This is a genomic window from Lactobacillus laiwuensis (assembly GCF_019972835.1).
Lineage (GTDB): Bacteria > Bacillota > Bacilli > Lactobacillales > Lactobacillaceae > Lactobacillus > Lactobacillus laiwuensis.
On sequence record NZ_BPPB01000006.1, the window covers coordinates 115226 to 172896 of the forward strand.

Sequence of the window (57671 nt, forward strand, 5' to 3'; positions counted from 1 at the left end):
GCATATTCAATTTTATTTTGGTATATTAGTTTTGTGATTTTAAAGAAAGCGTAAAAGTTATGAAAGTAAGAAAAGCAATTATTCCTGCTGCTGGTCTTGGTACTAGGTTTATGCCGGTAACTAAGGCAATGCCCAAGGAAATGTTGCCGATTGTCGACAAACCAACTATTCAATTTATTGTTGAAGAAGCCAAAAAATCTGGTATTGAAGACATTTTGATTATCACTGGTAAAAATAAGCGCTCGATTGAAGATCATTTTGACTCCAATCCTGAACTTGAACAAAATCTGCAGGAAAAAGGTAAGACTGTTCTGCTAAAAATGTCGCAGGAAATTACTCACCTGGGAATTAATATTTATTATACTCGTCAGCCCTATCCAGCCGGTTTAGGGGATGCGATTGCCCGTGGACGTAGTTTTATTGGGGATGAACCATTTGTTGTTATGCTTGGCGACGACTTGATGATGGACAAAGTACCGTTAACCAAGCAATTGATTGACCGCTATAACGAAACGAATTCTTCAACAATTGCCGTTATGCCAGTGCCACATAAAGAAGTTTATAAATATGGCATAATTGAACCAGACAGTGAAATTGCGCCTGGCTTAATAAACGTTAAATCTTTTGTTGAAAAACCAGAGGTCGACAAGGCTCCGAGTGATTATGCCATTATTGGTCGGTATCTTTTAACTCCTGAAATTTTTCCAATTTTGGCTGAGCAAAAACCAGATAAAGGTGGAGAAATTCAATTAACTGATGCGATTGATACCATGAATAAAACGCAACGCGTTCTAGCGCATGTCTTTAAGGGGACTCGTCACGATGTCGGCAATAAAGAAAGTTACTTGGAAACTTCAATTGAATATGGCTTAAAACATCCGGAAACTAAGGATGCATTGCGTAAGTACATCATTGATTTAGGAAAAAAGCTAGAAAAACAAAATTAACAATTAACAAATAAATAAATTTTGCAATTAAAGAAACCAGGATTTAATGGTTTCTTTTTTTATGTAAAATTTTTCTTAATGTCGAACTAATTATTGTCTTCGAGTAGAAAACTTTTGTATTATGCGACTTGAAACTTTTAGCTAGGGGATAGGTTAAATGAAAGATATATACATTGTTGCAGCTAAAAGAACTCCTTTTGGCCGCTATCATGGGTTATGGGCTGAAAAAAGCGCGATAGATTTAGGAGAATTAGCATTAAGAGAAACGTTAAAAAGCATTAATTTGGGCGCTGAAAAATTGGATGCCTTATTCATGGGTAATGTTTTGGGTGCGGGTTTAGGACAAAATATGGCACGGCAAATTGCTCTGAATACGGGTATGAGTCCCAAAAGCAGCAGCGTGACCATTAATGAAGTCTGTGGTTCAAGTTTAAAAGCTCTTAGACTGGCCCAAGGGCAGATGGAACTGGGCGACTTTGGCTTGGTAGCTGTTGGCGGCGCAGAAAGTATGTCAAATGCTGTTTATTTGACAGAAGAGCAGAAAAAACCACAATTTCAGAGTGAAATGCTGCAAAATGGCCTCATTGACGCTTTTTCTCATGCGCATATGGGATTAACGGCTGAGAATGTGGCAGAAAAATATAGCGTTACGCGTACTGAAATGGATGAATATAGCGTAAATTCACATCAAAAAGCAGTTGAAATAGTTCAGCAAAATTTTTTCAAAGACGAAATAATTGGTGTAAAAGTTAACGACAAAATGATCCAGCAGGACGAAACCCTTCGGGCAGACACTAATATGGCAGCACTGAGCAAGTTAAAACCTGTTTTTAAGAAAGATGGTTTAGTTACAGCTGGCAATTCTTCGCCCTTAAGTGATGGTGCCAGTATGATTATTTTGGCAAGCGCAGAAAAAGTAAAGGAACTCAAACTGCAACCTCTGGCGCGGTTGGGATCGTTTGCTGAATCTGGTACTGATCCGGCATACATGGGTGTAGCGCCATATTTTGCAGTAGAAAAATTATTACAAAAAACAAACAATACCATTAATGATTATGATGCAATCGAAGTTAATGAAGCTTTCGCTGCACCTAGCGTTGTCTTAGCTCGAAAACTCCGAATTCCACCCGCTAAACTAAACATTTTTGGTGGAGCCATTGCACTAGGTCATCCTCTTGCTGCTACCGGAACTCGTTTAGTAGGAACAGCCGTCAATATTATGAATCATATCAATGGCCACAAGGCTTTGGTAACTCTTTGTATTGGTGGTGGACAAGCAATTGCATGTGAAATAGAGAAATTGTAAATGAAATTCTATAAATTATCTCCTGAAAAAAGGCGAGATTTCTTGCAAAAACAGGGGATCAAACTGGATCAAATTGATTCCCAGGTTTTGCATAACTTGGATTTATTAAGTGAAAATGTAATAGGTCAGTTGCGGTTACCTGTCGGTTTAGTACAAGACTTATTAGTCAATGGTCAAAATTACCAAGTACCAATGGTGACTGAAGAAGCTTCGGTAGTTGCCGCAGCTAATAATGGCGCTGGTATTGTTGCAAAAGCTGGAGGCTTTACCGCAAGCAGTCAACGAGATGGTATTTGGGGTCAGATTGTCATGCAGGTGGCTGAAAATTTTGAAGTTTCTCATTTGCATAATATGTTGCCTGTTCTGATTAAAAAAACAAATTCCCATTTTGCTAGTCTTGTAAGCCATGGCGGTGGAGTCCGTAAAATAGAACTTAAACAAATAAATGATTTACTTTATGTGAAAGTATTAGTTGATCCGGCCGAGGCGATGGGCGCTAACAAAGTAAATTCTATTTTAGAATTTATGACTGATGAGTTAGAGAATTTTTCTGGCATTAAACAAAAATTATTTGCCATTTTGTCAAATTATCCCAGCCAAGTCACAACGGTCAGAGCAGCTGTTCCCATTGATTTAATTGGTGGAATAGAAACTGCCAGGAAAATTGTTTTATTAAGTCGAATTGGTCAAGATGATCCAATGAGAGCCGTTACCAATAACAAAGGGATTATGAACGGAGTTGATGCTGTTTTACTGGCAACGGGAAATGATACTCGCGCAGTGGAGGCAGCTTGCGGTGTTTTTGCAAGTAAAACAGGCACCTACACCAGTCTAAGTGAATGGCGGCTTGAAAATGAAAAGCTTGTTGGCAAGCTTAGCATTCCCTTGCCAATTGGAACTGTTGGTGGCTCAATCAATTCCAGAAAAGATGTTAGGCAAAACTACCGTATTTTAGGCGAAAAAATTACTGCAGAACAATTAGCTAATATTATTGCTGCCATTGGTTTAGCTAATAATTTAGCAGCACTACTGGCAATTTCTACCAAGGGAATACAGGCAGGACACATGAAACTACAGGCCAGAAATATTGTGACAAGTTTAGATGCTACTGCTGCTGAGAAAAAAGTAGTATTCCAAAAAATCATAAATAACAAAAAATACAGTCAATCTGCAGCCCAGGAATTTTTAAGAGAAATTAGAGAGGAAAATAATGCAAGTCGGAATTGATCAAATTGGTTTTTATACACCAAACAAATATGTCGATATGGTAGATTTGGCGCACGCGCGAAATGAAGATCCTAATAAATTTTTGATTGGTATAGGTCAAAATAAAATGAGCGTAGCTGATCAGACGCAAGATGCAGTTTCAATGGGAATTAATGCAACGCTTAGATATTTAGATCAAATTGCACGCGAAAAAGTTGGTTTATTAATCGTTGGAACAGAAAGTAGTGTTGACCAATCTAAATCGGCCTCGCTTTTCATCAAATCAGCTTTGGCATTACCGGCAAATGTCAGAACATTTGAAGTAAAAGAAGCATGCTTTGGCATGACTGCAGGCATCATGATTGCTCGGGATTATGTCCGCCTTCATCCCCACCATAGCGCAATTGTAATTGGCTCTGATATTGCTCGCTATGGCGTTAATACTGGAGGTGAGGTAACACAAGGGGCTGGCAGTATTAGCATGTTAATTAAGTCTGATCCCCAAATTTTGACTATCAATAAGGGACACAGCTCGTACAGCGAGGATATTAACGACTTTTGGCGCCCTAATGATTCAGCAGTCGCCGTAGTTGATGGTAAATATTCTAAAAACGTGTATTTAGACTTTTTTAAACAAACATTTACGGCTTATCGAAAACAAACCGGACTCAAAACTAGCGATTTCACAGCATTACTTTATCATTTGCCTTTTGTAAAAATGGGATTTAAGGCAAATGAGTGGGCTATTACCGCTCAAGATGAAAAGACTAAAAAACATTTGACAGAGAATTTTACTGCTGCTGCTCGTTATGGCAAGGAAGTCGGTAATATTTACACTGCTTCTTTATATTTAAGCCTTTTGAGTTTACTGGAAAATGCTAAATTGCCAGCAAATGCAAAAATCGGTTTATTTTCTTATGGTTCGGGGGCAATGGGTGAGTTCTATTCAGGACAAATTATTGAGGGTTATGAAAAGAATCTACATGCAAATGCAGATCAAACAATGATTAATCGCCGTCAAAAATTAACTATTCCTGAATATGAACAAATTTTTAATCAGTCTTTAGAATCTCCACAAGATGATATAGAGCTTCAAAGTGACGAACAAACCGGCAACTGGTATTTTGCTGGAACCAAAAACCGCATTCGGCAATATTTGCAAAAATAGTTAGAAAAAGCTGCCCAACGGCAGCTTTTTTAGGTTAGCCTAACTCCATTTTGATCAGGCAAAATTTGAATACCATAAACAGCAATTCTCTTTTTTTGGTTATAAATAAATATTGGAATACTGCGACCATGGATATTTTTAACCAAATTAACCAGTTTGCCTTTTGTTAGTGGCTTTTTTCCGGGAAAAAGGAGGCATTCATTGCTTGAAATTTTCACTTTTGCCAAAGGAATATTTTTTTGGCCAATAGATAAATACAAGCTAGTTTGGTTGCTTAAATCATTGGTTAATTGTAATAAATCTGTTAATCTCATTTTTATTATTCCTATACAAATTTAACATGTTATACTATAAGATATTATTTTAGTGAGGGTGGCAAAACTAATTGAAAAAATTAAAACATAAAAAGCTGTGGCTTTCATCAATTATTATTATTTTACTAGTATGCTTATTGTTTACTGGAGCCGGTTACTATTTCTTTAGGGTGGCATGTGTTCCCGGTAAAAAAAGTTTTTTAGGTTCTTCGAGTAATGTGATCAAGAAATCAGATCCTCTTTATCGTGAAAAAATTTGGTTTAAAAAGACTGCTAAACAGAAGTGGTATATTGAATCTGCTGACGAAAAGTTTAAATTGGATGCTAATTTTATTCCCTATAAAAGTTCTAATAAAACAGCTATTATTTTACCTGGATATATGGATACCAAAGAAGATATGGGAGAATATGACGCCTTGTTTCATCAGTTAGGCTATAATACTTTAACCCCAGATCCCAGAGCTCAGGGAAAGAGCGAAGGAAAATATATTGGTTATGGTTGGCCGGAAAAAGATGATGTTAAGAAATGGGTTACATATTTATTGCAAAAATATGGCCAGAACCAACAAGTAGTGATTTACGGCTTAAGTATGGGTGCGGCAACAGCCATGATGACTAGCGGACTTAAACTGCCTCATCAAGTTAAGGCGTTTGTAGAAGATTGTGGCTATAGCAACGTCAAGGATGAAATCGAGCACGAAGCAGGAGTTTTGTACAATATGCCTGCTTTTCCACGTTTTCCCTTAGTTGAAATACTAAGTGGCATTAATAAGCTAAAAGTTGGCTATTTCATGGGTAATGCCTCTAGTGTTAAACAGTTACATAAAAATCATAGACCAATGCTGTTTATTCATGGCAGCCGTGATAATTTTGTGCCTACTAGAATGGTCTATCCTAATTATAAGGCTACTAGAGGTCCAAAGGAAATATGGGTGGCTCCTGGAGCCAAACATGCCAAGTCATTTTCAAAGCATCCAAAAGAATATAAAAGGCGGGTTGCAGCATTTTTAGCCAAATATGTAAAATAAGCCATGCATTTTGTTTGCTAGCGCTTACATTAATTTGCTATTATAAAAGTGTGGGTAAGGTTAACAAGATTTCTATCTCCATAATATGTTTGTTATCTACTTTTGAAATAACAATTTTATCGCGAAGTCTTTATAGTTTTATATATTTGTATATGATGATTTTATCTCAAAAGAAAATATTCTCAATTGACACCCGATCCACAAAAATAGTTGTCGCTAATTGCGACAACTATTTTGCTTTTTATTTATCTTAAAGTTAGTTTAACGACACATTCACACCTTGGAGTCTGTGGCAACATGTCGACGTTTTCAATCAGTCTGACATTGTATGCTTCACTCAAAAGGACTAAATCTTGAGCGAGGGTAGATGGGTTACAGGAAATGTAAACAAAGGTTTTGGGTTTTACCCTCAAAAGGGTTTTGATCAAGCTTTTGGCCAGACCAGTTCGTGGTGGGTCTACAATCAGCGCATCAATTGGAATTCCATTTTGAGCTAGTTCAGGTAAAACTTTTTCTACACTTCCCTGAATATAATTAGCATTTTTAATATGATTGAGTTCAACGTTATGATTGGCGTCAGCAATTGCTTCAGGAATAGTTTCAATACCAATAACTTGTTTGACTTGATCTGCTGCTAAAATTCCCAGCGTTCCCACTCCACTGTAGGCATCAATCAGGGTTTCATCTGCTTTTAAATCCAAAAATTTTAGTGCCCGTGAATAAAGGGTAATAGTTTGCACTGGATTTAACTGGAAGAATGCTCGCGGTGAAAGTGCAAACTTTTTACCTAAAATTTCATCAGTGATTTGGTTTTTACCTGTTAATTTAGTGGTTTTATTGCCCCAGACTTGGGGGTTGCGCCAATCAGTTTCATTTTGAAAAACACTGACTACATTAGGAAGCCTCATAATCTCTTTTGCAAGTTGCCCCAGATTTTTAAGACTGTGGCCCACTGTAATTAAGGTTACTTGAATTTCGTGAGTGGCATAAGCCTGACGAACTACTATAGTTTTGAGCCCGTCAAAATGACGGTAAGGATCCGCAATTCTAATGTGCAATTTTTCCACTAAACTTTTAATTTTACGTTCGGTGTCTTGGGTTGCCTCACTTTGAGTTGGCATTTCAGGCAAATCAAACAGTTCGTGTGAGTTAGGTGCAAAAAGTCCTAAGTTAATTTGGCCATGAGACAGTTCAATTTGATATTGAGCCTTATTACGATAATGCCATTCTTCTGGAGCCGGAATTGTCTTTTTGACTTTATACTTGCTGTAACCACGGGGATGATATTTTTTAAGGGCCTCAAGAACATTGTCCCGTTTGAATTCAAGTTGTTTAGGATAATCTAAATGAGCAAGTTCGAGTCCACCAATTTCTGGATTGACATTAGTGGGGAAAGATACTCTGTCAGGACTTTTTTCCTTAATGCGGACAAGCTCAGCTTCAATATAACGAGGGTATTCTGTAATAATTTTGGCAACAACTACTTCATTGGGCAGGGCGCCAGGAATAAAAATTATTTTTTTGCGGTAATAGCCGATGCCTTCACCATTAATACCCAGTCTTTTAATGGTAATAATAATATCTTTTTCTTTTGGTTGATTTTGATTAAATTTCTTGTACATAATTTTCTTTCTACAATAAAATATTAAATGTTAATAATTAATTGTACTCCCAGTAAAAAGTATTTAGCAAGAAAGAGCAAAATTTGCTAGCATGGAATTAAGCGATAGAAAGGTGATCTTTAATGCCAATTATTACTAAAGTTAGTAGTCAAAAAAGACCTGGCCGTTTTAATATCTTTTTAGACGGTAAATATTCTTTTTCGGCTGCTGAACAAACTGTAGCTGAATTCGTGCTCTTAAAAGGGCAGGAACTGTCTGAAGAACAAATTGTGGCCATTAAGCAATTTGATGCTGACGCCAAGGCAACAAATATTGCGGCTAATTATTTGAGTTACGAGCCTCGGACTGTTTTTGAAGTTTTGCAATATCTTAATAAACATGGTATTGATAATGAATCTGCCCAGGCTGCGGTTAGTCAGATGACAGAAATGGGCTTTTTAGACGATGCCAAGTACGCCCAACTATTGGTCAGGCAAAATTTACGCATGGGTACCGATGGCCCACTTAGTATCAGCAATAAACTAAAGCAAAAGGGGATTGATCCTGAAATAATTGACAATACTTTAGCCGAAATAGCTGACGATAAGTGGCTCGATGCTGGCAAAAGAGTGCTCAAATCAATGAAAAGCAAGGTAGGTAAGTTGTCGCAGCGAGAATTGGAACGCAAAATGACAACTAAGTTGTTAAACCACGGCTTTTCCGGCACTCTTGCCAGTGCAATAATTGGGCAAATGGATTTTGCTCAAAATGAGGAAGATCAAATCGCAGCGTTAAAAAAGCAAGGAATCAAAGCTTATAAACGTTTTCGCCGCTTACCTGAAAGCCAAAGACAGAATAAAATACGCAATTACCTGTTTACACATGGTTTTGCCAGCAATGAAATTGATGCCTTTCTGGCCGGTGAAATTATTCCTTTAGATGAACTAGCTGAATATTAGGAGATTTTATGAAAAAACTACAAGAAAAAGTAACATTTATTGGTCGCCCTTTTCCTGACCAATTGATGGACGAACAGAAAACTTTTAATGAAGCAAACATGGAAATGGAGCAAAATCAAGTTTTCCAAAATTTTATTACCAAGAACAATTTGAAAAATACTCGCAGCAGTCTAGTAGTTTTTGGACCTGAAAATTTTATGTATTGGTATGGTGTTATTGCACCAAACAATATTAAAGTTCCTCAAGGTTTAATGAAATTTGTTTTGCCTAAAACTCAAGTAGCTGTTGAAGAAAAAGACAATCAAAATATTTCCTTTTTTAGTCAACCTTTAAATATGATAATTTCACAGTTTTTAGCAGCTGTTGCGGATGAAGGCATTAAAATTTACCAAAATCCTGGAGACAGCTTAACTCCCTATGTTTTACAAAACTTGAATTTAGACACAAAAAAACTGACCCAAGAATTATATCTTGAAGACAGTCTTAAGAATTAGTGTTGTTTGGGATCAATTGACAGGTTGTCATACTCCACATATGCACCAAGACAGGTTGACAAGAGCATGATCAGCATCACAATGCCGACAGATTTACCCACAATCTGATCTAGTGTTAAAAATTCTCTAACCACAAAAGTGGCAGCAAAGCAGAGAATGAAATCCAAAATTACGTTAGCAATTTGCAAAAGGTAACGTCTTCTGATACTGAAAAAACGTAACAATTGCTTTAAAAAGCCATCGTTTATTTCGACTGCCAGCAAATCGACCGGTCTTTGAATCGTTGCCTTAATGGCAAACATAATTAAGGCACCGACAGTTGCACCAATAGCAGTGCGAAAAAGATCAGCGGAATGTAAAACCAGAGCGTCATAACCAATACCAATAATGGTAAGACTGCATAGATAGGGAATTAACAGTAAGAATGTGAAAACAAGTATGACATGACTTTTTTTCATAGTTTGACCTCATTTCTTACGTGCTATTCTAACATATTGTGTGCGTACATGATATAATGTTGGTATTTAATACGTTATTTTAAGAAAGAGAGCAATAAAATGGCTAGCGACCCCGACAAGGGGAATTTATTTGAGCGTTTCAAAAATAAATTTTCCCCTACAAACGATGAAGAAACAAGAGAGCACTTAATTACAGAAATTGAAGATTTACACAAAGATAAGAAGATTAGTGACAATGAATTTTCAATGTTAAATGCAGTTTTGGATTTTCAGGGACGAATGGTACGTGAAGTGATGGTACCCAGAATTGATGCTTTCATGGTTGATTGCCAGGAAAGTTTGCAGGATCATCTCAAAGAAATACTGCGTGAACCATATTCCAGAATACCGGTTTATCAACATGATAAGGATAAAATAGTTGGTATTATTCATATTCGCACCGTTTTGCGTAAAGCTTGGGAGAAGGGTTTTGATAAAATTACCTACGATGATGTCATGAATCCGCCACTTTTTGCACCAGAAACAACTGAACTTAGAGAGTTACTCGTTGAGATGCAGCAAACACAGCAGCAATTAGCTATTTTAACCGATGAATATGGTGGAGTAGTCGGAATAGCAACCATTGAGGATATTATCGAAGAGATAGTTGGTAATATTGATGATGAAGTAGATCAAACTGAGGTTTTAGTGCACCAGCTTGCCCCTAATAAGTATGTCATTTATGGTAAAATGCCTCTTGATGATTTTAACGAGCAATTCGGTACGGATTTGGAAATGGAAGACGTTGATACCATTGCCGGCTACATGATCACTAAATTAGGCATAATTCCTGCCAAAGGCGAAAAATTGTCGGTTAAATTAGATAACGGCATGGTTTTAACTACCAGAAGAATGATGCGTTCAAGATTGATGACTGTTTTATTAACTATACCTGAAGCAAAACCTAAGAAGAAAGAAGAACAAAATACTTAATGAGTAATGAACTGTTAGATAAGGTAAATAAAAGAAGAACATTTGCTATCATATCGCACCCAGATGCAGGGAAGACTACTATCACGGAGCAAATGCTTCTTTTTGGTGGTGTGATTCGCAGTGCCGGGACGGTCAAGGCGCGTAAAAGCGACCATTATGCTACCAGTGACTGGATGGAAATTGAAAAGCAACGTGGTATCTCAGTTACCAGCTCCGTCATGCAATTTGAGTATCAGGGAAAGAGAATCAATATTCTTGATACTCCAGGGCACGAAGACTTTTCCGAAGATACTTATCGCACTTTAATGGCAGTTGACTCAGCAGTCATGGTGATTGATTCAGCTAAAGGTATTGAACCGCAAACCAAAAAATTATTTAAGGTCGTGAAACAAAGGGGAATTCCGATTTTTACTTTCATGAACAAGTTGGATCGTGACGGCAGACCTCCTTTGGATTTGATTGCTGAACTTGAAGACTTGCTGGGCATTGAAGGAGTGGCTATGAATTGGCCAATTGGGTCGGGTCAAACCTTACAAGGACTATATGATATCGCTAATAACAAAATTGAAATGTATCATAAAGATGGATCTGACCGCTTTTTATCACTAGATAAAGATGGTAAATTGCCCGACAGTGAACCTTTTAGTCAAAATCCACAATTTCAAGATACCCTAGGAGAAATTGAATTAATTAAAGAGGCCGGCAATCAGTTTGATTTGCAAAAGATTGCTAAGGGTGATCAGACTCCAGTCTTCTTTGGTTCTGCCTTGACAAACTTTGGTGTTGAAACTTTCCTGCAAAGCTTTGTCAAAATGGCTCCTGCACCTGCAAGTCATATAGTTAATGAAACTGAAGACCTGGCTCCTGATAATCAAGAATTTACTGGCTTTGTATTTAAAATTCAGGCTAATATGAATCCTCATCACCGTGATCGCATTGCTTTTGTCCGGATTGGCAGTGGCGAATTTAAAAAAGGCTTGGATGTAACTTTGGCTCGGACTGGTAAAGCGATTAGACTTAATAATGCTACCGAGTTTATGTCGAGTGAAAGGATGCAGGTTTCAGATGCAGTTGCCGGGGATATAGTTGGTTTATATGATACCGGTAATTTTCAAATTGGCGACAGTATTTATGCTGGCAAAAACAAAGTGGTTTATCCACCGCTGCCAGAATTTACTCCAGAATTATTTGTAAGAGTCACTGCAAAAAATGTGATGAAGCAGAAATCATTTCATAAGGGAATGGTCCAACTGGTTCAAGAAGGTGCAATTCAGTTGTACCAAAATTATCAAACTGATGAATATATCTTGGGTGCTGTTGGTCAATTGCAATTTGAAGTCTTTAAATTCAGAATGAAAAATGAGTATAATTCAGACGTTGAGATGACTAATATTGGTCATCGCGTAGCGCGTTGGATTGATCCTGAACAACTTGATCCAGCTATGGCAAATAGCCGAAATCTGCTGGTTAAAGATCGTTATGGTCAACCACTATTTTTGTTTGAAAATCAATTTGCGGAGCGCTTTTTTAAAGATAAATATCCTGATGTTAAATTAACTGAAAAGTTGTAATAAAAAAACTGGCTTTTAAGCCAGCTTTTTTATTTATCAATATGGATTTCAATGACATGTTGACTTTTATCAAAGGTCAATATATATGAAGGGTCTTTTTCTTTAATTAAGCGTTCAATCACAAAATCTGTTTCCTCTTTACGCACTCGTCGATTGTGATTTTCCAAAACAATTCCGATCGCCTTATCACTCTCGGTGTAGATAACAGAGGTATTACCCAAAGAGTAAACCTTGACATAATTTACATTGGTCGAATTTAATTGACTGTGAACTAGGTCCCTGTAGCTATTGGTTACATCTATTAAATGCATGGATTTCACCCGTTTCTTCTAGTAGTTCTTTTTATTTTAGTATACAACTTATTAAAACTTTTTTCTTTAGTAAAAAGCATGATTATTATTATCTGTAATAATCATGCTTAATGAAGAGTTACTTTAACTAATTATTTGTAGTTTGATCAACGGACTCAGTAGCACTGTTTTCATTATTATCTTCACTAATGATAATTTGATTATCAGAAACACTGGCAATTAAATTCTTGGCAGTGGAATGATCAAGTTTGTAGTCGGCAACCTTGTCTTCAATTTCCTCCTGAATAGTTCTACGTAATGGTCTTGCACCCATAGCAGGATTGTAGCCTTCATCAACCAATTTCTTCTTAGCATCATCACTAACAGTGATTTGTAAGCCTTGGTTCTTAACCATGTTGTTAACATCGGTGAGCATTAAGTTGACAATTTTCACTAAGTCGTCCTTGGTTAATTCGTTGAATTCGATCACATCGTCTAAACGGTTTAAGAATTCAGGCTTAAAGAACTGACTCATTGAATTTCTGGCAGTATCAGGTTTATCTTTAGCATTTTCAGCAGCGAAACCTACACTGGCATTTTTAATACCCTGACCAGCATTAGAAGTCATGATAATAATTGTATCTTTGAATGATACAGTTCTGCCTTGAGAATCGGTCAAACGACCATCATCTAATATCTGCAGGAAAAGATTCATAACTGCTGGATCAGCTTTTTCAATTTCGTCCAGCAAGATCAAACTATACGGATGACGACGTACACGTTCAGTTAATTGACCAGCTTCTTCATAGCCGACATACCCAGGTGCCGAACCAATCAATTTGGAAACTGAATATGATTCCATATATTCTGACATGTCAAAACGAATTAGAGCATTTTCTGAACCAAACATTTGCTTGGCCAACTGCTTAGCCAGTTCCGTTTTACCGACACCGGTTGGTCCAACAAAGAGGAAGGAGCCAATTGGACGACCTGATTTATTAAAGCCAATCCGATTACGCCGTATTGCTCGTGCCAGCTTATCGACTGCCTTATCTTGCCCAATAACATGTGCTTTCAAATTTGGCGCTAAATTTTGCAACTGGTTTTCTTCTTGCTTTTGCAAGTCCCCAACGGGGATGCCAGTTTTTTCTTCCACGATCTTATTCATAATTTTACTAGTGATCACTGGCGATTTATCTGGATCAACCTTTTGATCTTTCATCTTATTGTATTTCTCAATTTGATCGCGGTAGTAGGCAGCTTTTTCGTAATCTTCGTTCTTTAAGGATTCCTGCTTTAGTTTTTGGGCTGCATCAATTCGCTCTTTCATTTTATCTTTATCAACATATGGAATCGTCAGATTCATGCGTGAACCTGCTTCATCAAGCAAATCGATGGCTTTATCCGGTAAGAAACGATCTTGAATATAACGCTCAGATAGTTCAGCAGCAGCTTTAATGGCATCATCAGTGTAGTGAACGTGATGATAATCTTCATAGCGCTTTTGAATACCCTTTAAAATACGGATAGTTTCTTGAACCGAAGGCTCTTTAACGTCAACGGGCTGGAAACGTCTTGCCAGAGCAGAATCTTTTTCAATTTCACGATATTCCTTTAAGGTTGTCGCACCAACTAGTTGTAAATCACCGCGCGCAAGAGCAGGTTTAATAATATTGCCTGCATCCATTCCGCCTTCAGCATTGCCTGCGCCAACTATTTCGTGAATCTCATCAATAAAGAGAATGATATCATCGTGATTTTCTACTTCTTTGAGCAGTTGTTGCATACGCTGTTCAAATTGACCGCGAATGCCTGTACCTTGTACTAAAGAAACTACATTTAATGATATTATTCTTTTGTCTTGCAGTTTGGCAGGAACTGAGCCATCGACAATTTGTTGAGCTAGGCCTTCAACTACAGCAGTTTTACCGACACCGGCTTCACCAATTAAAACTGGGTTGTTTTTTGTTCTGCGGTTTAAAATTTCAATCACACGTGCGATTTCTTTATCGCGCCCGATGACTGGGTCAATCTTGCCCTTTCTTGCCAGTGCAGTTAGATCTGTTCCATATTGATCTAAAAGTGAACGACCACCGCCTGCACCATTATTTCCATTGGTATTGCCGGGTCCGCCATTACTCATTCTGGGATCTCCTGGATTTCCAACGTTGCCATTGTAATTAAACAGGTCGCTGAAATCGCCAAAAAAGCCATTATTGTCATTATTCATATTAATATTTCCTTGTTGTTTAAGTTGTTGATAACATTGTCCGCATAAATTAATTTCGCGACTTTGTCCATTAACCTTTGCAAATAAGTGAATGGAAGCTGGTCGTTTTTGACAGTTTTGACAAAGCATTGTATTACCGCCTTTCATATCAGTTTACTAAATTATATAATTAGCACTCGGAATAATCAAGTGCTAAAACTTGGATCTTATTATTTGTAAGTATGCTAAATATGCTAAAATACATGTAAGCAAAATCAAAAATGTTGCTTAAATAATATAAATTAAAAGCGGTGGTAAAGTTGGATTATCAAAAAATTCTTGAGCAGTTGGCAGATGGTGAACTAGATCATTATGAAGTTGATCCTCAAAACGCTTTTGAATTTCAATCTGCATTAAGGTCTTTTGGTAAGAGGCAAAACATAACGGGAAAGGCCTTGCGGGGTGGTAAAATAATTTATTCGCAGTCCAAGACTGGAGTTTAATGATGTAAACTGTTACATTTATGTTGTCTAATTCACAAAAAAATGATAGTCTAAGTAAGCGAATAGGTATTTACTACCGTTTTGATTTTTTGAATTAAAAGGAGATATATATAATGGAAAAACGCGATTTTCATGTTGTTGCAGAAACAGGTATTCATGCTCGTCCAGCTACATTGCTAGTACAAGCAGCTTCTAAGTTTGGTTCAGATATCAACTTGGAATACAATGGTAAATCAGTTAACTTGAAATCAATCATGGGTGTCATGTCACTCGGAGTTGGTAAAAATGCTGATGTCACAATCAGTGCTGATGGTGATGATGAAAAAGACGCAATCAACGCTATTTCTGAAACAATGAAAAAAGAGGGTTTAGCTGAATAATGACCAAGACTTTAAAAGGAATTGCTGCAAGTGATGGTATTGCTGTAGCACCAGCCTATCTCTTGGTTGAACCTGATCTTTCATTTTCAAAAACTACGGTTAGCGATGTTGAAAGTGAGTTAGCACGCTACAAGAAGGCAATTTCAGTAGCAACTGCTGAAGTTGAAAAAATCCGTGATAGCGCAAAAAAGAGTTTAGGTGAAGATGAAGCTCAAGTTTTTGAAGCTCACCTGATGATCTTAAATGATCCTGAATTTACTGGTGCCATCGAAAATGAAATCAAAGAGCAAAAAGTTAATAGTGAAGCTGCACTTGATGAAACTGCTCAAAAGTTCATTACAATTTTTGAAGGCATGACTGATAACGAATACATGCAGCAACGTGCAGCTGATGTACGAGATGTTTCTAAGAGAATTATGGCTCATTTGCTGGGCAAAGAATTGCCTAACCCAGCATCAATTGATCATGAAGTAATTGTGGTAGCTCATGATTTGACACCCAGTGACACTGCTCAATTAAACAAGAAGTTTGTTAAAGGCTTTGTAACTGATATTGGTGGTAGAACTGCGCACTCAGCAATTATGGCACGTTCTTTGGAATTACCTGCGGTTGTCGGTACAGATTCAATTACCAAAGATGTCCAAAATGGTGATACAGTTGCTGTTGATGGTCTGAATGGTGATGTTGTCGTTAAGCCAACTGATAGCGAGATTGAGGAATATAAGCAAAAGAGTGCTGACTTCTTGAAGCAGAAAGCTGAATGGGAAAAATTAAAGAATGAACCATCAGTAACTGCAGATGGTAAGAAATTCACAATTGCAGCAAATATTGGTACACCAAATGATATGCCAGGGGTAAATGACAATGGCGCTGAGGCTGTAGGTCTTTATAGAACTGAATTCTTGTATATGGACTCAAAAGATTTCCCAACAGAGGATGAACAATTTGAGGCTTATAAGGAAGTTATCGAAGGCATGCATGGCAAGCAGGTTATTATCAGAACCATGGACATTGGTGGCGATAAGCATCTTGATTACTGGGACTTACCAGAAGAAATGAACCCATTTTTGGGTGTACGTGCAATTAGACTTTCACTACAAAATGAGAATATTTTCCGTACTCAGCTTCGTGCTTTATTACGTGCGTCTTCTTATGGCAAGTTGGGTATCATGTTCCCAATGATTGGTACCTTAAACGAATTACGCAAGGCTAAAGCGATTTTAGGTGAAGAAAAAGACAAGCTAGAGGCAAAAGGCGTTAAGATCGGTTCAGACCTAGAAGTAGGAATGATGATTGAAGTTCCAGCTGCTGCCGTTTTAGCTGACCAATTAGCAAAAGAAGTTGACTTCTTCTCAATTGGTACTAATGATTTAATCCAATATACAATGGCTGCTGATCGTGGTAATGACAATGTTTCTTACCTGTATCAACCAGCGAACCCATCAGTTTTGCGCTTAATAAAGCATACAATTGATGCAGCTCATGAAAATGGTATTTGGTGCGGCATGTGTGGTGAAGCTGCTGGAGACAGTACCATGTTCCCAATTCTGTTGTCAATGGGCTTAGACGAGTATTCAATGAGTGCTACCTCAATTTTACGAATCAGAAGTTTGATGAAGAAGCTTGACACTAATGACATCAAGGAATTAGCTAATAAAGCTTGTTATGTTTCAGAAACTGCTGAAGAAAACGAAAAATTGGTTAGTGATTTAATGAAAAAAGTAAACAATTAAATATTTTTTAAAAAGGGTACCATTTTTTTAATTTGTGTATCCTTTTTTAATTTCTTTAGTCTTTCTTGGTAAAAAATTCACAGAATATTCATTTTTTGAACTTAACATAACAATGTAGTCAGTTATGAAAAATACTACTTACAAAAAAGAAGTAGTATGTTATAATAATTTAGAAAACAATTTAAAGGAGCGTGAAATATATGGTCAATTTATATATATCTCCGAGCTGTACATCATGTCGCAAAGCCAAGGCTTGGTTAAAGAAACATGACATTCCCTTTAAGGAAAGGAACATTTTTTCAGAGCCCTTAACAAAAGACGAGCTTATGCAAATTTTGCGAATGACTGAAAACGGTACGGAAGAAATTATTTCTACGCGTTCAAGAGCCTTTCAACAACTTAAAGTCAATCTTGATGATCTGTCAATAGACCAACTGCTTGACTTAGTTGAAAAAAATCCTAGTTTATTAAGACGTCCAATTATTATGGATGATCGGCGTTTGCAAGTTGGGTATAATGAAGATGAAATTCGGCGCTTTTTACCAAGAAAAGTGCGTCGTCTTGAGCTTGAAGAAATGCAGAAGATAGCTGATTTATAAAATTCAGGTAAGTTTAAAATAAAAGCGTTAGTTTTTAAACTAACGCTTTTATTTTATGAGCAAAGTACGATACAATAGAACAAAGAATCCGGTGGAGGTGAGAACTCATGCAAGTAGATCATATAAACAATAATACGATTCGTGTGAGAATAGGTAAACAAGAATTAGCCAATCGTGGTCTCAAAGTTTTAGATTTACTAGGTGATAAAAATAAAATCCAACATTTCTTTTATTCGATTTTGGATGAAATTGATACTGATCATTCATTTAGTCAAGATGCACCGGTAACTTTTCAAGTAATGCCTAATAACGGTGGGCTTGATTTATTAATCACTAAAGTGACAGAGAAAGATCGTAATAATCTTGCCCAGTTATTTGATAATGATTTTACTGACAACAATAAAAAGAATAATGATGCTCGTAAATCTTTTCTTGACCTTGAACCTGAGGATGAAGAAACAGATAAGGACGAGTCAAATGAACCAGCAGATTCTTCTCAACCTAAAGTTAAGAAGCAGTTTTGGAAATTGCAGAAAAAGCAGGCATATAGTTTTACTGACCTTGATCAGGTGACTGAATTGGCGGAAAGTCTTAAAGCAAATGATTTGTCTTCCAGTCTTTATTTTGAACGGGGAAAATTTTACTTAGAACTGATTTTTACTAGTCAAGACTATTCGGAAATAAAGCCCGCTGATGCATGGGCAATTGCAAATGAATATGGTATTAAAGTAAAAACAAGTGAAATGGCTCGTGTTCGTACTAATGGTAAATGTTTGTTAACTAATGATGCATTAGATCAACTGCGGCATTATTTTAGCGGTATTAAATAAATTAACAAATATAGCTGAATAAAAAGGGCAGGTTAAATCCTGCCTTTTTGCGTACTTATTTTTAGGTGATAAGTATGTACGCAGCACTGTTAAATAATACTTTGGTTTTAGCTGTTGAGGAAGCTAAATCGACCAAAAGTAACAACAAAGTAAAGAAACATTATTTTTGCCCACATTGTGAACGAGAAATGCAATTAGTATGTAAAGATAAGCAGTCCTATTTTAAACATATACCTTCCAAAGTAAACTTATCTGGGGAAAATAAAGAACATGCACAGAGTAAAAGTATACTGACAAAAGCACTCAGAGAAGTACATTTTAATGCAGAAACAGAAGTTAATCTTGCCAATGGACAACTGCGAGCTGATATATTAGCAGCTTCAAATTTAGCTTTCGAAATTCAGTGCGCTCCTTTAAATAAGTCAGAATTTCGCCACCGCCATTTTTTGTATAAGCAAATAGGCGTTAAAGATATATGGATAGTTGGCCAGAGACATTTTTTAGGACAAAACATAAAAAAATCGCAGCTTATTTTCTTTCGCAGAAACTATTTTTGGCAAGACTATTATTTAGAGATTGATCCGTTTAAAAAAATTATTCGACTAAAATATAACGTTTTGCTTGAGCCATTAACAAATAAGCTTCATTTCCAAGAGGAAAAATTCGATATCAATGCAATAGGCTTAAAACAGTTGTGGCATTTTCACCCTTTATTGCAAAAATATCATGTTAATTCCACACAGCAAAAGCAATATCTGCAAATGCAACTAAAACATATGAGTTTGAAAGGCATGCAAATTGCAAATTTGCTATATAAAAAGCGCCAAACCATAGAAAATTTGCCGCCCTGGGTTTTTACCAATTTTCGAAAAATAAATTCACCAGATAATGTAAGTAAATATTTAAATCAGTCGTAAGTGTCTCACCGGGTAGTAGCCCTTTGGGTCACTTGCGATACAACCATTATCCTTAAGAAGCTTTATTAGTTTGTCATGTGCAAGAATGCCTTCCAGCATTACCCCATTATAATTGCCACTTTCATTAAAAATAACTGTAGTAGGGAAATTACGAACATTGAATTTACGTGCAAGATCCTTGTCTTGTTGGATAGATTCATCAACATAGTGGGCAATTTTGCGATCATTGATCCGATTAAAATCCAAGTCTAAACTTTCTGCAATTTGTTTAGGCAAACTTTCTGTATATTTATTAAAATCGTTGCTAATAACTCGTTGCAAAGCGACTAAATAAGCACGTGCCTTTTTGTTGCCATATTCTATCTTAATAGCATTGTAATGTCGTAAGACCTGAAAAGAGACAATTGTGTATTGTGGTATATCTTTTATTTTCTGTCCATCATTTTTTCTTCTAATAATGTCCTCTTTGATTACTTTTGCATTTATAATTGGAACAAAATGAAATGAAGAGTTGATATTAAGTTCATCAATTGCGTCTTTGATTAAAACTTCCGTATTATAGCAATATATACCAACGGGATTAACAAAAAGAAAAATCTCGAACATGATCAGGCTCCTCCAATACTGATTATCAAGTATAAAATTATTAAATATCTATCCTTTGAAAACTATCCTTCAATTATATTCTAACACGATGTATGTAAGCGCGTGCAATTTTCGCTTGGTTAGTGTTAGCATAATTTTGTGTAAACTGATATTCTTTCTTTAATTTTGCCAGAGTTTCTGCTATCAAGTCTGGGTTGCAATTTTCAATCTCAAGTTCAAAATCTTCGTAGTTGTCTGGATAAGTGTTATCATCAAAAGTTAATTCACAATTTTTTGGTCCATTCGCTAATATGCGATGAGTTTTGCAATAAGTTTGCAAATGAAGGTTTAATTTCTGTGAAAATTTCTGATTCAAATATTTTCCTGCACTATACTTAAAAATTATAGGCGATCCAGCGGCCCCCTGCTTAATAAATGCTTTTGCTTCATTTAATTTTAAGGAATCGTTAATTTCTATTGCTTCATGAAAATCTTTTTGTATGGGATTCTTATTTGGAACCTTGAGAGTTTGCTCTGCGTGGTCAGCAAAAAGTCTAATGCGGCAGCTTATATTAGACTGTTTTAGCAAACCGTCGCTAGTGTCAAAATAATAATTTTCCTGGTTAAAGCTGTGCTTAAGTGGAAAATCATGGCAAAGTTTTAGATATATTGCCTTAGGTAAAATGATTTTAGCTTCAATTTCATTGTTTTGTGACATTTTATAATACTCCATTTAATATTGTGGCTATCAAAGAATTCCCTTTAACATTTTGTGTCAAAGTCTATATTTATTTTAAAATTTAGCTTCTAAAAGTGAAAAGCGACTGCATTTAATTTTTAAAATTCCCTAAATTAGTGAAAAAAGGGCTAAAGCTATGATAGTATAGCCTAATTGAAATTAATAAATTTATAATATTATTAAAAGGTTTAATGTGCAAGAAATAAGACTTTATAATAACCTCCTGGTTTTGTATAGGAAATTGCCATTTTATTAAGGCAAATCATCATATGAAATTGCTATCATATAATTTATGTTAAAATGAATATGCTGTTTGAGAAAGGGTTATTTCTATGAATTATGATTGGGATAATTTTTTATGGCCATATGAAGAGGCCGTGCGAGAATTAAAGGTGAAGTTTCGTTCTTTAAGACAAAGTTTCTTAACCAAAGGAGAACATTCACCAATAGAATTTGTAGTCGGCAGAGTTAAAACTGTTGATTCAATTAAGGAAAAAATGCAAAGGCGTGTTATCAGTCCGGATGTGATTGAGACTGATATGCAAGACATAGCAGGAATTAGGATAGTCTGTCAATTTGTCGATGATATTTACAAGGTGGTAGACTTAATACATGCACGTGATGATATGGAAGTCATTGAAGAACGTGATTATGTTAAAAATGCTAAGCCTTCAGGCTATCGCTCTTATCATATGGTTATTTCTTATACGGTTTACCTGCCAACCGGATCCAAAAAATTATTAGCCGAAATTCAAATTAGGACTCTAGCAATGAATTTTTGGGCTACTGTTGAGCATACTCTTAATTATAAATATCAGGGTTCTTATCCAAAAGATATTTCTGAAAGACTAAAATCTACTGCAGAAACGGCATATAAACTTGATGAAGAAATGTCTTTGATAAAAGATGAAGTACAAGAAGCGCAGAAGGTTTTTACTAAAAACAAGGGTAAGGAAAAATAATGAGAATTACAATTGCCCATAACACCAATCAAGAAACTTTAAGGGTGGTAGCGCACTTGCGAAAATTGTTAGAAACTAAAGAGGGCGTTGTCTTTGATGCCAAATATCCAGATGTAGTTATTACTGTCGGCGGTGATGGAACTTTGATAAATGCCTTTCACCGATATGAAAATCAAATTAGTTCAATTCGCTTTATTGGCATCCACACTGGACATTTGGGCTTTTATACTGATTGGCGTGGTCCTGAAGTCGATAAAATGGTAGATGCATTGTTTTTAAGGGAACCTGAATCTGCCAGCTATCCGCTTTTAGAGGTGGAACTTTTAACTGAAGCTAATGAAAAGAAACATTTTTTAGCTTTAAATGAATCTGCAGTCAAACGGGTATCGCATACATTAGAAGCAAAAGTCTATATTGATGATCAATTATTTGAGAATTTTAGGGGGGACGGCTTATGTGTCTCAACACCAACCGGCTCAACCGGATATAATAAATCGCTTGGTGGTGCAGTAATTCATCCGAGACTCAAGGCCTTGCAGATGGCGGAAATAGCTTCTATTAACAATCGTATTTTTAGATCTTTATCTTCACCAATTGTACTAGCTCCCGAGCAATGGGTTACCATAGTTCCTGAAGCTGATCACTTTGTAATGACTATTGACGGTCGTCGGATTAACGTTCGCAATGCCAAAAAGGTCAATTACCGTATTTCTAGTAAGGAAATCCATTTTGACAGATTTGGCCATACTCATTTTTGGTCAAGAGTTCAAAGTGCATTTATCGGAGATAACAATGACACTATTTAAAGTTACTGTGAATGAAAAAGCCCCCAAAAAATTGGGGATTTTTTTATTAAAGAATGGTTTTTCAAAAAGAGCTGTTAATAATGCTAAAAATGCGGGTGGAATGATTCTTGTTAATCATAAACGGCGCTATACAAACTTCATTTTACATACCGGTGATGAAGTGATTTTCATCCCGGGTCAGGAAAAATGTAACCCATGGCTTGTACCTTCTCAAGAACCTCTTGCGGTTGTTAAAGAAACAGAAAATTACCTGGTTGTTAATAAGCCTGCAGGGATTTTATCGATTCCTTCTCGCTACGATGATAACGCACTCGTTAACCAAATTTTAGGTTATTTTGAGCGCAAAAAAAGTGTGAATATTAAGCCACATATTGTAACGCGACTTGATCGTGACACTTCTGGTTTGGTTTTAGTTGGTAAAAATGCTATTGCCCATGCACGTTTTAGTCAGCTCAAAAAGGATAAGTTTATTAAAAAGTATCATGCAATAGTTCACGGTAATTTTGGTTTAGACGAACTAAAAGGCACCATAGATCAGCCAATTGGCCGAAAGGGAACTTCAATTGTACGTAGTATTGAACCCACCGGCAAGAAAGCAAAAACTGCCTATAAAGTGATCGCACAAAAGCCCAATGTCAGCTTAGTAGAACTGCGTCTTTATACTGGAAGAACCCATCAAATTCGCTTGCACATGCAGTATATCGGTCATCCATTATATGGGGATCCATTATATGGGGAAGATGATAATTTTAACAGGCAAGCACTAAATTGCTTTCACTTGGAATTTCCTGATCCGTTCAGGAAAGAAAAGCAAGTCAGTATTGAGGTGCCTGATCCACCTGATATGCAAAAATTGTGGCAGGGTACTCCTAAATAATTTTTTAAAATAAGTACAATAAAAGAGTTGCCTTTATTCAAGACAACTCCTTTTCGTTATCCAAAAATTATTCACTAAAAAGTACGCGGGTTCCTTCTGGAACAAAAATATTCTTTTGCACAGGCGTCAAACAGCCATTTTCTGCATCCCTGGTATATAAAGTAGCATTATCAGAATTTTGGTTGGTTGCCACCACATATTTTTCGTCCTTATCCCAGTTAAAATCTCGCGGAAATTCGCCAAAGGTTGAGATTCTTTGACGCAACTGTAAAGTGTGATCATCGTTGACTGCAAAAACAGTAATAGTATCATGACCACGATTGGAAGCATAAATAAATTTACCATCTTTACTAATTTTAATAGCAGCCGCTCCATTGTGGTCGGAATAATCATCAGGAATAGTTGAATAAGTGGTAATATTCTTAAATTGCCAATTAACTTCATCAAACTTGACTAAATTAATTTTACTTGAAAGCTCACCAACAACATAAAAATAATTACCATCAGGACTGAAAACAATATGACGTGTGCCAAAACCTGGTTCGTTTTGATATTTAGCTAAATGATGCAGCTTATCATTTTTGAAACTGTAAAAATCAACACAGTCATTGCCTAAGTCGCAACTTACAAGATTGCCTTGCGGTGTTTGATCAAAAAAATGCGGATGGGGACCGTCAGCTTGTTCAGGACAAGGCCCCAGGCTATCTGCAGTGTGAGTCACTGAATCCAAAAAAGTTAACTTGCCATCATCATCAAATGAGAATACAGCTAAAACTGCTGTATGGTAATTGGCAGTATAAAGCAATTTCTTTTTCTGGTTAATGCCAATGTAGGCAGGTGACGAACCGGGAGTTAAGTATGAATCTTTTTCCTGATACTTACCATCAACGAGTTCAAATGAGCTGATGCCACCCTTATCGCCAGCGTTATTAATAGTAAAAATAAGCTTGCCATCTTGAACAAAATAGGTTGGACCTCCAACTTTTATTACTTCTTTAGCTGGTCCCATTTGCATTTCCAGACCGTTTTCAGCAAGTGTGAGTGGTAATTCATAGATTCCCGTTGATTTTTTTTTGGTATATCCTCCAATTAATAATTTCATGCTTGAAAAGCCTCCAATTTCATTTATAATTGTCTCAATAATTAGTATAGCATGACACGCAATTGTAAAAATATTGAGTGACTTTAACATTTCAAAAAGTGTTAAAGTATGGTGTCGGCTTTATTGATTAGTTTAAAATTGAAAGTTTTGAAATAAGAGGTATGTTGGGAATGGAAGAAAATAAAATTCGAGAGCTTTATGCTAAGAATGATATTTCTGAAGTTTATACTAATCTTCACTCATCTTCTGCAGGTTTAACTTCTGCAGAAGCAGCCGCAAGATTGGCTAAATATGGTCGTAATGAAATTAAAAAGTCTGAAGAAGAATCTGAATGGAAGACTTTTTTTAAGAACTTTATTAGTATGATGGCAATCTTGTTGTGGATTTCCGGAGCTGTTGCGATGTTCAGCGGTACCATTGAATTGGGAATTGCCATTTGGCTGGTTAATATTATTAACGGTCTGTTTAGTTTTTGGCAGGAAAGAGCTGCTAAAAGAGCCACAGATGCTTTGAATAATATGTTGCCGACCTACGTTCAGGCAATTCGTGACGGTAAAAAAACGCAGATTGATGCCAAAGAACTGGTTCCTGGAGACGTTTTTATTCTTCAAGCAGGTAATGCTATTCCAGCAGACGCCAGACTAATTACTGCCAGTTCAATGCAAGTTGATCAAAGTGCTCTAAATGGTGAATCTGTACCTGAATCAAAAACTACGGATTACGCACCGGGCGAAGGCAGCTACGCTGAAGCTAACTTGGTTTATTCAGGAACAACCGTTGGCTCAGGCACAGCTCGTGCAATAGCATTTGCCACGGGAATGAATACTGAATTTGGCAAAATAGCGCAGTTAACCCAAAAGCAAAATAAAGTCGATAGTCCACTAACCCAGGAACTAAACCGCCTGACGAAACAATTATCAATTATTGCTGTTTCGATAGGCGTTTTGTTCTTAATTGCAGCAATTTTCTTTGTTAAATATCCGTTTGCAAAAGCATTTATTTTTGCTTTAGGGATGATTGTAGCTTTTATTCCAGAAGGATTATTGCCTACTGTAACCCTTAGCTTAGCCCAAGGTGTTAAACGCATGGCCAAAAAACATGCATTGGTTAAGGAATTAAATTCAGTTGAAACATTAGGAGAAACTACAGTTATTTGTTCAGACAAAACGGGTACTTTAACTCAAAATCAAATGACTATTCATTACATTTGGACTCCTAAAAATGAATATAAAGTTACTGGCAACGGCTACGTCAATAATGGTCAAATTGAGTTAAACAATAAGCAGTTGTGGTATGAAGAAAATCCCGACTTGCATAAGTTGGTTCAAATAGCGTCTTTGGACAACGACACTGCTGTTCAACCCAGCAAGGTTAAAGGGGGTAAGCCTAAAATTTTAGGTACTCCAACTGAAGCTTGTTTAATTATTATGGCTGAAAAAGCAGGGTTTGATCGGCAAAAAGTTTTGGTTAAATATCCCCGATTAAGAGAACTGCCTTTTGACTCTAATCGAAAGCGCATGTCAACCATTCATCGCTGGAATGATCACCAATATATCATTTTTACTAAGGGTTCTTTTAGTGATGTGATCAAACAGTGTGATCAAATTCAGGTCGATGGTAAAGTTCGGGCTCTGACTGATGATGATAAGAAACGCGCCGAAAAACACAACGCTGACTATGCTGCTAAAGGGCTTCGCAGTATGGCTATGGCCTATCGCATTGTGGAAAAAGAAAATACTGACGTTACTAAGTTGACTATCGCAACAGCTGAAGAACATTTAGTATTTGTGGGTTTGACTACAATGAGTGATCCACCTCGGCCAGAAATATATAACGCTGTTAGACGTTGTCATCAGGCAAAAATTAAAATTATTATGGTTACCGGGGATTCCAAGTTGACAGCCAAGTCTGTTGCTGTCCAAATTGGTTTAACCTCAGACAAGGCACGGGTAATTTCTGGTGATGAACTGGAAAAGATGAGTACTGCAGATTTACGCGAAGCTTTAAAAGGAGAGGTAATTTTTGCTCGGGTAGCTCCAGAGCAAAAATATAAAGTTGTCAAGACTTTACAGGAAAATGGTGAAATTGTAGCTTCTACCGGTGACGGAGTTAATGATGCTCCTGCTTTGAAGCAGGCAGATATTGGTATAGCTATGGGCTTGACTGGTACAGATGTAGCTAAAGATGCTGCTAATATTATCTTGACTGATGATAATTTTGCGTCCATTGTGGCCGCAATTGAAGAGGGCCGTGCCGTTTATAGCAATATCCGTAAGTTTTTAACTTATATTTTGACTTCCAATGTGCCAGAAGCCTTTCCATCAATTTTATTCCTGTTTTCTGGAGGCCTGATTCCTTTGCCGATGACGGTAATGCAAATCCTGACAGTCGATTTGGGAACGGATATGTTGCCAGCATTAGGACTTGGCGGAGAAGCTGTTGATCCAGATGTTATGAAACAGGCGCCACGGAAGCGTAATGAGCATTTGCTTAATAGAAGCGTCATCATTAAAGCCTTTTTGTGGTACGGTCTAATTTCCAGTGCCATCTCGATTGGTGCATATTTCTTTGTGAATTTCCAAAATGGCTGGCCTCACGTGCCATTAGCTGCTAACGGTCCTGTTTATATGCGTGCAACTACAATGGTTTTGGGGGCAATTATTTTTACGCAGATTGCAAATGTCTTAAATTGCAGAACAAATAAAGTTTCACTATTTAAGAAAGGCATATTTAGCAACCGGAACATCTGGTATGGCATTATTTTTGAAATACTGCTGTTTTTAGCTTTAACTGTTACTCCTGGCTTGCAGCAGTTATTCAATACTACAAGATTATTGCCAGTTGACTGGTTATTTCTATTTTGTTTGCCAATACCGTTAGTTATTATTGATGAAATTAAAAAATGGCTGCTTTACCATAAAAAATAAAGAAGTAACAAAAAAACCGCCTATATATTAGTTAAGCGGTTTTTGTTATGCTAAAATTAAAGCTTAAGGAGAACAAATTATGAAATGGACAGCAACTATTACAAAAATTGGTAAACAAGCTATTGAACCTAAGGGCAATATGGTAATTTTATTTGGTGAAAATGTCACTCCAGAATTAGTCGATGTTTCGGTTATTCAAAAATTTGATCCCCAAACTCCGCTTACTGGTTTTATTATGAAAAAGGGCGATACAGTTACAATCGATGGCCAGACCTATGTTGCTGACTTTGTTGGCTCCATGGTTGCCAGTGATATGAGAGCTTTAGGTCATGTTACCTTATTTTTTAATCAGAAAAAGTCAAAAAATCCACTGGCTAACGGTGTATATTTCACTTTAGAAGATAAACAGACAATGCCCGAATTTAATATCGGTGATGACATAATATATGAGCATATTTGATTAGGATGATTTGATGGACTACGAGAAGAAACATAAAAAAAGAACCATCTTTCAAAAATGGTTTTTGAATAATCGGTTTAGTATTGCACTACTAAACATTTTGTTGTTCTTCCTTGTGATTTGGTTGTTCAACAAAATATCATTTGTTTTAAATCCCGCTAAGGTCTTTGTAAGTGCGATTCTTCCCCCATTGATGCTGGCTTTGATTCAGTTTTATATTATGAATCCACTGGTAGATATTTTAGAGAGGAAGTTTAAAGTACCAAGGATTGTTACTATTCTTGGGTTATTTGTTTTGGTAGCAGTTTTGCTCGTTTGGATAGTTAATACTTTATTGCCGATTGTTCAAAGTCAAATTAACTCCTTAATTGCGCATTGGCCTCACATCTGGAAGGATGCTACAAATGCCGTACAAAATTGGCTGAGTAATCCCCAACTACACAGTGTAAAGGGCAATATTAATGATGCTATCAATAGGGCGCAAGATATGCTCTTTAAATCAGGGCATGAAGCTATCAATGCTACTTTAAGCAATATTTCTTCAGCAATAAGTGTTGTGACTATCATCGTTATGACTCTGCTTACTGCACCTTTTATTCTTTTCTTTATGTTAAAAGATGCTCATAACTTGCGCCCATATTTAACCCAATTTGCACCGAAACGTTGGCAAAAAAGTTTTGGTGAGCTTCTTTACGATATTAATACTGCACTGGCATCTTATATTAGGGGTCAACTTACTGTTGCCTTTTGGGTCGGAATCATGTTTGCCATTGGTTACAGTATCATTGGCCTTCCGTATGGCATTGCCCTTGCCGTTTTAAGCGGTATTCTTAACCTTATTCCATATTTTGGTACTTTTATTTCCTTTATACCTGTAATCGTGATTGCTATTATGCTTTCTGTGCCAATGGTAATTAAAGTTTTGGTTGTTTTCGCAATCGAACAGACCATTGAATCAAGAGTTATTAGTCCTTTGGTAATGGGAAACAAGATGGAGATGCATCCTGTTACTACTATTTTGTTATTGATAGGCTCAAGTTCTGTTTGGGGACTTTGGGGCGTCATTTTTGGTATTCCAATTTATGCTATTTTAAAAATTATTATTTTGCGTGTTTATAACTATTATCGTAATGTTTCTCAAGTATTCAAAGAAGATGAAGATGAGGAAAACTTACCAGTTGCGGCTGAAAACCCGAATAATTTAAGCAAGGGATCAGTAGAAAAAAAGTCAAAAAAATAATTCTTATTTGTTAAAAAATTCAGTGAAGGAGAAAAAGATTGACAAATCACGTAGTGTTATATGAACCACTGATGCCGGCTAATACTGGTAACATTGCTCGGACTTGTGCTGGAACTAATACAGTTCTTGATTTAATTGAGCCTTTAGGTTTTCAAATTGATAATAAAAAAATGAAACGAGCGGGTTTAGATTATTGGGATAAGGTTGATGTTCACGTCCATGAAGATCTTAATGCATTCCTAGGTGAACTTGGTCCCCAAGACGAAATGTATCTTATTTCTAAATTTTCTTCAAAAAATTATGCGGAAATAGATTATACAGATTCTGCGAAAAATTACTACTTTGTGTTTGGCAAAGAAACTACTGGTTTACCAGAAACATTTATGCGAGAATATTACGAGCGCAATTTGAGAATACCAATGTCGGATAATATTCGTTGTTATAATCTAGCTAATTCAGTGGCAATTGTTTTACTAGAAGCTTTGCGCCAGCAAGGTTTTCCCGATTTAGAAACTAGCCATCATTATGAAAATGATAAATTAAAAGATAACTACAATCGCCCTGAACGGTATGAAAGAAATTTAGGAGGAAATTAAGATGGATTTTGAAAAAGAAACTCCTGTTATAGTCAAAAATTTTCATTATGATATTAATGAAGAGCCGGAAACTAAAGATCAGGTAAATTTTGGCTTGAAAAAGGTTGAAAAACAAAATGATGATGGCACTACTGATGCTGGAACTGACGGCAATTATTTTGATGTAACCGTTGTTTTTGACGTGGCACCTGCGCCAGGAGATTTCTCAGTAAGCGGAATGATTAGTCAGATCGTTAAAATCAAAGATTATTTTGGTGATGGCAGTGACCTGGAAAAAACAGATTATAAGTTGCTTAGTCGGCCATTAGTCGAATATATTGAAACCCTTACTTATGAAGTTACTCAAATTACTTTGGATGAGCCAGTTAATTTGAACTTCCAAGCAAATTTTTAATTGTTGATTAGGTAGTATTATGCCTAAAAAGAAGAGGAGAAAAACCACTAAATCTCATAAGAAAAATCAGAATACTGGAATTACTTGGGCAATTATTGGCCTTGTACAAATTATTATTTCAGTTTTGGCATTTGTTAAATTTGGCATTCTTGGTAAACAAGTTGCGAATATTTTTCGTTTCTTTTTTGGAGATTCATATTTATTAGCTGCTGGAATTTGTATTATTTTTGGCCTGGTTATGCTGATTTACAACAAGCCGATGCACTTTAAATTTAAGCGCAGTTGTGGTCTGTTTTTTGCAATACTCGGATTTTTATTAATTCAGAGCAGCGTTTATTTTGAAAGTGAATTTGTAAATAATGCGTTTATGAATGCATTCTGGCATGAAATATCTGCCGAATTTGGCCGCATGGCTGTTACCAAACATGTTGGTGGAGGAGTCATTGGCGCATTATGTTACCAAATATTTTATCCCTTACTAGGCCATATAGGATTGCGTGTAGTTGCGATTTTATTGATTCCATGTGGCATTTTAATGTTCTTTGATGTAAAGTTTGCCACGATAATCCAAAAATTTCAGCAGGTTAGTCAGCTTTTTATTAATAAAAATAAAGCGGCCGGCACGAAAATAAAAAACAAATACGGTTCCTTCAGAGAGAAAAAGCAGCAGAAAATCTCAGAGAAACAATCTCAGAATTCACAGGAGACGTCGGATTCTAAAAATATGGTTTTTCCTGATGTTGATGATTTTGCCGTAAATGACCAGTCTTCTGAGGGATTTGCAGATAATCAGGATATTGACGATGCAGTTGCAAATGAATCTGAATTTGGTGATATGCCAGAGCATGCTCCAGTTGAGCCACAGATTCAGGTGGCCAGTCAAAATGATAGTCAAAAAGGAAGAAAAGCAACTAGTTCTAGTAGCAATTTACCCAAATCACATTCTTTTGCTGAAGAAGATAGAAAAATTAAGCAAGAATTAGGATCTATAGATCATGGCGAACTTAAGCAAGACCAAAAAGTTAGTCCAGACTATCAAAAGCCACCCATAGCCTTACTTGATAGCATTAAGAACATTGACCAAAGTACTGATAAGGCTCTCATTCGCAAAAATACGCAAATCTTGCAGTCTACTTTTAAAAGTTTTGGGGTCAAAGTTATAATTAAAAAAGCGATTTTAGGACCTACAATTACACGGTATGAAGTTCAGCCGGCTGTTGGGGTTAAAGTTAGCAGAATTGTAAATTTAGCAGATGATTTGGCTCTTGCCCTGGCAGCAAAAGATATCAGAATAGAAGCACCTATTCCAGGTAAGCCATATATTGGTATAGAGGTACCTAACAAAAATACTTCAGTTGTTGCTTTTAAAGATGTAATGCAAAGTCAAGATAATAAGGCGAAGAAGGACCCTATGCAAGTGCCTTTGGGCAAGGATGTTAGTGGACAAACGATTTCAGCTGACTTAACTAAGATGCCCCACCTTCTCATTGCTGGTTCAACAGGTTCTGGGAAGTCTGTTGCAATCAATACCATTTTAACGAGTATATTAATGAAGGCACTGCCGGATCAAGTTAAGTTGATTTTAATCGATCCTAAGATGGTTGAACTTTCTGTTTATAATGGTGTGCCACATTTGTTGATACCAGTAGTTACAGATGCTAAGTTAGCTGCGAATGCTTTAGGCAAAGCTGTTAAAGAAATGGAACGGCGTTATAAACTATTTGCTGCAAGTGGTGTCCGTAATGTGGGTGAGTTTAATGATAAGGTTCAACTTAATAATCAAGATAAATCTAAGCCTGCAATGAAACCATTACCATATATTTTGGTCGTAGTTGATGAGCTTAGTGATCTGATGATGGTTGGTGGGCGCGATGTTGAAGGTGCAATTGTCCGCTTAGGGCAAATGGCTCGTGCTGCAGGAATTCATATGATTCTGGCTACTCAAAGGCCGAGTGTTGATGTTATTACCGGTTTAATTAAGGCAAATGTACCATCGCGCATTTCTTTTGCTGTTTCAAGTGGTATTGACTCGAGAACAATTTTAGACCAAACTGGTGCCGAGAAACTGCTCGGCAGAGGAGACATGCTGTACATGCCGGTCGGAGCCTCTAAGCCTGAACGTATTCAGGGTGCTTATGTTTCTTCTAGTGAAGTTGAGAAAATAATTTCGTGGGTAAAGAAGCAACAAAAGCCTGAATATGACCAAGGTATGATTCCGCAAAAAAGTCAAGAAAATTCTGAGAAACAAGATGACGAACCAGAGGATGAATATTATGATCAGGCTGTTGAACTGGTCAGACAGCAACAAACAGCTAGTGTGTCACTCCTACAAAGAAAGTTCCGCATAGGATATAATCGTGCTGCCCGAATTGTTGACGCGATGGAAGAAAAAGGCATTGTAGGACCGTCTGAAGGTTCAAAACCTCGTCAGGTATTATTACCGCCCAAAAAAGATGAAGGCAAAAGCTAATTTTTAAGAAAGTTTATCGTGTCGCTTTATTAGTTCAAACTTGCCAAAAAATAATGTTAAAATATAATCGAATATGAATGCATAACTGAATTTATTTTTTAAAAATAGTTTAGCTATATGGTCATCTTCATACAATTTAAAAATAAAAGGAATGTTTTAATTGCAGCGAGCGCTTGTATTTGGTGCAACAGGAGGCATTGGTCAAGCTATTTGTGCTGACTTAGCCCAAGCTGGTTGGTCTCTTTATGTTCATTGCAGTCAAAATTGGCAAAAAGCCTATACTATGGCTGAAGGAATGAGTCAGAAATATCCTGGTCAGGACTTTATTCCTATAAAATTGGATTTTTTGGCTAAAAATGATGAGTTAAAAGAATTTGTGAATAATCTTTTGCCAGTAAATGCTGTGGTATTTGCTCAAGGGATTACAGATTATAATTTTGTTAGTAGTCAAAATATGGCAAAAATTGATGATGTTTTGCATATAAATTTGGCTACTCCAATTAAACTAACAGGATTATTAGAGCCTCATTTGATAAAAAATGATTATAGTCGTATCGTTTATTTAGGTTCAGTTTACGGTGGTTCAGGTAGCGCTATGGAAGCTGTCTACAGTTCTTCTAAATCTGGCCTTGAACGTTTCGCACAAGCATATTCCCGTGAAGTCGCTTCAGCTAATCTCACGGTGAATGTTGTAGCACCAGGTGCAGTCAATACAGCAATGAATTCAATATTAGCACCTGAAGCAATGGAAGAAGTTAGAGGCGAAATACCTGTTGGACGTTTAGCAGAAGGCAAAGATATTTCCTATTGGGTTAGGACTCTACTTGATGTGCATTCTGGATATTTAACTGGACAGACCATTTATGTTAGTGGTGGCTGGCTCATTTAAATGTAAAAATAATATGTAGTATATGTTATACTCAAAGAGTAAATTTAGAATTTAAAGAGGTAACTATGGCAGATATCGGAGATAAATTACGCAGTGCCAGAGAGGCTAAGGGACTTTCAATTGAAGATATTGAAAAAGCAACCAAAATTCAAGGCAGATATCTGACGGCAATTGAGCAAAACGATTTTGATAAACTTCCTGGAGATTTTTATGTAAGAGCTTTTATCAGACAGTATGCCCAGATAGTCGGTTTAGATGGTAAAAAGCTGTTAAGTGAATACCATGAGGATATACCTAAGGCCGAGCCTGATGAATTTGTCGAAGATTCGATTGACAACAAAAGTGAAGAAGTCCGTAAAACAACTAGTAGCAAGAAAAAAATATGGCAGGATTACCTGCCGCGAATTATTGTTGGCTTAGGAATAATAGTCGTTGTTTTGGTATGCTATGTTGTTTATGCTCACTTTTCTTCTAGCCGCAATCAAAATAACAATACTGCTGGGGATGTATCTGTTTCTTCAGATAATGGCAAACGGCGTCAAAAGGTAAAAAAACCTAAAAAGAAAAGCGTTAAAATCAAAGAATTAGCGGCAAATCAATTTCAGATTACTGGCCTAAAAACTAATCGCAACTTAGTCGTGCGAGCTGGTGATCAGGCTACTACAGTTTCTATTGCAATGAATGGAGTTAACCAAAGTGGTCAAACGCTGACTGCTGGTCAAAAGCATACACTAAGGATTCCTGAAACTGCTCAAACAGTTGTCGTTACATTCAGTAATGCTATTGGAACTTCAATTACAATCGGTGGTAAGAAAGTTCCTTATAATTCTCAGAATTCGAATCTCACTTTGACTTTCTATATCGGTAAACGTCATAGCAGTCAGAGTAATCAAACTCAAAATGGTCAGAATAATTCTGGAACCACTAATTATAATTCTGAACATAGTAACTCAAATCATCAAAATCAGAGTCATAATCAAACTGGCGGTCATAGCAATAACAATAATACTAATGACAATAATCATTCTAGTTCAACCAATAACCAAGAAGATAATCAAAATAATAACCAGAGTAATCAAAATGGTCAGTCGAGTCATGACGGCAATCAGTCAAATAATAATGATCACAGTAGTGAATCTGGTCATTCTGGGAGTAATTCTTCCAGTGGGAATGAAAATAATGAAAGATAACTATTTTGGGAGGAAAAGTTAAGAATGAATTTACCTAATAAGTTAACGGTTTTTAGAATATTATTAATACCAGTTTTTATGTTAATTGTCATTTTTGGTGGCGATGCCAGCGTTAAAGTAGCAGGAACAACTGTTTATTGGAAATTAGTCATTGCTGCTGTTGTTTTTGCAGTTGCATCTGCAACCGATTGGTTTGATGGGCATATAGCGAGATCACGTAATCTAGTTACCAATTTTGGTAAATTTGCAGACCCGCTCGCAGATAAAATGCTGACTATGACTGCTTTTATAATGTTAATTTCGCTAAATCTAGCTCCAGCATGGGTCATCGCAATTATAGTTTGTCGTGAATTGGCAGTAACAGGTTTGCGGTTAATACTGGCGGAAAATAAAGGCCAGGTTATGGCTGCAGCTATGCCCGGTAAGATTAAAACAACTTGCCAGATGCTATCAATTATTTTCTTGTTAATCGGGGACTTCTATCACATAGGAACAATTTTGTTATACATTGCATTAATCTTTACCATTTACTCAGGTTGGGACTATTTCCACAGCTCATGGGATGTTTTTGAAGGTTCAATGTAAATTTAATGATAGGTTAAATTAGGAAAAAGCACTACTATAAGTGGTGCTTTTTTGTGCATGATTTTAAATATAAAAGTCTGCAAAAAATGCTGATTGTTGATTAAGTTACATTTACTTGTTAGGATTAGATTAAGGGAATATTGGAAAAGGAGGAAATTTTATGGTAGAAAAAGTACCAGCAGTTGAATTTAGGGATGTATCAAAAATATATCCTAAGATGAAAAATGCAGCTGTAAAACATATTAGTTTCAAAATAGAAAAAGGTGATTTTTGCTGCCTGATTGGTACCTCCGGTTCAGGAAAAACCACTTTAATGCGTATGATAAATCGCATGAATAGTGTGACTAAGGGTGAAGTGCTTGTTGATGGCAAGAATGTCAAAAGTTTTAACCCAGTTAATTTACGGCGGCATATAGGTTATGTTATTCAAAATAATGGATTAATGCCTCATATGACCATCAGAGAAAATATTATTCTAGTACCCAAATTACTAAAGTGGCCTAAGGACAAGCTGGCTGGTGAGGCGCAAAAGCTCATAAAAATGGCTGAATTACCTGAGTCATATTTAGACAGATATCCTACAGAGTTATCAGGTGGTCAGCAACAAAGAATTGGAGTTGTGCGTGCATTAGCGGCAAATCAAAATTTGATATTAATGGATGAGCCCTTTGGCGCACTGGATCCAATAACTCGTGAAAGTTTGCAGAATTTAATTCAAAATTTACAAGTGCGATTAGGCAAAACAATTGTTTTTGTTACTCATGACATGGATGAAGCATTAAAGCTTGCAACTAAAGTAGTTGTTTTGCATGATGGGCAATTGATTCAAGTAGGAACACCTGACCAGATTCTACATCATCCTGCAAATGACTACGTTAAGAGCTTGATTGGTGAAGAGCGTTTGTCAGAAGCAAAATATGAAACTGTAAAAGTTAAAAACGTGATGTTGACTAACCCAACTAAAATTGATTTAGGAGCTTCGCTCACTGACGCTTTAACCATGATGAAAGAGCATCGAGTTGACACGCTTTTAGTTGTTGATAATGGCGACCACCTCAAGGGCTACATTTCAATTGATGATTTACAACGCAATTACCCTAAAGCAAGCAGTGTCAGTGATATTTTGATTACTAAACTGGGCACTGTCGGTCCTGAGGAATATCTGCGTGATAATTTTAGTCGGATTATGAGTCGGAATAAGAGTTACATTCCTGTAACGGATTCAGACAAAAAATTAGTAGGTATAGTTACCCGTGCCAGTTTAGTAAATGTTGTTTATGAAAAAATTTGGGGCGATAAAAGTCGCTTGCAAAATACTTCAGAAAAAGAGGCGAAATAATAATGTCAACCTTTTTTGCACAACATGGTTCAGAATTATTAGTAAAAACTTGGCAACAAATATATATTTCTGCTATTTCTTTAGGGTTAGGAATAATAGTTGCAGTTCCCTTAAGCGTGGTATTAATGAAATTTAAGCGAATAGCTAAAGTGGTAATAGCAATAGCCAGTATGCTGCAAACTATACCGGCTTTGGCTTTGCTGGCAATCATGATACCGTTTTTTGGTGTTGGCAAAGTACCAGCAATCATTGCTCTTTTTCTTTACAGTTTAATGCCAATTTTACGTAACACATATGTAGGACTAACTGATGTTAATCAAGATACAATTGACTCTGCTCGGGGCTTAGGCATGACTAATATGCAGCTTATTTTAAAAGTTGATATTCCTTTAGCTATGCCCGTAATTATGGCAGGAATCAGACTTTCTGCTATTTATGTGATTGCCTGGGCAACTCTGGCTTCGTATATCGGAGCTGGCGGCTTAGGAGACTTTATTTTTAACGGACTTAGCCTCTATCAAACGGATTTGATTTTTGGAGGAACAATTCCTGTAATCATTTTGGCACTTCTCACGGATTACCTACTGGGAAAGCTGGAACGTAAGCTGACTCCAAAGGGAATATAAGGAGGTGTTCATCGTGAAAAAGTATTTGCAAAAAATATTGTTGATGATAACCACCTTGCTCGTAATGCTTACTACTAGTGCTTGTGGTCTACCGGGACTTTCTGATAGTGAGGGCAGTGAAAAAAATATTAGAATTACGGCACTGACAACAACTGAGTCGCAAATTATGGCTAATATTGTTGCCCAACTAATTGAGCATGAAACGTCATACAAGACCTCTATTGTTAATAATTTGGGGTCTGCACCGATGCAGCACCAGGCTTTGTATCGTCATGATGCTGATATTCAAGCAGCTGCGTATGATGGTGGTGAGTTAACAGCGAATTTGCTCTTACCTGCCATTAAAGATTCCAAAAAGGCAAATGATACAGTGCGCAGAGAAGTAAAAAAGAGATGGGACCAAACTTATTTGCATACCTATGGTTTTGCTAATAATTATGCCTTTATGGTTAGAGCAAAAGATCAAAAGAAATATCATCTTTATAAAATTTCAGATTTAAAGAAAGTTAAAGACAAATTTTCTTTTGGTGTAGCATCTGAATGGGTTAATGCTCCAGGAGTGGGTTATCCGGCTTTCCAAACAGCCTACGGAATGACTTTTGCTAAAGCCCATCCTATGAACATAGGTTTAGTTTACTCCGCTTTGAATAGTGGAAAAATGGATGTTATTTTGGGCTATTCAACAGATGGTCGAATTGACAGCTATAATTTACATCTCCTAAAAGATGATAAGCATTTCTTTCCACCATATAATTGTGGGATGTTGATTAATAATTATTTATTGCGTGAGCATCCTGAATTAAAGCCGATACTAAAACGCCTGGTTGGCAATGTGAGTGTACATGATATTCGTAAAATGAATTTTCAAGTTGATGACAAGTTGCTTGAGCCGTCTATTGTTGCACATCAATTCTTAGTAAAGCATAATTACTTTAGGGGGGAGAAATAATGTCTCGTTTATCATTGTGGCAGCAATTTATTTATTATTATGTCCATAATGGCAGTTATGTACTAGAACAATTTAATCGTACTTTTCTCATTTCAATCTATGGGGTCCTATTCGCTGCAATTATAGGTATTCCAGTGGGAATTTTTATTTCTCGCAATGGTCATTTAGGTGATTTTGTTGTTGAAATTGCCAACTTTATCCAAACTATCCCATCTTTGGCCCTGTTGTCCATAGTAATGATCGGCTTGGGCCTAGGTGTTATGACTGTTATTGTAACAGTTACACTTTATTCACTTTTGCCTATTATTAAAAACACATATACTGGTATGAGTAATGTTAATAAAAATGTTATTGATTCCGGTAAAGGAATGGGTATGACAAAGTTGCAGCTACTTTACATGGTCCGTTTGCCCCTATCAATGTCAGTTATTATAGCAGGTTTAAAAAATGCTTTAGTCATAGCTATTGGTATTACATCAATTGGTTCATTTGTAGGTGCTGGCGGTTTAGGAGACATTATTATTCGCGGCACTAATGCTACTAACGGCAGTGCAATTATACTAGCCGGAGCTCTTCCTACAGCATTAATGGCAATTTTAGCAGACGTCATTTTGAATTTTTTGCAGAAAATATTACAACCAAAGGGATTAAAAAAGGCAAACTAAAAAAGTTTTTGGCAATTTTTACGTAATTATTATTGTGAATAAAATTAATAAACATTTGTTCGCCTTTTTTCTTGCAAATATACACTAAAGCAAAGTATAATTATTACGTATTAAAATAATGAAACTATTTATAGGAGGACAAGAGTCTTGGCCAAAGATGAAAAACAAGCTGCGTTGGAAAATGCACTTAAGAAAATTGAAAAGAATTTTGGTAAAGGCGCCGTCATGCGTATGGGCGATAAAGCCGACACCAAAATTTCGACTGTTCCTTCAGGTTCGCTTGCTCTTGATGCGGCCTTGGGAGTTGGCGGCTATCCCCGTGGTAGAATTGTAGAGATTTATGGACCAGAGTCTTCTGGTAAAACGACAGTTGCTTTACATGCGGTCGCTGAAGTGCAAAAAAGAGGTGGTACCGCTGCTTATATTGACGCTGAAAATGCCATGGATCCTGCTTATGCAGAGGCACTAGGTGTAGATGTTGATTCATTAATTTTATCCCAGCCAAACACTGGTGAAGAGGGATTGCAGATCGCGGATACACTGATTACGAGTGGTGCGATTGACATTTTAGTAGTTGATTCAGTTGCTGCACTTGTGCCACAAGCTGAAATTGACGGCGAGATGGGTGACAGTCATGTCGGACTGCAAGCTCGTTTAATGAGTCAAGCATTGCGTAAACTTTCAGGTAATATTAATAAGACCAAAACTATAGCAATTTTTATTAATCAAATCCGTGAAAAAGTTGGGATTATGTTTGGTAACCCTGAAACTACTCCAGGTGGTCGCGCACTCAAGTTTTACGCCACTATTCGACTTGAAATTAGAAGAGCAGAAAAAATTAAACAAACTGGTGGTGAAATCACTGGTAACCGCGTAAAAATCAAAGTTGTTAAAAATAAAGTTGCCCCACCTTTTAAAGTTGCCGAAGTTGATATGATGTACGGCAAAGGTATCTCTCAAAGTGGTGAACTTCTAGACATGGCAGCTGACAAGGACATTATTGCTAAAGCAGGTTCTTGGTATTCATATCATGATGAACGAATTGGGCAAGGACGAGAAAATGCCAAAAAGTATCTTGAAGATCATCCTGATGTTTATGATGACGTTCAGAAACAAGTTCGTCAGGCTTTCGGCATTGATGAAGAATCTGTAGCTGAAAGGGAAGATCCGGAAAAAATAAAAGAGAAAAAAGCTAAGAAAGTTGCAAGCAAAGAAAAGGAAGCTTCTGATAAAAAAGAAGCTGACAGCAAAAGTAGCTAACTATGAGGAAATAGACCTCGACCTGTGAAAACTGGTCGAGGTTTTTTTCATGACGTTTGACATAATCCCCGTGGTTCTTTATCATTAATATTGTGTGAATAATCTAAAAAAATAAAAAAGGCGATAGAAATCATGATGAATAAATTTTTGATTCCCGTCGCGATTGCTATTATTTCAATTACAGTAGGCATGGTTGTAGGATACGCTATACGTAAAAACATTTGGGAAAAGAAAGCCCAAAATGCTCAAAACGATGCCGATCATATTTTAACCGAAGCAAAAGCACGAGTCGATGCTGCTAAGGCAGAAGTCAATGCACAAAAGCAGGCAGCTGATGCTATCAAACAAAGTGCGCAAAACACCAAAAAAGAAAAAATTCTTGAAGCCCAAGAACAAATTCAAGATTATCGACAAAAAGTTGAAGATGAATTAAACGACAAACGTGACACAATAGCACGTGATCAAAATCGCTTAACGCAACGAGAGGATACTCTTGATCATAAAAACTCTTTGCTAAAAGAAAAAGAGGATGATTTAGCTAAAAAAGACGAGCAGCTAGAACAGAAGCAAACTGAATTGACCACTAAGTTGCAAAAGGCAGATGAATTAGTCGAACAGACTACACAAAAGCTGTATGAAGTTGCTCATTTAGACAAGGAGCGGGCGCAAAAGCTTGTTTTAAATCAATTGTCAGATCAATTAGTTAAAGAACGAGCAGAAATGATTAATAATAGTAATGCAGAAGTAAAAGCCAAGGCGGATCACTATGCACGTAAAATAATTATTGATGCTATTCAAAGCAGTTCTGCTGATACGGTAGCCGAAACCACAGTATCAGTAGTTGATTTGCCTAATGAGGAAATGAAAGGTCGAATTATCGGTCGTGAAGGGCGTAATATTAGATCTTTTGAAGCACTTACCGGAGTAGATCTAATTATTGATGATACTCCTAAAGTTGTGACACTAAGTGGTTTTGATGCAATTAGACGTGAAATTGCTAAAAGGGCAATGGAACGTTTAATTAAAGATGGAAGAATTCATCCAGCTAGAATTGAAGAAACAGTTGATAAAGCTCGTAAAGAAGTCAATGATGATATTTACGAAGCTGGCGAAAGTGCTCTAATGGAACTGGGGATTCACAAAATGAATCCAGAGTTGGTCAAAATATTGGGTAGACTCAAGTACCGTACATCATACGGTCAAAACGTTTTGGGTCATTCGATTGAAGTTGCAAAACTAGCTGGAACAATGGCTGCGGAGCTTGGATTAAATGAAAAATTAGCGGTTCGCGCGGGATTATTACACGATATTGGAAAAGCAGTCGACCATGATATTGAAGGTTCACACGTCGAGATAGGCGTGGAATTGACCAGAAAATATCACGAGCCGGATGTGGTTGTTAATGCAATTGCAGCACACCATGGGGATGTGCCGAAACTATCATTTATTGCGGAACTGGTAGTTGCAGCGGATACAATTTCTTCTGCAAGACCTGGTGCCAGAAGCGAAAGTTTGGAAAACTACATTAGAAGACTTACTGACCTGGAAGAAATAGCTAACAGGTATGAGGGGGTTAAGCAGGCATATGCTATTCAGGCTGGACGTGAAGTTCGCGTAATGGTTGAGCCTGATAAGATTTCAGATGATCGAATTACAGTATTGGCACGAGACATACGTAACCAAATTGAAAAAGAACTTGATTACCCGGGTAATATTAAAATAACAGTTATTCGTGAAAAGCGTGCTGTAACAATTGCGAAATAAAATATAAGGTTGAATTTTAAAAATTCAGCCTTTTTTATTTGATTCTTTTTATAAATTTAACTAAAAAGTGGCGTATTTTGACATATATTATCGTAAAGTGACATATTTTGCTAAAATGAAAGGGTATACAATTAAAATTGAATGGAGGAAACTGCTGTGAATCTAAAAATAACAGTTGAGCTGAAAGATTTTTTGCAAGAGCTAGGATATCCATTTGATTCTATTTCTGGGTTACTTGATTCCAGCGTTATGGACAAATATCTCAATGCCAAGTGGATTAAGAATTCGCATGTATTTCAAGTGCTTGATAGAAAAGCAAGCGATGAACAGTTGCTAGCTTGCAGTGATGTCCGAAATTTTTACCAGTTTGTTCCTCCATATTTTGCTGCATTATCAAGTAAAAACGGAATACAAGCAATTTCTCGGTTAGCAACTTACCAGCAGCTTATAGGACCAATCGAAATGGGAAGATTTAAAGAAGGTGAAAATTTAAGAATTCATATTAGATATTTAGATCAATATCGTAAATACTCACGATTTAGTTTACTGGTTGATCAAATTTCTCTGGTTAGTCTGATTAGAGCAGGAACAAATAAAACTATTATCCCTGTGTCTATTGGTAGCAAATACAAATATGGATCAAAAATTAATAGTTATTTAGGCATTAAAGGTCAAAATAGTTTAGACAATTATTTGGTGTTTAGAAAGTGTGATTTAGAACAACCATTTATAACTAAGAACGATGTAATGTGGAACTTTATTGAACCCGGTTTAAAAAAGTACATTAAAAAATTAAATATTAATCCTCCAATTTCAGCCGTTGTACAAAACACTCTTTTTCAGCTGATTGCTGGGGGTAATTTTCAGCTAAAAGATGTAGCAAATGAGCTAAGTATTTCTTCACGGACATTACAAAGATGGCTGCAAAATGAGGGTACTACATTTAAAAAGCAACTCAGTATTGTACAAAAAATTTTGGCACAGAACCTACTTCAAGATAAAAATTTAAATACTGCTGAAGTAAGTTTTTTAGTCGGTTTTAATAGTGTTGCTTCATTTTATAAGGCTTTTAAAAAATGGTCTGGATTAACGGTCAGAGAGTACAGACTACAAAAAATTCTACAATCTAATAGTATTAATGCAATTTAATTTAGGAGAAAACAAAATGTTTTTAAAAGATAATGAGTCTTGGAATGTGACTTATGACGTTGTGGTAATCGGTTTTGGCGGAGCAGGTGCTACAGCAGCGCGTTTTGCTGCAGATAAAGGAGCAAATGTCCTTTTAGTAGATAGTGCGCCAGAAGGACATGAAGGTGGTAATACCCGATACTGTGGTCAGATTGTTGAAGCAGGTTATGATTATGACAAGCTCAAAAAGTATTATCAAAAAATGACTGCTCCACTTGATTTAGATGAGCAGGTGCTTGAAACTTTTGTAAAAGGGATGGTCAATTTACCAGATTACTTTGAAAAGTATCTCGGTGGTAAAGCATTTAGCGTTAAAAATAATCCAGGTAACAAAAATGTTGCTATGTTGGCATACATGAGTGCTGAATATCCCGAATTTGAAGGTGCAGATACAAATGACGACTTGTTAGTACATGATCAAATATTCGATGCCGCTCTTTGGAAGAAATTGCGCCAGAATGTTTTAGACCGCAGCGACAAGATTGATGTACTTTATTCAACACCGGCAAAGCATTTAATCCAAGATACGGATAAGACAATTATCGGTGTACAGATTGAAAATAAAGGCAAGCTGTTCAACGTCCAAGCAAAAAATGGTGTAGTTTTAGCGCTAGGTGGATTTGAAAATAACGAACAAATGGTGCAGGACTATTTAGGTGAAACTAATTTACTGCCATATGGGACGCTTTATAACAATGGCGATGGCATCAAAATGGCCATAGAAGTTGGTGCGGATTTATGGCACATGAATAATTATGAACCAGGTGGAACTGTTAATTTAGCTGCTCCCAAAGGCCAAAGAGCTCATAACATTATGGCTTGGAAAGCATTATTTGGCGGTTCACTGATCACAGTTGGCGATGATGGGACGCGTTATGTAGCAGAAGACGATCCAACCCGTCATGGACATCGTTATAATCATGGTATTTGGAGAATTCCTTTAGCTCAAGTACATCCTCATATGATTTTTGATCAGAAGAAATACGATGAACTATTCTCAGCTGAGAATGATGAATTTCAAAAGGAAGCTTTAAGCAAAGTGGTTAAGTCAGAAACTATCGCTGACTTAGCTCAAGAAATAAAAGTTGATCCGGCAGTTTTAGAAAATACTTTGAACACGTATAATTTCTTCGTTGATCGTGGAGTTGATTACCAATGTGGCCGTAAGCCAGAGTCAATGACCAAAATTGCACTTACAGGTCCGTTCTATTCTTTAGCTCAGCAACATACTATGTTAAACACTCAAGGTGGACCACGCCGAAATAAAAATGCTGAAGTATTAGATACAGATCAGAAAGTTTTGCCACACTTATATGCTGCTGGTGAACTGGGTCATATAGGTGCAAATCAATATAATGGCGGGGGTGACATGGCTGACTGCTTAATATTTGGTAAGATAGCTGGAGAAAATGCCGCTAAAATTAAAGATGAGCAAGTTGTTTCAGGTGCCAGTGTTAGTGAAAATAATGCTGATGCTGCATTTCCTGAATCGGATGTAAAAGAAGAAAGCTATTCAACTGCTGAAAATCAATATATTGGTAAATCTTCAAGTGGTATGGGCAACGAAATTATAGTGCGAGTAACAGTTGACAGTGATAAGCGTCCAAGCAATATTGAAGTTTTAAAAGAAAGCGAATCACCTGACTATGGTGAAAAAGCAATTAAGAAAATGAAGACAGAAATGCTAGCACAGAAAACAGCTAACGTAGATGCCGTTTCTGGAGCTTCTGCATCAAGTCGTGCATTTAAAGAAGCAGTTGAATCTGCGTTGAAGCAGGCCTAGATTCTAACGAAAGGATAAAAAATGGCAAATTTAAAAGATGGCATTTATCAAGGACAAGGCTCTGGTAATCGCGGTGAAGTCAAGGTTTCGGTAACAGTCAAAGACAATAAAATTACGGATGTAACAATTGATCAACAAGACGAAACTTCTGGTATAAGCACTGCTGCCTTAAAAAAAGCACCGAAGTTAATTGTTGAGCATCAGTCATATAATATTGATGCAGTCACCGGTGCAACTATTAGTTTTCAAGCTGTCCAAAAAGCAGTCAGAGATGCAGTTTCAAAGGCTGGCGATCCCAGTGGTCTTGATCAAAAAGTTGATTTGAGAAATACTGAGAAAAAGTTTAATGGTGAGGACTACCGTAACGTTAATCCAGATAATTTGCAATTTGAAGATCAAACTGATGTTTTGGTAATTGGTGCAGGTGCAGCTGGTCTTTCAGCTTCTATTACTGCCAGGCAAAAAGGTGCCTCAGTAATTTGTTTAGAATATACTTCAAGTTATATGTTGTCTGATATGACTTTATCAGGTGGTTATTACAACGCTGGTGGGGGCACTAGTTTGCAAAAATCTCAGGGAATAAAAGATACCAAGGAAAACTGGAATAATTATTTAAAAGCGGTTGGTCAAGGATACGAAGATGCGGGCATGAGAGAAACAATCGTTGAACATGGCGCAGAAGATTATGAATGGCTGGCTGGTGAAGTTGGTGTCAATTTTCAAGAAGTCCAAGAAATTGGTAATGAAGAAGCAATGAAAGACTATGCGACTCCAGCAGCCAGGTCTCATTTAACTGTCGAAAAAAGTGGCTATGGTTTGTCAAAGCCGCTTTACAATAAGGCAAAAGAAGTTGGCACAAAATTTATTTTTAATATTACAGCTGAGAACTTAATTACTGACGAGAATAATAATGTAGTTGGTGTACATACTAATAAGGGTAACTACAGAGCTCAAAGTGTTATTATTGCTACAGCAGGCTTTTCTCGTAATAAAGAGATGCTTAAGAGTTTTGCACCTGATTTTGCTGTTGGAGAATCATATGGTTCAATCAGACAAATGGGTGATGGTATCACCATGGGTGCTGAAATTGGCGCTAAGTTAAAAGATATGTGGATGCCAATAGCAAACTCAATTGGCACGCAATCCGGCGATAATGTCTGTATCGGTCCTCTGTGTACTGCCTGGACAAAGCCTTACATTTGGGTAGGCACAGATGCTAAAAGACACTTTAGGGAAGATATGTATTTTGAATATGCCTCTAAGAAAATCGCAAGTCTTGATCAAGGCTACGTTTGGTTAATTTTTGATGAAGGCATGGCAAATGAAATGCCAGCTGCTTTTTCAGCACCAGCTCCGTCACCACATTTAAAACGTGAGGTAGAAGATGGTTACTTCAAGAAAGCTGATACGATAAAAGAATTAGCTCAGCAGATTAACCTAAATCCGGAGGTATTAGAGCAAACAATTAAAAAGTGGAATAATGATGTCACTGGGGGAGAGGACACAGAATTTAATCGTCAAAAAGATTTAACAGCTTTCAAAGCACCATTTTATGCTGCTAAACTGGCTCCATCAACACCAGACATGGCAGGTGGATTAGCTATTAACACCAAAGCAGAAGTTCTGGACAATTTTGATAAAAAGATAAACAATCTTTATGCTGCAGGAAGTACTACAGGTGGTTGGCGCGGAATGACTTATCCCGGATGTGGAATGGGCATTACTAATGCTGTTGTTTTTGGAAGAATAGCTGGAGAAAGTGCTGCAACTAATGTCAAAGTAGAGGCTGATGCAAGTTCAGCTGCCTCTCACATGTAGTTTTTATATTTTGTGAATTAATTAGAACTGGATTCATTTGAACCTAGTTCTTTTTAATTATAAATAACAACATTTTGTTAAAAAATACTTGTATTCAATTAACCTAATTTGTGCATTTTTATTCCAGCTTGTATAATTAAGACAACTATAAATGAAAGTAGCCGACTATGTTTAAAATTATTGTTGAATTATTTTTTTTAGTGATTATACAAGCTGCGATCACGCCTTTTATTAGGAGATTGGCTTTTGTATTAGGTGCAGTCGACATTCCAAATAAAAGAAGGGTAAATAAAAAACCAATGCCAACGTTAGGCGGATTGGGTATTTTTGTGACCTTCAATATTGGCGCTTTTGTTTTATTGCGGGAGCAATTCCCAACTCATGAGGCTTTTAGCATACTTCTAGGATCCAGTGTGATTGTCTTGACCGGCATAATTGACGATATTATGGAGCTAAAGCCAAGGCAAAAAATGTTGGGTATATTTATTGGTGCTCTGGTAATTTATTTTCTTGCCGGCATCAGGATGAACGTCTTAAATTTACCCTTTCTTAATAAACAAATAAATTTAGGCTGGTGGAGTTTACCAATTACTATTTTTTGGATATTGGCCTTAACTAATGCAGTTGATTTAATTGATGGTCTTGATGGCTTGGCCGATGGGGTTTCAATGATTTCACTTATTACCATGGGGATCGTTGGTTATTTCTTCCTGCATACCGGTCAATTATACATACCTATTGGCTGTTTTATGCTTGCTGCCTGCCTATTGGGATTTTTACCTTATAACTTTCATCCCGCAAAAATATTTTTGGGTGATACAGGAGCTTTATACATTGGCTTTATGATTGCGGTATTTTCACTTAAAGGTTTAAAAAATGTGACTTTTATCTCTCTGTTAGTGCCAGTCACTATATTAGGGGTTCCAATTACAGATACAATTTATGCCATGATTCGGCGCAAATTAAATAACCGTCCGGTTTCGCAAGCCGATAAGCACCATTTGCATCATCAACTAATGAAAATGGGTTTAACCCATAGACAAACTGTTTTAACTATTTATGCTTTGTCGCTAATTTTTTCATTCATTTCTCTCTTGTTTTTGTTGTCACCAATGTGGGGAATGTGGGTTTTAATTGCTGGTCTGGCAGTTGCCTTAGAGTTTTTTGTGGAATCTATTGGTCTTTTAGGAGAAAAATATAAACCACTGATGAATTTGACCCAAAAGCTGATTAATTCTCGCAGTAAAAAAGATCCTACTGTGGAAGTTTGGCACCTCGGACAAGACAAGCCTGAGCAATTAAGAAAGAAAAAGAAAGATTAAGCTTGGAAGATACTAGTTTTAAGGTCAATTTGACTATTGCCAAAATCAATAAGAAAAAAAGAAGACAAATTCCTTGAATGTGGATTGTCTTCTTTTTTCGTATAGTTATTGAATTATGTTTTTATTGATCATGATAGTTATGTTGAGTGACAACGATTTCGTTATATCTTTTGGGAAGAAAAATAAACTGTACTTTGCCGGACAAAATATTGGTAAGATCATTTTCTAAATTCTCTAATTTGTTTTCATCAATGTAAATTGAAATTGTCACGCTGACGCCATAGTCAATATTGTCAATAAAGATTTTTTGTTGTTTAAGATAATGCTGGACCTCATCGAATTTATTATAATCGACTTCGAATTTAACACCTTGTTGCTGAACGCGTTTAACTACACCTACAGCTTCGGCTGCCTTAGTCACACTATTAGAATATGCACGGATCAATCCTCCAGCTCCCAGTTTTATTCCGCCAAAATAGCGCGTAACTACTGCAGTGACATTTTTAAGTTTCATTAACTGCAAGGCTTTTAATTCGGGAACTCCGGCCGTACCAGAGGGTTCACCGTTGTCGCTGGCTTTGACGTGCTCATCATTGAGGCCAATAGTATAAGCAAAAGTGTTATGAGTAGCATCACGATATTTGTTAGAAACAGCAGCAATTGCTTTTTCAGCTTCTTCAACGGTTGAGGTCCTAATTAGAGTCGTAATAAAGCGACTTTTTTTAATCGTTAATTCGTGATGGCCATTTTCTTTAATGGTCAAATAATTTTCTTTTTCATTCAAAAAAATCAGCCCTTTTTGCGTATTTATCATTGGAGGACAAAATGGAAAGTATTTCAAATCTTGCAGGCCGCCAATGGCTTAGTAGTCAAATGGATTTTAGCACAAAGGATGGCTTAACCAAAATCGAGGCAATTAAAGATGGTCGCTGCTTGCGTTGCAATGCAAAGGTTTATGCCAAATTGCCAAGTGGCAAAAAATATTGCAGAGCTTGCATTGGTCTGGGAAGAATTGTGGAAGGCGATTATTTGATTCGCAATAAACAAAAAATAAATTTTTCGATAAAAGCAAATGGTGGATTAACGTGGAAGGGTGAACTAACCTCACTACAAGCTGAAATTGCACGCAAATTAACTAAAAATTATGTAGATGGTCGAGATTCACTAGTCCATGCAGTAACCGGTGCAGGAAAAACAGAAATGTTATTTCCGTTAATAGCACATTGTTTGGCAGAAGGAAAAAGATGTTGTATAGCCACGCCAAGAATTGATGTGGTAAACGAATTATATCCGCGTTTTCAAAAAGCTTTTAGTGAAATTAAAATCGGTAAATATCATGGCCGTGAGTACCAAGAGCCTGGCTTAGAACAATTAACTATTTGTACAACACACCAATTGTTAAAATTTTTTCATGCTTTTGACTTACTTGTGATTGATGAAGCTGATTCTTTTCCCTATGCCCATAATTCAGAATTACATTTTGCAGCGAAAAATGCGGTTAGTGCTAATGGTCAACGCGTTTACTTAACTGCAACGCCTACCAAAGACTTATTAGTATCTGTAGAAGAAGGTAAATTACGCAAACTAAAGCTGAAAAGAAGGTTCCATGGAAATCTTTTACCTGTACCAAAAGAAAAATTGTTTCTCCGTCCTTTTCTGCACCAAAACAAAATCAATGTTAGACTCATTAAAGAAATTGTAAAAGTTATACAAGCAGGCCACCCACTACTGCTTTTTGTACCTCGTGTTGATCAAATAAAGCTTTATGTTGATGCCCTGAAAAAAGAGCCAAAATTTAGTCAGATTAGGATTTCTGGAGTTTATGCAAATGATATTAATAGAATTGAAAAGGTTGAAAAGTTTCGGGCAGGAAAAATTCAGTTGTTAGTGACGACTACAATATTGGAACGAGGCGTTACTTTTAACCATGTCTGGGTAATTGTTGTTCAAGCAGACGATAAAATTTATTCTGCTTCGAGTCTAGTACAGATAGCTGGCAGAGTGGGTCGGGCTAAAACAGATCCCAGTGGTTTAGTTTTATTTTGTTATCATAAATACACTAAAAGTATTCGTGATGCGATGAAACAAATTCGTGAGATGAACAAATGAAAAAGTGCTTACTGTGCGGTCAGGTTTTTGTTGCTAAAGTAACATTTGTAGAATTATTCTCTTGGAACAAGCAGGAAGCCCAATGCATCTGTTGTAATTGTCAAAGTAAATATATGCGGATTCCTGATAAACACTGTCCAATTTGCTTTGGCAAATTGAGCCAAGATAAATTTTGTTCAGATTGCATTAAATGGCAGAAAATATATGGACAAAAATTATTAAAAAATCATTCCATATATTTATATAATAGGGCTTTTCATGATCTAATGGTTAATTATAAGCGGTATGGTGATTATGCTTTGCACAAAGTACTACAGGAATTATGTCTGGAAGATCTGGCTAAATTTAAAGCTGATCTTTATGTTCCCGTGCCCACTTCTCCAGAGCATCTTGCACAAAGGCAGTTTGATACTGTCAGTTCAATATATGGTAGTCTTGTTTCATTAACCCCTGTATTGGGTAAGAAGGCAGGACTAGGAGCACAAGGAGAAAAAAATCGCGCGGAAAGATTGAGAAGTGCGCAAAGTTTTTTTGTTAAGAAAAATTTTACGATTAACTTTCAGAAATGCAAGATACTTTTATTAGATGATATTTATACTACGGGCAGAACGCTTTATCATGCACGGGATGCACTGGCAGAAGTTTTCCCTAATGCAAAAATCAGTAGTTTTACCTTATGCAGATAAAACTAAATTGTTCAGCGCTTTCATGTTTTGCTATAATTTTGCTATAATATAGGTAACATAAGACTGCAAAAGCAGTTGAAAGGAGAATCTCATATGTTAAAGTATAATGTTCGTGGTGAAAATATTGAGGTAACTGATGCTTTAAGAAGTTACGTTGAAAAACGCCTGAAAAAATTGGAGAAATATTTCGATTTGAATCAAGATATGATTGCCCACGTTAATTTAAAGGTGTATCGTGATCACAAGGCTAAAGTTGAGGTAACTATACCACTGCCATACTTAGTATTGAGAGCTGAAGAAACTACTGACGACATGTATCGCAGTATTGATTTTGTTTCTGAAAAACTTGAAAGACAAATTAGAAAATATAAGACCCGTGTGAACCGTAAGAGTCGTGAAAAAGGCATTAATGACTTCTTTGTTGAAAGTGCCGAAGAAGAGACTAAAGGCAGAGAGAGTAACGAATTTTCTATTGTGCGCAATAAGCAAATTGGCTTAAAACCCATGAGTCCTGAAGAAGCAATTTTGCAAATGAATATGCTTGAACATGACTTCTTTGTTTTCCAAGACGGTGAAACTAACGGCACAAGTGTTGTCTATCGCAGGAATGATGGCCGTTATGGTTTGATTGAAACAAAATAAAAACAGTATTATCAAGCAAGGGCCCCACATTTAGTGTGAGGTCTTTGTTTTGTTTATTTTTCATTTGGCGTCAATCATGGTAAAATTATCATGTGTTTTTATACTTTAGCTACATATAAGGATCGATTAAATGGTAAACATTTTAAAGAAACTATACAATAATGATAAAAGAGAACTGAAAAAGTTTGAAAAAATTGCTAGTAAAGTTGAGGATCATGCAGAAGAGTATGGTCAACTTTCTGATGAAGAACTGCAGGCTAAAACACCTGAATTTCGTAACCGGCTAAAAAATGGTGAAAGTTTGGATTCACTTTTACCGGAAGCTTTTGCGGTTGCTCGTGAAGGTGCCAAAAGAGTTCTAGGCCTTTATCCATTTCATGTGCAGGTTCTGGGTGGAATTGCGCTGCACTATGGTAACATTGCTGAGATGATGACAGGTGAAGGTAAGACTTTGACCGCAACCATGCCAGTATATTTGAACGCATTAACTGGAAAAGGTGTTCATGTTGTTACTGTCAACGAATACTTGTCTAGTCGTGACGCTGAAGAAATGGGCCAGTTGTATAAATGGCTTGGTTTAACTGTTGGTCTTAATCTGAACGCAATGTCTCCAGATGAAAAACGGGAAGCATATAGCTGTGACGTTACTTATTCCACTAATGGCGAACTTGGTTTTGACTATTTGCGTGATAACATGGTTGTTTACAAAGAACAAATGGTTCAGCGTGAACTTAACTATGCCATTATCGATGAGGTTGACTCAATTTTAATTGATGAAGCAAGGACACCATTAATTATTTCCGGTGAAGCTGAACAAGCTAATGGTGACTATATTCGTGCTGATCGCTTTGTCAAAACTCTTCAAGAAGATAAGAGTGACGATGATGCTGATGATGACAAGGATTATGGTGATTACAAGATTGATTGGCCAACTAAGACTATTTCTTTAACTAGAACTGGTATTCAGAAAGCTTGTGATCATTTTGGACTTAAAAATTTATACGATGTTGAGAATCAAAAATTGGTGCACCACATTGATCAAGCTTTAAGAGCAAATTATATTATGCTTAAAGACATTGATTATGTTGTCCAAGACGGAGAAGTTTTAATTGTTGACTCATTTACTGGTCGTGTGATGCAGGGTCGGCGCTATTCTGATGGTTTACACCAGGCTATTGAGGCAAAAGAAGGAGTAAAGATTCAAGAAGAATCTAAGACCCAGGCTACAATTACCTTCCAGAACTTCTTTAGAATGTATAAAAAACTTGCCGGGATGACAGGTACTGCCAAAACGGAAGAAGAAGAGTTCCGTGAAATTTACAATATGCAGGTTATTACTATTCCGACTAACCGCCCTTTAATTAGAATAGACAATCCTGATATTCTTTATCCAACTTTGTCATCGAAGTTTGCGGCAGTGGTTAATGAAATAAAAGAGCGTCATTCTAAAGGTCAACCAGTTTTGGTCGGTACTGTCGCGGTTGAAAGTTCTGAACGACTCAGTAATTTACTGGACAAAGAAGGAATACCGCATGCAGTTTTAAATGCCAAAAACCATGCTAAAGAAGCTCAGATCATTATGAATGCTGGTCAACGCGGTGCCGTAACTATTGCGACTAACATGGCTGGTCGTGGTACTGACATTAAACTAGGGCCTGGTGTCAAAGAATTAGGTGGACTGTCTGTTATTGGTACCGAGCGTCATGAATCCCGTAGAATTGATAATCAGCTCCGTGGTCGTTCCGGTCGTCAAGGGGATCCCGGTGTTACACGTTTTTATCTTTCACTTGAAGACGACTTGATGAAACGTTTTGGTGGCGATAGGGTCAAAGATTTTCTCGACCGCTTATCTGATAATGATGATGACAAGGTAATTGAGAGTCGCTTAATCACCAGACAAGTTGAGTCAGCGCAAAAACGAGTTGAAGGTAATAACTACGATACTCGTAAGCAAACTCTGCAATATGATGATGTTATGCGTATTCAGCGTGAAATTATTTACGGTGAACGGATGCAGGTTATTGGTGAAGAAAAGTCACTTAAGGATGTTTTAATTCCGATGATTCGGCGCACCATTAATAGTCAAGTAGATATGTTTACGCAAGGTGATCGCAGTAAATGGCGCCTTGATTCTCTGCGGGACTTTATTTCTTCCAGTTTAACTAATGAAGAAGAAACAGATGCAATTGATTTCAAAACAATTACCGTATCTGACTTAAAGCAAAAATTATATGATCTTGTTGAAGCCAATTATGAAGAAAAAGAAGAAATTTTAGCTGATCCTTCTGAAATGCTTGAATTTGAAAAAGTCGTTATATTGCGGGTAGTTGATGATCGCTGGACTGATCATATAGATGCAATGGATCAATTAAGGCAATCAATTAGTCTGCGTGGTTACGGTCAACTTAACCCGTTAGTTGAATACCAGGATTCTGGTTACAACATGTTTGAAGAAATGATTTCAAATATTGAGTTTGACGTAACTCGTTTATTTATGAAAGCTGAAATTAGACAAAATCTTAGTCGTTAATAGTTAAGATTGAAGAGAAAGCAGCTGCTTTCTCTTTTTTACTGAAATTTTATTAAAAAATAAAGGAGCTATTTTTAAAAGATGGAAATAAGTGTAATTCAAAATGAATTAGATAGTTTAAATAAGCGGTTAGACCACTTTAGGAGGTCTCTTTGACTTAGATTCAATAACTGAAAATATTATTGCTAATGAAAATAAGATGCAGGACCCGTCTTTTTGGGATGATCAAGAAAAAGCTCAAAGCCTAATCGGTGAGACAAACTTGTTAAAAGAAAAACGCGATTCTTTTAACAAATTAAAGTCTGATTATGAAAATGAAATAACGGCAGTAGAATTGTTGCGGGATGAACCTGATAGTGACTTACAAAAAGAAGTTGAAGCTGATTTACAACAGTTGCAGACTGAATTTCATGATTACGAATTAGATTTGCTCTTATCCGGTAAATATGATAGTCATAATGCCCTAATTGAAATTCATCCTGGTGCTGGTGGTACTGAGGCTATGGACTGGGGGCAAATGCTGCTTAGAATGTATCAGCGTTATGCTGATATTAGGAATTTCAAGTTTGAAATTAATAACTGCGAGCCCGGAGAAGAAGCAGGTCTTAAAAGTGTCAGTGCAAAAATTACTGGCAAAAATGCTTATGGCTTATTGAAGTCAGAAAACGGTGTTCACCGATTAGTCAGAATCTCACCTTTTGATTCAGCTAAAAGAAGACATACTTCCTTTGCTTCTGTTGAGGTTATCCCGGAAATTGATGACAGTATTAAGGTCGACATCAATCCTAAGGACCTTCGCATTGACGTTTACCGCTCAAGTGGTGCAGGAGGACAGCATATCAACAAAACTTCCAGTGCCGTTAGAATCACTCACTTGCCAACAGGAATCGTAACTACATCTCAGGCACAGCGTTCTCAGTTGCAAAATAGGGAAACTGCGATGAATGAATTACGAGCAAAATTGTTTCATTTAGAAGAAGAAAAGAAACGTAAGCATAAACAGGAACTTAAAGGTGACCAAAAAGAAATTGGCTGGGGTTCACAAATAAGATCCTATGTTTTTCATCCTTATAATTTGGTTAAAGATTTGCGCACAGGCTATGAAACTTCTGATACAAATGGTGTAATGGATGGTAAGCTGCAGCCATTTGTATATGCATATTTGCAATGGCTTTTAAGTCAGGAAAACCCGGAGTAGGTGATTAGATGAGTTTTTGGGGAATTGTTTGTTTAGTTTTACTGGCCATAGTTATTTTGGGAGTCCTTTTTGCCATATTCCACTTATTTTTCATGATATTGCCTGCAGCTTTAGTTATTATTGGCATTATATGGCTGATTAACCACTTTACTAAGAATGATGAAAATAAGAGTATGCACTCTGATTCTGGTCCGTATGACTGGAATAATTGGAGTCAAAATAATGAAACCAGACCAAAGCGTAAAAAAGTACGAGATGCTAAAACTAAAGATGTCGACAAGTAATAAAGGGGCATTTTAAAATGACAAATGCGGTCAAATTAAGAAATTTAATTCGTGATAATAAAATTGTCCACGTTGTTCAAGGAAAGCAATATATTAAGGATAAAGAGATTGTAGTGTCTGATATTTATAGACCAGGATTGGAATTGACAGGATACTTTGATTTTTATCCGCGCCAGCGTATTCAGCTATTGGGTCGCACAGAAATTTCTTATGCTGCTAGGTTAGATCATGATAGCCTGGTCCAGGTTTTTAATAAACTCTGCACTCCTGATACGCCGTGCTTTTTTGTGTCACGTTCTTTGCGCATTCCACCTGAATTAGCTCAAGCTGCCGATGCAGCCCAAATTCCAATCCTTTCTTCACCTGAATCAACCACTTATGTTTCTAGTATTTTAACGGAATATTTGCGGGAACGTCTGGCTGTTCGTGATACGATTCACGGGGTTTTAATTGAAGTCAAGGGCATGGGTGTCCTTTTAACCGGTGATTCGGGTGTTGGAAAATCAGAAACTGCCTTGGGTTTGATTCACCGTGGGCATCGTTTAATTGCCGATGATCGGGTCGATGTCTATCAAAAAGATGTTGAAACGGTCATGGGTGAAGCACCGGCCATTTTAAAGCACTTAATGGAGATTCGCGGCATTGGCATTATTGACGTCATGGACTTATTTGGTGTTGGAGCAGTTAAAAATCGTGAAAGTATTCAACTAGTAATCAAACTTGTCAATTGGGATAATAAGGCAAATTACGATCGTTTAGGCTTTGAAGAGAGTAAACGTGATATTTGCAATGTTGAAGTGCCACAAATTACCATCCCAGTTAAAGTAGGTCGCAACATGGAAGACATTATTGAAATTGCTACAATGAATTTCCGTGCGAAAAGAAGTGGTTATAACGCCACAAAAACTTTTGACAATAACTTAACGAAGCTAATTAAGGAAAACTCTAAAGAAGATTCAGCAAAGGATAAGAATAAATGACATTGACCATTAGTCCAGTAGCATTTAAATTAGGAAACCTAAGTGTCAAATGGTATGGCGTCATCATGGCAGTGGCAATTATTTTAGCTGTATCAATGGCAATTGTTGAGGGACGCAAACGGCAAATTGCAAGTGATGACTTCATGGATTTGCTGTTATGGGCTGTTCCGATTGGATATGTTGGCGCACGAATTTATTATGTTATCTTTGAGTGGAATTATTACTCCCAGCATCTCGATCAGATAATTGCTATTTGGAATGGTGGTATTGCTATCTATGGCGGCCTGCTAGCTGGTTTGGCAGTTCTTTTGGTATTTTGTTATAAAAGGATGCTGCCGCCATTTTTGATGTTGGATGTCATTACCCCGGGTGTAATGGCGGCTCAGATATTAGGACGCTGGGGTAATTTTATTAATCAGGAAGCCCATGGTGAGCCAACTACCCTTGCATTTTTACAAAGCTTGCATTTGCCTAATTTTATTATTAGCCAAATGAAAATTGGTGGGATCTACTACCAGCCAACTTTTTTATATGAATCTTTTTTTAATTTGATTGGTTTGTTAATAATATTGTTTTTGCGGCATAAAAAGCATTTATTCAAACAGGGTGAAATATTTATGCTTTATTTGGCATGGTACTCTGTGGTGCGCTTTTTTGTGGAAGGGATGCGGACGGACAGCCTTTATCTAATGGGTTCAGTTCGAGTCTCACAACTGCTTAGTTTAATACTATTCGCTGTGGTCATAGGGCTATTTATTTATCGCAGAAAAGTAATTAAACCCAGATGGTATCTTGACGGCAGCGGTTTGAAGTACCCTTATAGTCGGGATTAAATAATTGTTTTAAGTGAAAGAGAGTTACAAATGACAAAAATTGCAGTTTTAGGAGCAGGTTCATGGGGCACGGTTCTGGGATCGATGCTTGCTGATAAAGGTTATGAAATCGTATTGTACGGCAATAACGAAAAAGTTAATGATGAAGTTAATCAGCATCATACTAATGAGCATTACATGAAGAATTGGCAGGTAAATGAGACAGTAACTGCAACGGGTGATTTAAAACAAGCATTAAAGGCTGCAGAAATTGTTTTATTTGTCCTGCCCACTCAAGCTATTCGCAGTGTTGCCCAAAATGTAAGCAAAGTGTTAAAACAGATCAAGGCAAAACCACTTTTAGTTACTGCTACTAAGGGTATTGAACCGGGATCCAAAAAATTGATTT

The 57671-nt window shown here is 36.7% G+C and carries 55 protein-coding genes (1 of these 55 cut by a window edge); 46 read left to right on the top strand and 9 right to left on the bottom strand.

The window, feature by feature from the left end; all coding sequences use genetic code 11:
- Window positions 1-59 precede the first annotated feature (59 nt).
- The 4 genes from galU (at window position 60) to LDM92_RS06355 (ending at window position 4627) form a co-directional block, all read left to right on the top strand.
- A complete protein-coding gene (galU, locus tag LDM92_RS06340; RefSeq protein WP_223902488.1) occupies window positions 60-947 on the top strand; it encodes a UTP--glucose-1-phosphate uridylyltransferase GalU in 888 nt (295 codons plus the stop codon).
- Between the two features lie 157 nt (window positions 948-1104).
- The gene (locus LDM92_RS06345) at window positions 1105-2253 is read left to right on the top strand and encodes a thiolase family protein (RefSeq protein WP_223902489.1); all 1149 of its coding nucleotides are present in this window, start codon (window positions 1105-1107) and stop codon (window positions 2251-2253) included.
- Window positions 2254-3480 carry a hydroxymethylglutaryl-CoA reductase, degradative gene (locus tag LDM92_RS06350; protein WP_223902490.1) on the top strand — a complete coding sequence of 409 codons (1227 nt, stop codon included), beginning with the start codon at window positions 2254-2256 and terminating at the stop codon, window positions 3478-3480. It abuts the gene before it with no gap.
- The gene (locus LDM92_RS06355; protein ID WP_223902491.1) at window positions 3464-4627 is read left to right on the top strand and encodes a hydroxymethylglutaryl-CoA synthase; all 1164 of its coding nucleotides are present in this window, start codon (window positions 3464-3466) and stop codon (window positions 4625-4627) included. Before LDM92_RS06350 ends, LDM92_RS06355 begins: the two co-directional genes overlap by 17 nt.
- A gap of 29 nt (window positions 4628-4656) precedes the next feature.
- Here LDM92_RS06355 and LDM92_RS06360 read toward each other — a convergent pair whose 3' ends face one another.
- On the bottom strand, window positions 4657-4941 hold the full coding sequence (locus LDM92_RS06360; RefSeq protein ID WP_223902492.1) for a hypothetical protein: 285 nt from the start codon (window positions 4939-4941) through the stop codon (window positions 4657-4659).
- Between the two features lie 71 nt (window positions 4942-5012).
- Here LDM92_RS06360 and LDM92_RS06365 point away from each other — a divergent pair, with 71 nt between their 5' ends.
- On the top strand, window positions 5013-5969 hold the full coding sequence (locus LDM92_RS06365; RefSeq protein ID WP_223902493.1) for an alpha/beta hydrolase: 957 nt from the start codon (window positions 5013-5015) through the stop codon (window positions 5967-5969).
- Between the two features lie 245 nt (window positions 5970-6214).
- On the opposite strand, the gene rlmD is transcribed toward LDM92_RS06365, so the two are convergent.
- Window positions 6215-7591 (bottom strand): 23S rRNA (uracil(1939)-C(5))-methyltransferase RlmD, encoded by a 1377-nt coding sequence (gene rlmD, locus LDM92_RS06370; RefSeq protein WP_223902494.1) that lies wholly within the window; start codon window positions 7589-7591, stop codon window positions 6215-6217.
- Window positions 7592-7713: 122 nt separating this feature from the next.
- On the opposite strand from rlmD, the gene recX reads away from it, so the two are divergent.
- Both recX and LDM92_RS06380 read left to right on the top strand, forming a co-directional pair.
- Window positions 7714-8529 (top strand): recombination regulator RecX, encoded by an 816-nt coding sequence (gene recX / locus LDM92_RS06375; RefSeq protein WP_223902495.1) that lies wholly within the window; start codon window positions 7714-7716, stop codon window positions 8527-8529.
- An 8-nt stretch (window positions 8530-8537) separates the two neighbouring features.
- Window positions 8538-9023 (top strand): hypothetical protein, encoded by a 486-nt coding sequence (locus LDM92_RS06380; RefSeq protein ID WP_223902496.1) that lies wholly within the window; start codon window positions 8538-8540, stop codon window positions 9021-9023.
- Here LDM92_RS06380 and LDM92_RS06385 read toward each other — a convergent pair.
- Window positions 9020-9481 (bottom strand): hypothetical protein, encoded by a 462-nt coding sequence (locus LDM92_RS06385; RefSeq protein WP_223902497.1) that lies wholly within the window; start codon window positions 9479-9481, stop codon window positions 9020-9022. The two genes, LDM92_RS06380 and LDM92_RS06385, sit on opposite strands and share 4 nt — an antisense overlap.
- A 99-nt stretch (window positions 9482-9580) precedes the next feature.
- Between LDM92_RS06385 and LDM92_RS06390 the strand changes: the two genes are divergently transcribed.
- Together LDM92_RS06390 and LDM92_RS06395 are read left to right on the top strand one after the other, a co-directional pair.
- Window positions 9581-10453, top strand: coding sequence for a hemolysin family protein (locus LDM92_RS06390; RefSeq protein WP_223902498.1), 873 nt, complete (start codon window positions 9581-9583; stop codon window positions 10451-10453).
- Window positions 10453-12024 (top strand): peptide chain release factor 3, encoded by a 1572-nt coding sequence (locus LDM92_RS06395; RefSeq protein ID WP_223902499.1) that lies wholly within the window; start codon window positions 10453-10455, stop codon window positions 12022-12024. The genes LDM92_RS06390 and LDM92_RS06395 overlap by 1 nt, the downstream gene beginning before the upstream one ends.
- A gap of 29 nt (window positions 12025-12053) precedes the next feature.
- Here LDM92_RS06395 and LDM92_RS06400 read toward each other — a convergent pair whose 3' ends face one another.
- Both LDM92_RS06400 and LDM92_RS06405 read right to left on the bottom strand, forming a co-directional pair.
- Window positions 12054-12335 carry a DUF1827 family protein gene (locus tag LDM92_RS06400; protein WP_046331839.1) on the bottom strand — a complete coding sequence of 94 codons (282 nt, stop codon included), beginning with the start codon at window positions 12333-12335 and terminating at the stop codon, window positions 12054-12056.
- Between the two features lie 127 nt (window positions 12336-12462).
- Complete coding sequence (locus LDM92_RS06405) at window positions 12463-14673, bottom strand: ATP-dependent Clp protease ATP-binding subunit (protein ID WP_046331840.1); 2211 nt, start codon at window positions 14671-14673, stop codon at window positions 12463-12465.
- A gap of 170 nt (window positions 14674-14843) precedes the next feature.
- On the opposite strand from LDM92_RS06405, the gene ykzS reads away from it, so the two are divergent.
- The 6 genes from ykzS (at window position 14844) to LDM92_RS06435 (ending at window position 19485) form a co-directional block, all read left to right on the top strand.
- Window positions 14844-15026 (top strand): protein YkzS, encoded by a 183-nt coding sequence (gene ykzS / locus LDM92_RS06410; protein ID WP_034977361.1) that lies wholly within the window; start codon window positions 14844-14846, stop codon window positions 15024-15026.
- A 113-nt stretch (window positions 15027-15139) separates the two neighbouring features.
- Window positions 15140-15406, top strand: coding sequence for a phosphocarrier protein HPr (locus LDM92_RS06415; protein WP_034977366.1), 267 nt, complete (start codon window positions 15140-15142; stop codon window positions 15404-15406).
- Window positions 15406-17139 carry a phosphoenolpyruvate--protein phosphotransferase gene (gene ptsP, locus LDM92_RS06420; RefSeq protein ID WP_223902500.1) on the top strand — a complete coding sequence of 578 codons (1734 nt, stop codon included), beginning with the start codon at window positions 15406-15408 and terminating at the stop codon, window positions 17137-17139. The genes LDM92_RS06415 and ptsP overlap by 1 nt, the downstream gene beginning before the upstream one ends.
- Before the next feature lie 200 nt (window positions 17140-17339).
- Window positions 17340-17738, top strand: a complete 399-nt coding sequence (gene spxA / locus LDM92_RS06425; RefSeq protein ID WP_034977372.1) for a transcriptional regulator SpxA — start codon at window positions 17340-17342, stop codon at window positions 17736-17738.
- Window positions 17739-17845: 107 nt separating this feature from the next.
- On the top strand, window positions 17846-18568 hold the full coding sequence (locus tag LDM92_RS06430; RefSeq protein ID WP_046331843.1) for an adaptor protein MecA: 723 nt from the start codon (window positions 17846-17848) through the stop codon (window positions 18566-18568).
- A 101-nt stretch (window positions 18569-18669) separates the two neighbouring features.
- Window positions 18670-19485: a competence protein CoiA family protein gene (locus tag LDM92_RS06435; RefSeq protein ID WP_238480653.1), complete on the top strand. Its 816-nt coding sequence runs from the start codon at window positions 18670-18672 to the stop codon at window positions 19483-19485.
- Here the strand turns inward: LDM92_RS06435 and LDM92_RS06440 are convergent.
- Window positions 19471-20091 (bottom strand): DsbA family protein, encoded by a 621-nt coding sequence (locus LDM92_RS06440; protein WP_045927771.1) that lies wholly within the window; start codon window positions 20089-20091, stop codon window positions 19471-19473. The genes LDM92_RS06435 and LDM92_RS06440 overlap by 15 nt on opposite strands.
- Before the next feature lie 73 nt (window positions 20092-20164).
- Window positions 20165-20788, bottom strand: a complete 624-nt coding sequence (locus LDM92_RS06445) for a CYTH domain-containing protein (protein ID WP_223902502.1) — start codon at window positions 20786-20788, stop codon at window positions 20165-20167.
- A 353-nt stretch (window positions 20789-21141) separates the two neighbouring features.
- On the opposite strand from LDM92_RS06445, the gene yjbM reads away from it, so the two are divergent.
- Genes yjbM through LDM92_RS06460 form a run of 3 tightly spaced genes read left to right on the top strand, consistent with a single transcriptional unit; the run spans window position 21142 to window position 23454 of the window.
- On the top strand, window positions 21142-21771 hold the full coding sequence (gene yjbM / locus LDM92_RS06450; RefSeq protein ID WP_046331846.1) for a GTP diphosphokinase: 630 nt from the start codon (window positions 21142-21144) through the stop codon (window positions 21769-21771).
- Window positions 21771-22577, top strand: a complete 807-nt coding sequence (locus tag LDM92_RS06455; RefSeq protein ID WP_223902503.1) for an NAD kinase — start codon at window positions 21771-21773, stop codon at window positions 22575-22577. The genes yjbM and LDM92_RS06455 overlap by 1 nt, the downstream gene beginning before the upstream one ends.
- The gene (locus LDM92_RS06460) at window positions 22564-23454 is read left to right on the top strand and encodes an RluA family pseudouridine synthase (RefSeq protein WP_223902504.1); all 891 of its coding nucleotides are present in this window, start codon (window positions 22564-22566) and stop codon (window positions 23452-23454) included. The genes LDM92_RS06455 and LDM92_RS06460 overlap by 14 nt, the downstream gene beginning before the upstream one ends.
- Window positions 23455-23521: 67 nt before the next feature.
- On the opposite strand, the gene LDM92_RS06465 is transcribed toward LDM92_RS06460, so the two are convergent.
- Window positions 23522-24556 carry a lactonase family protein gene (locus tag LDM92_RS06465; protein WP_223902505.1) on the bottom strand — a complete coding sequence of 345 codons (1035 nt, stop codon included), beginning with the start codon at window positions 24554-24556 and terminating at the stop codon, window positions 23522-23524.
- A gap of 170 nt (window positions 24557-24726) precedes the next feature.
- Here LDM92_RS06465 and LDM92_RS06470 point away from each other — a divergent pair, with 170 nt between their 5' ends.
- The 19 genes from LDM92_RS06470 (at window position 24727) to LDM92_RS06560 (ending at window position 48021) form a co-directional block, all read left to right on the top strand.
- Entirely contained in the window at window positions 24727-27483 is a 2757-nt protein-coding gene (locus LDM92_RS06470) for a cation-translocating P-type ATPase (RefSeq protein ID WP_223902506.1), read from the top strand.
- A gap of 79 nt (window positions 27484-27562) precedes the next feature.
- The gene (locus tag LDM92_RS06475; RefSeq protein ID WP_046331851.1) at window positions 27563-27943 is read left to right on the top strand and encodes a PTS glucitol/sorbitol transporter subunit IIA; all 381 of its coding nucleotides are present in this window, start codon (window positions 27563-27565) and stop codon (window positions 27941-27943) included.
- 13 nt (window positions 27944-27956) lie between these two features.
- On the top strand, window positions 27957-29183 hold the full coding sequence (locus LDM92_RS06480; RefSeq protein ID WP_223902507.1) for an AI-2E family transporter: 1227 nt from the start codon (window positions 27957-27959) through the stop codon (window positions 29181-29183).
- A gap of 38 nt (window positions 29184-29221) precedes the next feature.
- The gene (locus LDM92_RS06485) at window positions 29222-29779 is read left to right on the top strand and encodes a tRNA (cytidine(34)-2'-O)-methyltransferase (protein ID WP_223902508.1); all 558 of its coding nucleotides are present in this window, start codon (window positions 29222-29224) and stop codon (window positions 29777-29779) included.
- 1 nt (window position 29780) lies between these two features.
- A complete protein-coding gene (locus LDM92_RS06490) occupies window positions 29781-30173 on the top strand; it encodes a DUF1149 family protein (protein ID WP_045927779.1) in 393 nt (130 codons plus the stop codon).
- A 19-nt stretch (window positions 30174-30192) separates the two neighbouring features.
- Window positions 30193-32643, top strand: coding sequence for an FtsK/SpoIIIE family DNA translocase (locus LDM92_RS06495; protein ID WP_223902509.1), 2451 nt, complete (start codon window positions 30193-30195; stop codon window positions 32641-32643).
- A gap of 160 nt (window positions 32644-32803) precedes the next feature.
- Window positions 32804-33532 (top strand): elongation factor P 5-aminopentanone reductase, encoded by a 729-nt coding sequence (ymfI, locus tag LDM92_RS06500; RefSeq protein ID WP_223902510.1) that lies wholly within the window; start codon window positions 32804-32806, stop codon window positions 33530-33532.
- Window positions 33533-33597: 65 nt separating this feature from the next.
- Window positions 33598-34722: a helix-turn-helix domain-containing protein gene (locus LDM92_RS06505; RefSeq protein ID WP_223902511.1), complete on the top strand. Its 1125-nt coding sequence runs from the start codon at window positions 33598-33600 to the stop codon at window positions 34720-34722.
- Between the two features lie 24 nt (window positions 34723-34746).
- Window positions 34747-35307: a CDP-diacylglycerol--glycerol-3-phosphate 3-phosphatidyltransferase gene (gene pgsA, locus LDM92_RS06510; RefSeq protein WP_223902512.1), complete on the top strand. Its 561-nt coding sequence runs from the start codon at window positions 34747-34749 to the stop codon at window positions 35305-35307.
- A 160-nt stretch (window positions 35308-35467) separates the two neighbouring features.
- Window positions 35468-36646, top strand: a complete 1179-nt coding sequence (locus LDM92_RS06515; RefSeq protein ID WP_223902513.1) for an ABC transporter ATP-binding protein — start codon at window positions 35468-35470, stop codon at window positions 36644-36646.
- Window positions 36647-36648: 2 nt separating this feature from the next.
- Window positions 36649-37272: an ABC transporter permease gene (locus tag LDM92_RS06520; RefSeq protein WP_223902514.1), complete on the top strand. Its 624-nt coding sequence runs from the start codon at window positions 36649-36651 to the stop codon at window positions 37270-37272.
- Window positions 37273-37315: 43 nt separating this feature from the next.
- Window positions 37316-38221 (top strand): osmoprotectant ABC transporter substrate-binding protein, encoded by a 906-nt coding sequence (locus LDM92_RS06525; protein ID WP_223902571.1) that lies wholly within the window; start codon window positions 37316-37318, stop codon window positions 38219-38221.
- Entirely contained in the window at window positions 38221-38886 is a 666-nt protein-coding gene (locus tag LDM92_RS06530) for an ABC transporter permease (protein ID WP_223902515.1), read from the top strand. The genes LDM92_RS06525 and LDM92_RS06530 overlap by 1 nt, the downstream gene beginning before the upstream one ends.
- A 147-nt stretch (window positions 38887-39033) precedes the next feature.
- Window positions 39034-40146, top strand: a complete 1113-nt coding sequence (gene recA, locus LDM92_RS06535; protein ID WP_034977431.1) for a recombinase RecA — start codon at window positions 39034-39036, stop codon at window positions 40144-40146.
- 135 nt (window positions 40147-40281) lie between these two features.
- Window positions 40282-41910, top strand: coding sequence for a ribonuclease Y (gene rny, locus LDM92_RS06540; protein ID WP_223902572.1), 1629 nt, complete (start codon window positions 40282-40284; stop codon window positions 41908-41910).
- A 156-nt stretch (window positions 41911-42066) separates the two neighbouring features.
- The gene (locus LDM92_RS06545) at window positions 42067-43059 is read left to right on the top strand and encodes a helix-turn-helix transcriptional regulator (RefSeq protein ID WP_223902516.1); all 993 of its coding nucleotides are present in this window, start codon (window positions 42067-42069) and stop codon (window positions 43057-43059) included.
- 16 nt (window positions 43060-43075) lie between these two features.
- Window positions 43076-44881: an FAD-dependent oxidoreductase gene (locus tag LDM92_RS06550; protein ID WP_223902517.1), complete on the top strand. Its 1806-nt coding sequence runs from the start codon at window positions 43076-43078 to the stop codon at window positions 44879-44881.
- Between the two features lie 21 nt (window positions 44882-44902).
- The gene (locus LDM92_RS06555) at window positions 44903-46699 is read left to right on the top strand and encodes an FAD-dependent oxidoreductase (RefSeq protein WP_223902518.1); all 1797 of its coding nucleotides are present in this window, start codon (window positions 44903-44905) and stop codon (window positions 46697-46699) included.
- Between the two features lie 167 nt (window positions 46700-46866).
- On the top strand, window positions 46867-48021 hold the full coding sequence (locus LDM92_RS06560; protein WP_223902519.1) for a glycosyltransferase family 4 protein: 1155 nt from the start codon (window positions 46867-46869) through the stop codon (window positions 48019-48021).
- A 121-nt stretch (window positions 48022-48142) separates the two neighbouring features.
- On the opposite strand, the gene LDM92_RS06565 is transcribed toward LDM92_RS06560, so the two are convergent.
- On the bottom strand, window positions 48143-48805 hold the full coding sequence (locus LDM92_RS06565; RefSeq protein WP_223902520.1) for a YigZ family protein: 663 nt from the start codon (window positions 48803-48805) through the stop codon (window positions 48143-48145).
- Between the two features lie 41 nt (window positions 48806-48846).
- Between LDM92_RS06565 and LDM92_RS06570 the strand changes: the two genes are divergently transcribed.
- The 9 genes from LDM92_RS06570 to LDM92_RS06610 form a co-directional block, all read left to right on the top strand.
- A complete protein-coding gene (locus LDM92_RS06570; RefSeq protein ID WP_223902521.1) occupies window positions 48847-50130 on the top strand; it encodes a DEAD/DEAH box helicase in 1284 nt (427 codons plus the stop codon).
- On the top strand, window positions 50127-50816 hold the full coding sequence (locus tag LDM92_RS06575) for a ComF family protein (RefSeq protein WP_223902522.1): 690 nt from the start codon (window positions 50127-50129) through the stop codon (window positions 50814-50816). The genes LDM92_RS06570 and LDM92_RS06575 overlap by 4 nt, the downstream gene beginning before the upstream one ends.
- A gap of 93 nt (window positions 50817-50909) precedes the next feature.
- Complete coding sequence (hpf, locus tag LDM92_RS06580; protein WP_223902523.1) at window positions 50910-51458, top strand: ribosome hibernation-promoting factor, HPF/YfiA family; 549 nt, start codon at window positions 50910-50912, stop codon at window positions 51456-51458.
- A gap of 130 nt (window positions 51459-51588) precedes the next feature.
- The gene (gene secA, locus LDM92_RS06585; protein ID WP_223902524.1) at window positions 51589-53988 is read left to right on the top strand and encodes a preprotein translocase subunit SecA; all 2400 of its coding nucleotides are present in this window, start codon (window positions 51589-51591) and stop codon (window positions 53986-53988) included.
- An 81-nt stretch (window positions 53989-54069) separates the two neighbouring features.
- Window positions 54070-55186 (top strand): peptide chain release factor 2 gene (prfB, locus tag LDM92_RS06590; RefSeq protein ID WP_223902525.1). Its coding sequence is split into 2 segments (ribosomal slippage): window positions 54070-54141 and window positions 54143-55186, totalling 1116 coding nucleotides; the frame shifts between segments, so codons are not numbered across the junction.
- Between the two features lie 8 nt (window positions 55187-55194).
- Window positions 55195-55470, top strand: coding sequence for a hypothetical protein (locus LDM92_RS06595; protein WP_223902526.1), 276 nt, complete (start codon window positions 55195-55197; stop codon window positions 55468-55470).
- Window positions 55471-55487: 17 nt separating this feature from the next.
- Window positions 55488-56450, top strand: coding sequence for an HPr(Ser) kinase/phosphatase (hprK, locus tag LDM92_RS06600; protein WP_223902527.1), 963 nt, complete (start codon window positions 55488-55490; stop codon window positions 56448-56450).
- Window positions 56447-57283, top strand: a complete 837-nt coding sequence (lgt, locus tag LDM92_RS06605) for a prolipoprotein diacylglyceryl transferase (protein ID WP_223902528.1) — start codon at window positions 56447-56449, stop codon at window positions 57281-57283. The genes hprK and lgt overlap by 4 nt, the downstream gene beginning before the upstream one ends.
- A 30-nt stretch (window positions 57284-57313) precedes the next feature.
- Window positions 57314-57671: the start of an NAD(P)H-dependent glycerol-3-phosphate dehydrogenase gene (locus tag LDM92_RS06610; RefSeq protein WP_223902529.1), read on the top strand. The gene runs 662 nt beyond the window's last position; the window shows 358 of its 1020 coding nt (coding positions 1-358); it begins with the start codon at window positions 57314-57316; its stop codon lies off the right edge, out of view.

Bases quoted from the DNA above. Each gene is read 5' to 3' on its own strand.
- LDM92_RS06525 (WP_223902571.1), top strand. From the start codon at position 37,316: ATGATAACCACCTTGCTCGTAATGCTTACTACTAGTGCTTGTGGTCTA.
- LDM92_RS06350 (WP_223902490.1), top strand. From the start codon at position 2,254: ATGAAATTCTATAAATTATCTCCTGAAAAAAGGCGAGATTTCTTGCAA.
- LDM92_RS06575 (WP_223902522.1), top strand. From the start codon at position 50,127: ATGAAAAAGTGCTTACTGTGCGGTCAGGTTTTTGTTGCTAAAGTAACA.
- LDM92_RS06430 (WP_046331843.1), top strand. From the start codon at position 17,846: ATGCAAGTAGATCATATAAACAATAATACGATTCGTGTGAGAATAGGT.
- hprK (WP_223902527.1), top strand. From the start codon at position 55,488: ATGACAAATGCGGTCAAATTAAGAAATTTAATTCGTGATAATAAAATT.
- LDM92_RS06505 (WP_223902511.1), top strand. From the start codon at position 33,598: ATGGCAGATATCGGAGATAAATTACGCAGTGCCAGAGAGGCTAAGGGA.
- LDM92_RS06520 (WP_223902514.1), top strand. From the start codon at position 36,649: ATGTCAACCTTTTTTGCACAACATGGTTCAGAATTATTAGTAAAAACT.
- LDM92_RS06445 (WP_223902502.1), bottom strand. From the start codon at position 20,788: ATGTCACAAAACAATGAAATTGAAGCTAAAATCATTTTACCTAAGGCA.
- spxA (WP_034977372.1), top strand. From the start codon at position 17,340: ATGGTCAATTTATATATATCTCCGAGCTGTACATCATGTCGCAAAGCC.
- LDM92_RS06440 (WP_045927771.1), bottom strand. From the start codon at position 20,091: ATGTTCGAGATTTTTCTTTTTGTTAATCCCGTTGGTATATATTGCTAT.
- rny (WP_223902572.1), top strand. From the start codon at position 40,282: ATGAATAAATTTTTGATTCCCGTCGCGATTGCTATTATTTCAATTACA.
- secA (WP_223902524.1), top strand. From the start codon at position 51,589: ATGGTAAACATTTTAAAGAAACTATACAATAATGATAAAAGAGAACTG.
- ptsP (WP_223902500.1), top strand. From the start codon at position 15,406: ATGACCAAGACTTTAAAAGGAATTGCTGCAAGTGATGGTATTGCTGTA.
- LDM92_RS06460 (WP_223902504.1), top strand. From the start codon at position 22,564: ATGACACTATTTAAAGTTACTGTGAATGAAAAAGCCCCCAAAAAATTG.
- LDM92_RS06355 (WP_223902491.1), top strand. From the start codon at position 3,464: ATGCAAGTCGGAATTGATCAAATTGGTTTTTATACACCAAACAAATAT.
- LDM92_RS06495 (WP_223902509.1), top strand. From the start codon at position 30,193: ATGCCTAAAAAGAAGAGGAGAAAAACCACTAAATCTCATAAGAAAAAT.
- LDM92_RS06550 (WP_223902517.1), top strand. From the start codon at position 43,076: ATGTTTTTAAAAGATAATGAGTCTTGGAATGTGACTTATGACGTTGTG.
- pgsA (WP_223902512.1), top strand. From the start codon at position 34,747: ATGAATTTACCTAATAAGTTAACGGTTTTTAGAATATTATTAATACCA.
- rlmD (WP_223902494.1), bottom strand. From the start codon at position 7,591: ATGTACAAGAAATTTAATCAAAATCAACCAAAAGAAAAAGATATTATT.
- LDM92_RS06380 (WP_223902496.1), top strand. From the start codon at position 8,538: ATGAAAAAACTACAAGAAAAAGTAACATTTATTGGTCGCCCTTTTCCT.
- hpf (WP_223902523.1), top strand. From the start codon at position 50,910: ATGTTAAAGTATAATGTTCGTGGTGAAAATATTGAGGTAACTGATGCT.
- LDM92_RS06385 (WP_223902497.1), bottom strand. From the start codon at position 9,481: ATGAAAAAAAGTCATGTCATACTTGTTTTCACATTCTTACTGTTAATT.
- LDM92_RS06555 (WP_223902518.1), top strand. From the start codon at position 44,903: ATGGCAAATTTAAAAGATGGCATTTATCAAGGACAAGGCTCTGGTAAT.
- lgt (WP_223902528.1), top strand. From the start codon at position 56,447: ATGACATTGACCATTAGTCCAGTAGCATTTAAATTAGGAAACCTAAGT.
- LDM92_RS06480 (WP_223902507.1), top strand. From the start codon at position 27,957: ATGGACTACGAGAAGAAACATAAAAAAAGAACCATCTTTCAAAAATGG.
- LDM92_RS06560 (WP_223902519.1), top strand. From the start codon at position 46,867: ATGTTTAAAATTATTGTTGAATTATTTTTTTTAGTGATTATACAAGCT.
- LDM92_RS06470 (WP_223902506.1), top strand. From the start codon at position 24,727: ATGGAAGAAAATAAAATTCGAGAGCTTTATGCTAAGAATGATATTTCT.
- LDM92_RS06400 (WP_046331839.1), bottom strand. From the start codon at position 12,335: ATGCATTTAATAGATGTAACCAATAGCTACAGGGACCTAGTTCACAGT.
- LDM92_RS06415 (WP_034977366.1), top strand. From the start codon at position 15,140: ATGGAAAAACGCGATTTTCATGTTGTTGCAGAAACAGGTATTCATGCT.
- LDM92_RS06530 (WP_223902515.1), top strand. From the start codon at position 38,221: ATGTCTCGTTTATCATTGTGGCAGCAATTTATTTATTATTATGTCCAT.
- LDM92_RS06515 (WP_223902513.1), top strand. From the start codon at position 35,468: ATGGTAGAAAAAGTACCAGCAGTTGAATTTAGGGATGTATCAAAAATA.
- LDM92_RS06395 (WP_223902499.1), top strand. From the start codon at position 10,453: ATGAGTAATGAACTGTTAGATAAGGTAAATAAAAGAAGAACATTTGCT.
- LDM92_RS06390 (WP_223902498.1), top strand. From the start codon at position 9,581: ATGGCTAGCGACCCCGACAAGGGGAATTTATTTGAGCGTTTCAAAAAT.
- yjbM (WP_046331846.1), top strand. From the start codon at position 21,142: ATGAATTATGATTGGGATAATTTTTTATGGCCATATGAAGAGGCCGTG.
- recX (WP_223902495.1), top strand. From the start codon at position 7,714: ATGCCAATTATTACTAAAGTTAGTAGTCAAAAAAGACCTGGCCGTTTT.
- LDM92_RS06570 (WP_223902521.1), top strand. From the start codon at position 48,847: ATGGAAAGTATTTCAAATCTTGCAGGCCGCCAATGGCTTAGTAGTCAA.
- LDM92_RS06405 (WP_046331840.1), bottom strand. From the start codon at position 14,673: ATGCTTTGTCAAAACTGTCAAAAACGACCAGCTTCCATTCACTTATTT.
- LDM92_RS06465 (WP_223902505.1), bottom strand. From the start codon at position 24,556: ATGAAATTATTAATTGGAGGATATACCAAAAAAAAATCAACGGGAATC.
- LDM92_RS06360 (WP_223902492.1), bottom strand. From the start codon at position 4,941: ATGAGATTAACAGATTTATTACAATTAACCAATGATTTAAGCAACCAA.
- LDM92_RS06595 (WP_223902526.1), top strand. From the start codon at position 55,195: ATGAGTTTTTGGGGAATTGTTTGTTTAGTTTTACTGGCCATAGTTATT.
- LDM92_RS06475 (WP_046331851.1), top strand. From the start codon at position 27,563: ATGAAATGGACAGCAACTATTACAAAAATTGGTAAACAAGCTATTGAA.
- galU (WP_223902488.1), top strand. From the start codon at position 60: ATGAAAGTAAGAAAAGCAATTATTCCTGCTGCTGGTCTTGGTACTAGG.
- LDM92_RS06455 (WP_223902503.1), top strand. From the start codon at position 21,771: ATGAGAATTACAATTGCCCATAACACCAATCAAGAAACTTTAAGGGTG.
- LDM92_RS06490 (WP_045927779.1), top strand. From the start codon at position 29,781: ATGGATTTTGAAAAAGAAACTCCTGTTATAGTCAAAAATTTTCATTAT.
- LDM92_RS06345 (WP_223902489.1), top strand. From the start codon at position 1,105: ATGAAAGATATATACATTGTTGCAGCTAAAAGAACTCCTTTTGGCCGC.